The sequence below is a fragment of the Gemmatimonadota bacterium genome (assembly GCA_009835325.1).
In the GTDB taxonomy this organism is placed as follows: domain Bacteria; phylum JAAXHH01; class JAAXHH01; order JAAXHH01; family JAAXHH01; genus JAAXHH01.
Genome location: VXWP01000077.1, coordinates 1 through 44,566, shown reverse-complemented (window position 1 = coordinate 44,566; position 44,566 = coordinate 1). Strand labels below are relative to the sequence as shown.

Below are 44,566 nucleotides of genomic sequence, written 5' to 3'. Positions count from 1 at the left end.
GGCCCAACCCGCAAGCCCACCGGCCCAACCCGCAAGCCCACCGGCCGCGGAAGAGCCGCCGGCACCGGAAGAACCGCCGGCACCGAAAAAAGAGGAAAGGTAACGCTGCCGTGCCCGACAAAACACTCTACAGATCCGCATCCAACCGGATGATCAGCGGCATCTGCGGCGGCCTGGCCGAGTACTTCGACGTGGACGCTTCCGTGCTGCGTATCGCCATGGTGGCCTTCACGGTCATCACCCTGCCGGTATTCGGCCCCTTCGTCTTTCTGGCCTACCTGGTATGCGTCTTCATCATACCACGGGATCCGGGCCTTGCCCCCGCGGCGGCCTCCGATTCGCCCACCGATTCAGGGAATTCGGACCAGCCGGAACAGGGCGCGCGGCAGATTGCGGAGAACCAGCCCACCAACCGGAACAACAGCATGGTCCTAGGCGGCCTGTTCATCCTGCTGGCCGTGATCGTACTGACCTGGTCATATGCGCCGGATTTCGGGCTGTTCTCCTTCTTCCTGCCCATGGTTCCCATCGTGGCCATCGGCGCCGCGGTATTCATTTTGTTCGTCTACAGAGGGCAGATCATGGAGTTCTTCAAACATCGACGGCTGTACAGGCTGAATGAAGGCAAGAAGATCTTCGGCGTGTGCAACGGCCTTGCGGATGCCTTCAACCTGGACCCCACGCTGATGCGTATCGGGTTCTTCATCGCCTTTCTGTTTTCCATTGGAACGGTAACGCTGATCTACCTCTTCATGGCCTTCATCATGCCCGAGGGACGTCCCGAGCACCCCGCAGAAGACGGATAGCATGTGACGTGCCGCGTCAAACCGATCGACCGCCGGTAATGATCCGCATCCCGCGTCCGGTACCGGCCTCGAGTTTCCCCGACCGGTTTCGTACCGGACTCCTTGAATCGGCTTGACAAGCGGCGTTCAGCCGACTAGCGTATTTCGCGATCGGTCAGTACCCGGGACCGGTCGCTTTTTAATGTCACATCGACGAGATGTGTATGAGAAAAAAGCACAATCTACGCCTGGCACGCGCCATACAGGGCATCAGCGGCGTACTCGCCGTCCTGACGATTTATCCTTTAGTCCGCCTGATCTATCCCTGCTGGCGCCGGTTGAAGGGCAGGGGCAACCACGGGGAAACGGGCGGCGCGCACTCATCCGGCCCGTCCGAGCCGCATGGCGGACCATCCGAACCGTCCGGAAAATCCACTGCCCAGGGCAAGTAGGCCGCTGTGAAACTGATTGTCACCAACGACGACGGAATCGAGGCGCCGGGCCTGCTTACGCTCGAGGGCCTGGCGTCGCAGTGGGGTGAAGTGGTCGTGGTCGCCCCGGCGGAAGTACAGTCGGGCGCGGCGCACCAGTTGACCAACAACCAGCCCATTCGCGTGGATGAACTCGGAGGCCGCAGGTACAGGGTATGGGGAACGCCCGCCGACTGTGCGCGCCTGGCGGTCAACCAGCTTGCGACCGACGGGGACTGGTTGCTGTCCGGTATCAACAACGGGGGCAATCTCGGGGTGGACGTCTACGAATCCGGCACGGTGGCCGCCGCCAGAGAAGCCACCATCCACGGCTGCAAGGCCATGGCGCTGTCGCATTACACGGCGGACGGCCGGGAGATCGACTGGCCGCTGGCCGCGGAACGCCTGAAGCCGGTCCTGGAACGCCTGCTGAGCGAGGAACCGGGAACCGGGGTCTTCTACAACGTCAACCTCCCCCACCCGGATCACGACGAAACCCGCCTTGAAGTAAAGTCCACTCCGGTGGATACGAGTCCCTTCCGCATCGCGTTCACGCCGACCGAAAACGGTTACCTGCATACCGGGATCTATCACGAACGGCACCGGAAACCCGGCTCCGATATCGACCAGTGCTTCAGCGGGCATATTTCCCTGTCGAAGATCCGGGTCTGATCTTTCCCGCCGATTTCCTGAAGGAACCTGCTGATCCTGTTCAGACGGCCGTCACCGTCCACCGAGTACAGACCATGCCCATCATTACCATAATTGGCCGGGGACACTCCGGCACGCGGGCCATGTCCCACACGCTATACACCAGCGGTGTCTACATGGGTCGGACGATCAACGCCTCGGGCGACAAGGTACCCCCGCACGACCTGTATGACGCCTGCCGGATCTTCGCGAAGTACGTCCGGTGGACCGGTGGCACCTCCTGGGATTTCTCAGAGGTGCTGGGAATGGACATCGACCCGGAATTCGTGGAGAAGGTGGAAGCCTACCTGGCGGACGTGCTGGAAAACGGGGCTCCTTTCCGCGGTTGGAAACTGCCGGAAACCACGCTCATCTATCCGTGGATCGTCCGCATGTATCCCGATATCCGGTATATCCACTGGATCCGGGACCCGCGGGACGGCATCCTCGCCTCGCACCGGACCGACGATCTCGGCGATTTCGGCATCGAGTATCCCGACACGGCGGACATCAGGCGGCAGCGGGCGATTTCGTGGCTGTACCAGTACCGGCTCATGAAGGCGACGCCGGTACCCGGCCACCTCGTGACCGTCCGGTTCGAAGACTTCGTGCTGAAACAGGAAGAGACTCTCCGACGGCTTGAAGCCTATCTCGACATCTCCCTGAGCCGTATCGTCGTGCGGCCCGAAGCGGTGGGGCGGTGGAAGAAGGCCGAAGGCGCGCTCCCGATGGACCTGCTGGGCGAAGCGCTGGACGAGCTGGGATACGAGGTCTGAACCGGCCAGGCCGGCCGACTGATTCAAGGTGCGGCAGCCGCGCTTAACGCCCTTCCCGCCGTGCCAGTTCCTTCAGCTTGTCGACGCACCGGTCGATTTCGTCCGTCGTGTTGTAGTAGTGGGTGGAGATGCGGAGGCCCCGGTGGCCGTCCCGGTCGTGGTCGTCCACGTGGAGTTGCGCTTCTTCCTCCATGGGACCGCGCCACCGCGCCGCGTCGATCCCGTCGAACTCGAAGATGGTGGAACCCGGAGACGAGACATCGTGGGACAGGCTGGTGAGCAGCCGCAGCCCGGGGACTTCCAGGAGGGCCTTTCTCAGGTAGTCCGACAGCATGCGCAGGCGCCGCTCGATATTGCCTATTCCGATGCGGTTCAGGAAATCCAGGGCGGTGCCGAGGGCCGCGCGCACGGGCAGGTCGTAGGTTCCCTGGATTTCGTAACGGAGCGCGTCGCCGCCGGGTTCAGCCTCCGGCACGTAGAGGGTGCTGAAGGAGGTCTGCATGGCGCGGCGGACATGGAGGAATCCCGTGCCGGCGGGACCGAGGAACCACTTGTGCAGGCTGTTGGTATACAGGTCGCTGCCGACCTCGGCCAGGTCGACGTCCAGCATCCCAACCGCCTGGGCGCCGTCGACGGCCGATATCAGCCCGTTCTCCCTGGCCATTGCGCAGAGTCTTTTTACCGGGTACAGGTATCCCCCCCGGGTGACGTGACAGAAGAAGAGCACTTTCGTCCGCCCGTCGATCGCTGCGGAGATACGTTCCAGGATGTCGTCCGCTCCCTCCAGCGGGCTGGGGATATGGACTTCCCGGACCTCGATACCGTACCGTTCTGCCCTTACCTTCCAGGGCTTCACCGCGCTGGGATGCTCCTGCGTGGTCATCAGGACCCCGTCTCCCGGCGCCAGGTCCAGTCCGTTTACGATATGGTAGAGTCCCTCGGTCGCATTGCGCGCCAGGGCGATTTCACCCGTCTCCGCACCCAGGAAACCCGCCATGGCCGGCCTGAGCTCGGACTCGATGTAGCCGTGGAAATCCCGCTTGGCCTTCGACGGGTTCTCGGACATCAGGCGGAATCCCGCGGCGACGGCATCCCGAACAGGCTTGGGAGGCATGCCCAGGGCGGCGTTGTTGAGATAGGCGTGGCCCGGTTCCAGCATGAACTGGGACCGGACCTGGGACCAGTAGGCCCGGTCATCGGGATCGATGGGCTGGGTCTGCGGTTCGGAAATGGAAGTAAACATGGGCGTGTTCTGTCGTCCTGTGTCCGGTTTGAATGTGAAAAGTGTATCGGGTTCGACGCGTCGCGGGTCAGATCCTCTCGAGATTGTCCTGTGACAACCAGCCGTTCTTTCCGTCCGGCAGGCGGATTCGGAGCCAGTCGTCCCGGTGTTCGACCAGCTGGACTTTTGCGCCTTCGTGCAGCGTGAAAACCGGTTCGGATGATACGTCGGGTCCGGTTCTGACCACGGCCGTCGGCCGCAGGACGATCGCTTCCTCGTTCACCAGGCTGTCGTAGATCTTGATGCCCAGGAACCCGGCGGCCATGAGCAGCGCGATGCAGGAGACCAGGAGCGCGTAACCGGTCGCGGACCGCGTGCGCGGCCGCCTCGCGAGCAGAAAGCCCACCAGCGCCAGCGACGCGAGGAACCCGGCCGAGGTCGCGGCGACCGTGGCTTCGTTCACCGTCACGCCGTCCAGCGCCTGCCGGCCGAACCACGGCACTTCGCCCGCGATCTGGTCCGTCGTCCGTTCCTTCGCGAGGTCCAGGTTGTTGTGCAAGTCCGCGTCCCGGGGCAGGAGGCGGGTCGCCCGCTCGTAGGCCAGGATGGCCAGGCCGATCCGATCCTGCTTGTAATAGGCGTTCCCCAGGTTGTAGTACACGTGCCCATTGCGTACCCCGCGTTCAATGATGCGTTCGTACGTCCGGCTGGCCTCCGCGAATTTCCCGCCCTCATACAGCAGGTTGCCCTGGCGGTACAACTCCGTGGTCTGCCGGTCCACCGGGTCTTCGGCGCAACCAGCGGCCGCAAGGCCGATGGCCAGGACGGCCAGGCCCAGTCCCGCGACCAGGTGACGAGCCCCCGCAACCAGGTGACGAGCCCCCGCAACCAGGTGTCGAAAACCCCGGACTTCCGGTCTCCGATCCGGGTTAGAGACGGCCGCCGGCAGGCCATCCGCGCGCATATCGTGAATCGCGGTGGCTTTCAACGGTCTCGGGATAGCTGGGATTCGATGGATTCGATACCGTTCCGGGCCTTGTCGATCAGGTCGCCGGCGTGTTCCGCCGTATGCGCCGTCGGGGCGAACCGGGCCAGGTCGCAGGCATCCAGGCAGTCCCTGACCAGGGCAGCGGTGTCTTCGTCCACGCCCCGTTCCCTGAGCAGTTCGACAGCGCGAGGGGACGTCAGGCCGGCCGTCGGCAGGTTGCACCTGTCGGCGACGTAACCGTACAACGCGTTGGAAATGCCGGTGAAGGCCTGGTCGAGCGCGCCTTTTTCCAGCTGCTCCCGGGACCGGCGCAGCAGGCCGAGGGCGGTGCTTCTCGCCCGGCGCCGCCGGGCGAAACCGGTGTCGCGCCGCAGGCGATGGGCGTGGGACCGGTACAGGACCGTCGCCAGAATCGCCGCGATGGGCAGGACATGCAGCAGCAAGTACCAGGTCGACCGGAACAGGACCTCGCCCTGGTCGCCCAGGTAAGCCGTTTCGGGTTTGATGTACTGGATATCTTCGCGGATCTGCCGGACGACCGATCTGCGGGGCATGCCGACGACGGCCGCCTGCGATCCGCTGGCCGGCAGGACGGAAATCGTTATCGGTTCGGTCGTCGTAACCCGGTAGGAATCCGTATCGGGATCGAAGAAAGGAAAGGCCAGCGAAGCGATGGCATGGTCGCCGGGTACCGTGGGGATGAGCACGTGATCCCAGGTCTTGGTTCCGGAGATCCGCAGCCTGCCGGACGCGTACTCCGCCCGGTTGCCGGACTGGTATTCCTTGAAATCACCGAGCGGCGGAAGTTTGGGATCCTCCACGGTCTTCAGGTTGCCTTCCCCGGTCAGCTCGATCGTCAGCGTCACGGGCTGGTTCACTTCCGTGGTGGCCTGGTCCACCATCGCCTTGAGCGAGAAGTCGCCTACCGCGTTGCGGAAACCGTCGGGGCGGCCCTCGACCGGCAGCGGCTGCACCTGCACGGTCTGCTCGCCGGACACCACCCTGATCTGACGCGTATTCGAGAAAAACGTGTCGAAGGGATCGGAGAGAAAGCTGTCGAAGAGACTTCTGCGGGACCGTTCGGCCTGCACGTCACAGATCATCGACAGCGGCTCGAGGTTCAGTTCTCCCGTCACGGTGGGGAAAAGGGCGATGTCGCGCAGCTTCGCGACGGCGTACCTTCGGCCGCCGATGATTTCTTCCTTGAAGTCGAGGTGATGGGCGGAGAAGAGCTCCTCCATCCAGAAGCCGGTGTAGGAGGGGACCACGTCGTAACGGGCGTTCGACAGGCCCAGACGGGTGTATAGCGTATAGGTCACTGTTACCTGTTCGCCCAGGTAGGCCCGCCGCTTGTCCACGTTGGTCCGGATGTAGACCGTATCCTCCAGGTCCGGCGTGCCGGCGGCATCCTGCGACAGACCCGCGGCTGAGGACTGACCCGCGGCCGTGGACGGTGAACCGCCGGACGGCGCGGCACGGGTTGCGCCCGGTTGCGAAGAACCCTGTGCGCCCGGCGTTACCTCGATCGTGATCGGCGTCGTTTCGTGGGCGACGCCGTCAAGCGTCACTTCGGCGGCGTCAATGACGAAAGTGCCCGTCCTCCGGGGTTTCAACTGGTAGATGAACCGCACGGACCGGGAGGAGGACAGTTTGCCGTTCACCAGGTTGAAGCTGGAGGAGGAGGAAGACGTGCTGCCGATGACGATGAACGGCTGCATGTCGGGCAGAACAGGTTTCGGGACATCGCCCAGTTCGGAACCGGAGACTGAAACCGTCAGGATCAGCGTCTCGTCGACCGTCATCCGGGTACGACTGACCTCGGCCGTGACCGAGATCTCCTGACCCGAAGCGGCCCGTGCGCCGAGCAGCAGCAATACGATGAGACCGGTCTGCATGCACCGTTTCATGGGTTCAATCCAGGTATCCCTGGGTCCGCAGGAACTCCGCGTTCAGGATGGACGTACCCGCGGCCCCCCGGATGGTGTTGTGTGAAAGTACCACGAATTTCATGTCCAGCACCGGACAGGGCCGTATCCGGCCCACCGTCACGGCCATGCCGTTTTCGGCGTCGCGGTCCATCCTCGGCTGCGGCCGGTCCGGTTCATCGCGTACGATGACCGGACGCGCGGGAGCGAAGGGCAGGCCGAGTTCCTGGGGCGGTCCCCGGTGGTTGCGCAACGCCTCGGCGAGACCGTTCGTATCGGTCTTGTTCTCCAGGGCGACGGAAACGCATTCCATGTGGCCGTCCTGGACGTGTACCCGGTTGCACTGCGCGCTGACGACGATCCCGGCATGCTCGATCCGGTTGTCCCTGAACCTGCCCAGCAGCTTCAGGGTTTCCCGCTCCATCTTGTCTTCTTCTTCCCCGATGTAGGGCAGCACGTTATCGAGGATCTCGAGGGAGGGGACGCCCGGGTAACCGGCCCCGGACAGGGCCTGCAGGGTGGTGACCGCGACCTGCCGTATGCCGAAGCGTTCGACGATCGGCTTAAGCGCCATCGTAAGGCCGATGGTGGAGCAGTTCGGATTGGTCGCGATGAACCCGCGGCCATATCCCCTGCGCCTGCGCTGGTAGTCGATGATCGCGCAGTGGTCCCCGTTGACCTCGGGAACAAGCAGCGGCACGTCCTCGTCCATGCGGTGGTTCTTCGAATTGCTGACGACGGCGTAGTCGGCCGCCGCGAAGGCCGCCTCGATCGGGCCGGCCACCGCGGAATCCAGGCCCGAGAACACCAGGTCGCAGTCCAGCCCCGGTTCGCAAAGCGCGACGGGCAGCGCGCGCACGGACTCCGGGACCGGCGTGTCCAGCCGCCAGGTCACGGCTTCCGCGTAGGGTTTGCCGGCCGACCGCTCCGATGCCGCGACGGCGGTTATCCTGAACCACGGATGGTCTTCGAGCAACTGGACGAACCGCTGCCCGACCGCCCCGGTAGCGCCAAGGACCCCTACTTTGATTTCATTCGTCGCCATTTCATGCTCCCGGATCTGGAATGAAGGTCATGGATGATCGCTGCCCGGCAGCGCCCTTGCCGCCTTGATCAGGTCTCCGAACAGGCCGCCCGCCGTGACCTCCGGCCCCGCGCCCGGTCCCCGCACGATCAGCGGGTTGTCCCGGTACCGCTTGGTGGTGCACACGACCATGTTGTCCGGACCGGCCAGGCTTCCCAGGGGACTTTCCCGGTCCACGTTTTCGAGGCCTACCCGGCACGTGCCGTCCCCCACCGTGGCGACGTACCGCAGCACCTGACCGCGATCTCCACCGGATTCGACCCGCTGCGCGTAGGCCGCGTCTTCTCCGGTCAGCATGGCCATGAACGCATCCACCGACGGTGCGTCCAGCAGTGCATCGGAGACCATGCCCTCGATCTCCAGGTCGTCGAGTTCAAGGCGGTATCCGATCTCACGGGCCAGGATCAAGGCCTTCCTGGCCACGTCCATCCCGTTCAGGTCGTCCCGTGGATCGGGTTCCGTATACCCGAGTTCCTTTGCCTCCCGCACGATCTCGGAGAAGGTCCGGCCGTGGTCGAGCTGGGAACAGATGTATCCCAGCGTGCCGCTCAGGCATCCCGCGATCCGCGTTACCTCGTCCCCGGTATCCACCAGTTCCCTGACGGTGCTGACGATGGGCAGGCCGGCGCCGGCGGTCGTTTCGTACCAGTACCGCATCCGGTCGGCGCGGCCCAGCCGCCGGATCTCTTCGTAGGCGGCGCTCCGGTCGGTGATGGGCTTCTTGTTGGCCGTCACGACCGGTACGCCCCGGCGAAGGCAGGCCAGGTGCACTTCCGTCATTTCGGCGGACGTGGTGTCGACGACGCACAGGTTCCCGGGCGGATCGCCCGGACCGCCCGGACCGCCCGGACCGCCCAGCAGGCGATCGATCATGGCGGCCGCGCCCGGGTAGTCCTTGCGGCTGTCCCCGTCTTCGAGCAGCCGGTCCAGGCCGCCGGGGCCGCTTAACGCCTTGTTGAGTCCTCCCGGATTGAAAATCAGCCGGTTCCGGCCGCAGATGCCGATGTATTCGAAGGAAAGGCCGGTGGTTTCGGCCAGGGAGCCGGCGCGGTCCGCCACCTGGCGGATCAAGGTTCCGCCGATATTGCCCTTGCCGAATTGAAACAGGTTAATCGTGCTCAAAATCTCCGTCCCCTCCCAGTCCGAATGACGCGTGCACCAGTTGAACGGTCTTCCGCAGGTCGTCCCGACCGATGATGAATGAAATGTTCAGCTCCGACGAACCCTGGGCGATGGCGATGATGTTTATTCCGTGTTCGCCGAGAATGCCGAATGTGCGGGCCGCGATTCCCGGGGTGCCCTTCATGCCGCCGCCTACCACGGCCACCACGGCCAGGTCGGACTGAACCGAGATTTCCTCCAGACTGCCTTCGGCGACCTCGTGACGGAATTCCTCCTTCAGCGCCTTGACCGTTCCCGGGCTGTCTCCTTCGCCGACGACCAGGCAGATGTCGTGTTCAGAGGAAGCCTGCGTGATCATGACGACCTGGGTCTTGCGGTCCGCCGTGGTCTTGAACAGCCGCGCGTGGGTATCCGGCGTCCGGCTCAGGCTGGTGCCCTCGACCATGATCAGGCAGAGCCGGTCGATACTCGTTACGGCCTTCACGCCCAGCGGTGCGGCGCGGGTGCGCGAAGTGATGAGCGTACCGCTGTGCCCGGTCCGGAAGGTGTTCCGTATCCGGATGGGAATCTCCTGTTTCACCGCGGGCAGCATGGTCATGGGATGGAGTACCTTGGCGCCGAAATAGGACATCTCCGAAGCCTCGAGATACGATATCTCCTTGAGGACGCGGGCGTCCTCGACGATCCTCGGGTCGGCCGTCATCGCGCCGTCCACGTCCGTCCAGATCCATACTTCCTCAGCCTGCAGCGCACTGGCGACCAGGGAGGCGGTGTAGTCCGAAGCGCCTCGCCCGAGGGTCGTGGTCACGCCTTCGTCGGTGGATCCGATAAACCCCGTTACGATTGGTATGCGGGCACTCGATACCATCGGCGCCAGGCCCGCCGAAAGCCGCCGGTCCGTCTCGGCGAAATTCACCTCCGCCTCGGTGTAGCGCTCGTTCGTCTTCACATACTCCCGCGCGTCGACGGGCAGGGACGACAGGCCGGCCGACCTGAGCGCGGCCGAGACAACGACCACGGAAAGGCGCTCGCCAAAGGAGCTGACCAGGTCGACCGAACGGGGGGAAAGCTCCCTGAGCAGCGTGATGCCGTGCAGGATGCCCGACAGTTCGTCGATGAGTCCGGCACAGACCTCGAGGGCCTGTTCCCGCTCTTTTCCTTCGGCCAGGGCATGGACCGTGTCCTCGTGGCGTTTCCTCAGCGCAGAAAGGGAGGCCGTGGGCTCCGTACCCTCGCAGGCCTGCGCCGCCATGGCTCGGAGCGCGTCGGTCACCTTGCTCATGGCGGACAGGACCACCACCATATCGTGTTCGCGGTACTTCGCGACGATCTCGACGACTTGACGAATAGCGTCCACACCGCCTACGGAAGTGCCGCCGAATTTCATGACGATCATCAGGTTACCAGTCTTTCTCCGGATTGACCTGCGTGGCCTGTTGTCTACGCAGCCGGCGCTGGATGTCCTGCTCGTCCCTGTTCAGGGCGTTCAGCAGGCGTTCCGCTTCCGCCCTGCTCAGTTCCCCCTCACGGGGCGGCGGAGGCGCTTCCGGGCTTTCCTCTTCATCGGGTTCCGGTCCCCCGTCGTTCGGGTCGTCCCGGTCGTCCCGGTCGTCCGGGTCATCCCGGTTGTCCTGGGCATCCTGGTTGGCCTGGTCCTCCGGGTCCTGCTGCCGGTCCTGCGCGTTTCTGCGTTCCTGTTCCTCCTGCTGCTGAAGCTGCCGCATCACGTATTCCAGGTTGTATTTCATGTCGATATCGTCCGGCTCGATCCGCAGGCCCGCCTTGTAGGCCTCGATGGAATCCTTCAGCAGGCCCATGCGATAGAGGCTGTTTCCCATGTTGTACTGGGCCCGGCCACCGACCGGCGCCTCGCCGTCTATCGCGTTCGCGTAGGCCTGTACAGCCGAAGGATACTGGTCGGAGCGGTACAGCGCGTTTCCCCGGTTGTAATGCAGTGCCGGGTTCTCGCCGTCCTCCGCCAGCGCCTCGTCATATGCCGCCAGCGCCTCATCGTATTTTTCCTGTTGATACAGTTCGTTGCCGCGGGCGTTCTTCACAGCCGGCTGCCAGCCGAGAAACAACAGGAAGACCAGGATTGCGCTCATGGCTTCGGTTTCCGTTCCTTACGATTCGTCGAGCGGTCCGCGGTCCCGGATCACGGTATCCGCGACCAGGAGCAGCAGGCCGAAGAACAATATATACTGGAACCGTTCAACGTACTGCGTAAATTCTCTGCTCTCGAACTCCGCTTTCTCCAGTGACGCGATGGTGTCGTATACCAGGTCCATCTCCTCTCCACCGGGCGAGGCCCTGTAGTATGCCCCTCCGGTCGTTTCCGCGATATGTCGCAGCGTGGACTCGTCCAGGCGGCTCATGACCACCGCGCCGGACCGGTCCCGCATGTGGCCGGCGACCCTGCCGTCCTCGTCCGTAACCGGTATGGGTACGCCCTGCGGCGTGCCGATGCCCACCACGTACACGCGTACCCCCTGGGCCGCCAGTTCCGAAGCGATGGCGAGCGGGTCTTCCTGGTGGTCTTCTCCGTCGGTGATCAGCACGACGGCCTTGTACCCCTTGTGATCCTGCCGAAACGACCGGCCCGCGATGCGCAGCGCCTCCGCGATGGCCGTACCCTGGGTACCCACGGTCCGGGTATCGATGCCGTCCAGAAAGAGATCCACGATGCTGTAATCGGTGGTCAGCGGGCACTGGAGAAAAGCGGACCCGGCGAATACCACCAGGCCGATCCGGTCGTTACGAAGCTTCCCTACCAGGGACCGGACGGCGAATTTGGCCCGGACGAGGCGGTTCGGCCGGACATCCTCGGCCAGCATGCTGTTGGAAACGTCCAGCGCGGCCATGACCGAGAATCCGGTCTGGCGCACGGTTTCGGACCGGGTCCCGAACTGCGGCCGGGCGAGGGCCAGCATGAAACAGATCAGGGCAAAGAGCACGAGGGCGGCCTTGACCGACTGTCTTCTCGCCACGGTTGAACGGGACAGCCTGCCGATCAGTTCCGGTTCTCCCAGCTGCCTGAGGGCTTCGCGCCTGCGCCGGAACCGCGCGGCGAAGAACAGGACGAGCAGGGGCGCGGCCGCCAGGAGATAGAGGTATTCAGGTTGTGCAAACTGCATGTCGGCTCCTCGGCCGTTACACGCCGCCACCGGGCCGTACGTGCTACGGCAGTCTTCTCAGCCGGGTATGCGACAGCACGATATCCGCCAGTATGAGAAACATGGCCGGCAAAAGGAAATACCCGAACAGTTCGGTGTACCTCGAGTAGGCGATGACCTTCATCTCCGTACGTTCCAGCGCGTCTATCCGCTGGTAGATGTGGGACAGCATCTCGGCATCGGTCGCCTTGAAATAGAACCCTCCCGTGATCCGCGCGACCTCCCTGAGCGTCCCTTCATCGATTTCCGTGAGGGCGAGGCTGCCGTCACGGTTGCGCGCGTACGTGCGGCCCATCACGGGGTCGTCGACCGGGATGGGCGCGCCGCCCTCTTTCCCGATCCCGATCGAGTAGATCTTGATCCCCAGCGCGTCGGCTGCCTTGGCCGCGGTGATGGGGTCGATCGCCCCGGTGTTGTTCACGCCGTCGGTAAGCAGAATGACCACTTTGCTTTCGGCGGTGCTCTGCCGCAGCCGGTTGACGGAATTGGCAATGCCCATCCCGATGGCCGTACCGTCTTCGGTCAACCCGATCTCCACCTGGTCCAGCAGGCCGAGCAGCACGTCGTAGTCCAGCGTCAGCGGGCACTGGGTGAAGCTGCGTCCCGCGAAGACCACCATGCCGATCCGGTCGTTCGTCCGTTCCCGGATAAAGTCGGAAATCACGGACTTGGCCACGAAAAGCCGGTTGCGTGGCTTGTAGTCTTCCGCCCCCATGCTCCCGGATATATCGAGCGCCAGAACGATGTCGATCCCCTCCGTCATCACTTCCGCGCCTTCGGTGCCGGTCTGCGGGCGGGCCAGGGCGAGGATGGCCAGGCCGATGGCCATGGTGCGCAGCGCGGTGGGAACGTGGCGGTACTTCAGGGCGGACGCGGGTCCCAACCGGTTGACGAAGGAGATGTCCGAGAAGCTCAGTCCGCCCCGGCGTGACTTCAATCGCCTGCGGTACGTCCATAGAAGCACCGGCAGGATCAAGAGCAACACCAGGATCATGGGCGTAGAAAAGAACATGGGAGCATCAGTCCTTTGCCGGCTCAGTGACTTCCGATACTACGGGCGGACGTGTCAGCTCGACGATCTCCCGTCCTACCCGCAGCGAAAGCGACTGCCGATGCGTTTCCGGCGTGAACCTGGCGAATTTGACCATGTCGCATTCTTCGAAAAGTTCCCGGACGACCCGGGATTCTTCGTGGCCGACCTGGCGCGCGTTCAATGCCGTCAGCAGCTCGGAGGTCGTGAATTCCATCGCGGCTATCCCGTAGCGCCCGGACAGGTACCGGCGCAGGATTTCCGAAAGCGCGGAATAGTGGGCTTTCACGCGTCCCTTTGCCAGCCACTCCTTCAGGGCCAGCCGTTCCAGTTCTTCCATGGCGATCTCTTCGGGCGGGCGTTCGATCTCCGGGACCGTACCCTGCGGGTCCTCCCGTTTCCTCCGGCGCCTGATGTACAGGAAGACGGCCGCCGCGACGGCGAGCAACACCAGTCCGGCGACCAGCCAGTAGTACCAGGGCGCCCCGCCGGGGATGTCCACCGGGGATTTCAGATCGCGTATATCCGCGGCATCATCGTCTATTACGCTGACGACGGAAAACGGAATGGCCTCTGATTCGGCGGATAACTCGGTGCCATCCGACAAGACGCACTTGAGCGCAAAGGGCGGGATGGAATGCTCGCCGGTCCGGTACAGGGTGAGTTCGTACCGGAGCAGATCGATGTTCGCGTCGCCGGGTCCGGACAGGGGTCCTGCATGCTCGAAGGACAGGAGATCGAAACCTTCAGGAGGCGTCCCGGATTCCGGCCATTCGATCGCGGAGTTGCCGGGACTCTTCACGGTGACCCGGTACAGGAAGGGATCGCCCACGGTAATCCGGTCGCGGTCCACCGAGGCCTCGATCGAAAACCCGGAATCTCCTTCCTGCGGTCCGGGGAAGGCTCCGGTGTCGACCGGGTCCGTCGCGACGGCCACCAGGACGGTGGCGAGAAAAAAGGAACGCCTCACCGCATGCCGCCTCACGTCACGATTTCGATGTCTGGGCGACCATTTCGTTGATCCGGGCTATGAACCCGGCCCTGGCCAGGGACACGACGGGGCTGTTCCTTTGCTTGACGTAAACCAGGCTTTCGTCCCCGGGAAGGGAGCTGCCTACCAGGAGCGAAATGCGTTCTTCCGGCACGTTGTCCCGGCCCCCGACCTGCAACGTAAGTTCCATGACCGGCCGGTCCAGTCCGAAGGTGGCCAGGTCCGCTTCGGGGTCCGCCGTAACGAAGGCCTCCGAATACAATGAATCCAGTTCGCTGAAAGCCCGGCCGACCGAAATCGCGTCCGCGTCGCCCGTTGAAGGCTCTTCCAGTTTCCACACGACTCGCTGCTTCTGGTCGCGGCGCACCCGCAGCCGGTCGTCGGGCGTGACCACTTCGAACATGTGTACCTCGTAGCCCTTGAACCGCAGGATCTTGTTGTCGCGCAACTCGATCGCGGAGCCCGGCATGCGCCGCAGGCTTGTAGCGTCCACCGCGTAGATCCATTCTTCCGCCGGATCCATGACGTAGGTGTACAGCCCGTCTCCGGAGTCCGTCCCGACCAGGATTTCCTGGAGGTTCACCCGGTCATCGATCGTAAGCGAAAGGCGGGCGACCGGTTGCTCGAAACCGTACGCCGCGCTGTTCGCGGCCGTCGCCGGGATGTGGTCCCGCACGCGCATGATCTCCAGGCTGTCCAGCATGGCCGTGATGAACTGGTCGTTCGCTCTCAGCGCGTAGGGCGACGTCATCCGCCAGTCCTCGAAGGCATGCTTGACCAGCGTCACGTTCTCGTCTCCGATGTTCATCGAAAAAGTGGGGACCCTGTAGGACTGGAAATCGAAGGCCGTGAGGCGCCGATAAAAGTCGGGCTCCCGGTCCAGTTGCCGCGTGATCGACGTCGAGACCGAGTACACGTTGCGTCTCTCGCTGGTCATGGCGTAGACCTGGCCCATCTCCTCATTGCCCAGTGAAAGCGTATGGAGTACGCTGCCGTCGCCGGATTTCACGGTCGCCGTCATCACCGGATCCGCCAGGCCGTATCCTGCAAGCGAAGACGGCGCGTCGTCGATGAAGGCAATGGCCGTGGCGTTGATGATTGTACCCAACGCGTTGATCACTTCATCGCGCTCCGCCGGCAGCCGGTAGGGCGCTTCCACGCGCCAGGTCCCGAAGGGGTCCAGCCTGAGGACGACGCGGCGGCCGCCTTTTTCGAGGACAATCTCCTCCACCTCGTCCTGTTCGACCCGCATCAGCCTGCGGTCCCGCAGCGCATCGGTCGTCTTGCGCAGGTTCCCATTGATCTGCGTGGAGATGAGAAACACCTGCCGCGTGCCCTGTTCCACGGCGTAGTGGGCCGCGCCCGTCGGGTTCACGTCTCCCAGCAGCAATACCATGGGCGTGTCGAGACCCCGGATGACCTCGACGGACGCCGACGGTCGCTCGAGACCGTACTCCGATAGGACCTCCGCTGAATCGGCGATGGTCCGGGCCGGGGACAGGGCGGAGAATTCACGCAGCAGCGTAACCACGATGTCCGGGTCCGCCGCGTAACGGACCGGATCGGTAATCACCCAGCCTTCCAGCGGGACCTTCTCGAGCGTAGTGACCGCGCCGTCCACGGCCACCCTGATCTCGACGACCTCTTCCGCGTTGAGCTCGAACACCCGCTCGGCTACCGCGACTTCTTCTTCCTCGAGCACGAAGAGGAAGAAAACGGCCGCCAGCAATCCCAGGATCACGGCCAGCACGATCGTGTACCGTCCACCGCTCACGGCGCTTCGCCTCCTATTTCCTTCTCCACCACACCACGACGCCCGCGATCAGGATGCCGATGGGCGACAGGATGCCGGTGACGATGAAGATATCCCGCATTTGGCTCAGCGAGATCTGAACCAGCCTGGTGTCGCTGGACTTGGGCCGGATCGCGAGCAGGTCTTCCTCCTGGGCGAGCCAGTTGAGGATGTTCAGCGCCAGGTCGCCGTTGCCCGGCAGCCTGATATAGGTATTGTTGGCAAAAGCCGAGTTGCCGACGACCACGATGCGGGTCTTCAGTTCGTGCTCCTCCGGCCGCATCGCCATCTCCTGGGGCGTCAGCGTCCGCATGTCCCTGCGGGGCAGCGCCCGGGGGACGGCCGTGATGGCCACGGCGATGGACACGGGACCGGGCTCGTCCACTTGCGGGTCCAGCGCGGGCGTGTACTCCACGGCTTCCTCCGGCGATCCCGGCAGCGTGGTCTCCGCCCAACTGCGGGCACTGGTCATGGCGATGGTCTGAACCTCCACGGTGTCGTCGGAGGCCGCCGCTGGTTCAATGGACCGCACCAGCGGAAAGAAACTCACGGTGCTTCCGAGCGGGCGCGTGATGGGATGGGCCGGGTACTGCATGACGGCCGGCATGTACTCGTTCATGCCGGGCAAGCGCCCCACGGCACTTTCGTCGATCACCACGTTGTCGCCGATCCGCACCTTCCAGTGGGCGAGGAGCGCGGACAGGTCGGCGCTTTCCTCCGGGTAGTCGGGGTTGATCAGGAACAGGGCGCGGCCGCCTCGGTCCAGGTAGTCGCGAATGGCTTCCTGCTCGTTGCCCACCAGGTTGGTTCGGGGTCCCGCCACCACGAGGACGCTGCAGTCCGCCGGGACTTCCACCTCGCTGAGCAGCGAGAAACTCCGGACGACGTAGCTCTGGTTCTCGAGCAGCTGGAGCAGCCTGTTGTAGCCGGCCTGGTCGGTCAGGTTGACGTTATGTTCGCCGTGGCCTTCCAGGAAGTAGATGGTCTTCTGGCCTTCCCGCGTGACCTTGACCAGCGCGTTGGTCACGTTCGCTTCGAGGTAGCGGTTGATGTGCTCGGTCTTGCCCTCGCTTTCGAACACGATCGTTCCGTAGGCGGAGATGTTGTACTGGCGGGCGATGCTGGGTTCGAGATCGGGGTCTATGAATTCGTAGGTGATGTGGTCCGAATGATACTGGAACTGGTTCAGCATGTCGTCGATCTGGTGCTGCTGCATGGCTTCGGGCCCGCCGGATCTGAAGAATCCCACAATGTGGACGTCCTGGTCCAACTCTTCCAGCACGCTGATGGACAGGTCCGCGAGGCTGAACCGCTTGTTGGCGGTCGTGTCGTACCGCTGGGAGTACCGCGCGCCGATCAGGTTCACGAAGGCCAGGATGCCGATCACCAGCAGGACCAGGACCGCGGTGTTGGCGCCGTACCGCGTGGTGCGCCGCCCCAGCAGGTTCCACACCGTCTCCCACTCCAGGACCAGCCAGGCCGATCCGAGCGCCAGGCCGGCCAGCAGGACGATCAGGACCGTGCGCGGTGTCGTCGCGTCCGATGCGTAGAGGTACCCGCTGACCAGGATCAGGATGAGCCCCAGGTATCCGGCGGTTGAAACGAGACTCCTCATGTACGGTTGTCTCCCTTATTCAGACTGCTGGAAGCTTGAGTGCGCAGGACCGGTCGTCCACTCGGGACCGGCGTCAACCCCGCCAGCGCGTCGATTCAACCGACCGGACCGTGATGAACAGGCCCAGGAAGATGAAACTCAGGAAAAAGAGGCAGTCCGTCGAGTCGATGATCCCCTTCTCGAAGGTATTGTAGTGCCTCAGCACGGACAGGTATCCGACCACCTCGCCCAGCATGCCGGTCATCGATTCCGCCGCTACATCCATCATCCAGAGTATGAGCGCGGCGCCGAAGCAGATCACGGCGGCCACGATCTGGTTCTCCGTCAGCGAGGAGGCAAAGAGCCCGATGGTGATCACGCCGCCCCCGAGGAGCACGAGACCGAGGTAGCCGGCCCAAATGGGGCCCCAGTCCGGATCGCCGTACACCTGGAGCACCATCGGGTAGATGAGCGTCAGCCCGATCATGGCCGTGTACAGGGTGAAGGCCGCCAGGAACTTGCCCAGGATCACGTGCCAGTCGCGGACCGGAGAGGTCAGCAGCAGCTCGATCGTACCGGTCTTCTTCTCCTCGGAAAATACCCGCATGGTGAGCATGGGCATGAGTGTCAGCACGGCCACGAAACTCATGGTATTGAACAGCGGGCGCATGATCATCTCGTTGATGTTGATGCGCTCCATCATCGTCGGGTACTGCGCGACCTGCATGAAATACTGGGTGTAACTCTGTAAGCTATAGAAAAACATGAAGCTTACGATAAAAATAAACACGGTCGAAAGGGCGTAGAATATGGGTGAAATGAAATAGGCCTTCAATTCACGGCCCCAGATGGCCAGCAATCCCTGCATCGTCAGCCGCCCTCCTCTTCCTGGGTCGTCAGCTCGAGGAAGATCTCCTCCAGGCTCATGCCGGCCGTGGTGAGTTCCACGAGGTCCCAGTTTTTTCCGACCACCGACGATGCCACCTCGGAACGGAGATCCCGTCCCGGCACGACGTCGATGTCGTACTGCCAAAGGCCGTCGCCGATGGAAGACCTGGTCTTCACGTCCACGACGCCGTCCTTTTCCTTCAACAGGTCCATCACCTCGCTGACCGGTCCCCGGATCTGTGCCGAGATGGACTGCGATCCCCGCAGCCGCGCATCCAGGTTGGCCGGCGTGTCCCCGGCCACGATCCGGCCCTGGTCGATGATGACCACGCGCTCGCAGGTCTTGCTCACCTCGGGCAGAATATGGCTGCTCAGAATGATGGTATGGTCCCCGGCCAGGCCCTTGATCACCTCCCGGACCTCGTTGATCTGCTTGGGGTCGAGGCCGTTGGTCGGCTCGTCCAGGATCAGGACGTCCGGATCGTGGATCAGCGCCTGGGCCAGGCCCACCCGCTGGCGAAACCCCTTGGAACAGTGGCCGACGATCCGGTGCTCGACTTCTTCAAGGGCGGCCAGCTCTATCACGCGGTTGACGGCCCTTCGGCGATCACGGGACGGGATGTCCTTGATCTTGGCGATGAACTCCAGGTAAGGGCGGACCCGCATGTCCAGGTAGAGGGGCACGTTCTCCGGCAGGTATCCCACCCTGCGGCGCACGTCGAGGGATTGACGGAACGTGTCGAACCCCGCCACCCGGGCGGTGCCGGCCGTCGCGGGCATGAAGCACGTCAGCACCCGCATGGTCGTGGTCTTGCCCGCGGCGTTCGGTCCGAGGAACCCGAGGATTTCGCCCTTTTCGACCTCGAAACTCACGTCCCGGACCGCGGTGAAATTGCCGTACTTCTTGGTCAGGTCCTTAACTTCTATCACGTCAGGCTCCCAGCGCCGCTGCCACAACCTTCGCGCAAAACGCGCAGCGATTTTCAAAGTATCCTAATTTATGACACAAAGTGATGTAAAGCAAGCCTTTGTTGCCATCCGATCACCGCGCGAATTTGCGTTCGCGCAGCTTGAAGAACTGCAGCAGCGGATCGATGTAGGGCTCGTCCGTGCGGATGTGGATGGCGTCTACGCCGTTCACCCTGAACTGCTGGTCGCGCGCTTCGCGGAGGGCTTCGTTGTATTCGGCATACTGCCTGCGCCAACCGGCGTCGCCGGTGTCGACGAGCACCTCTTCTCCCGTCTCCGCGTCCTGCAGCTCGATCAGGCCAACGCCGGGCAGGCTGAGTTCCCTCGGGTCCGTGATCGTGACGGCGACCACGTCGTGCCGCTTGCTGGCCACGCGCAGGGGCTTCATGTAGTTTTCGGTCAGGAAATCGGACAGGATGAAGACGATGCTCCGGCGCGTCAGCAGCCGGTTCAGGTATTCCAGCGCCTGCGTGAGGTCGGTGCCGGTATGACCCGGCTGTGTGTAAAGCACTTCCCGGATCACCCGCAGGATGTGGGTCCGTCCCTTCTTCGGCGGGATGAACTTCTCGATCTGGTCGGTGAACATGAGCAGGCCGACGCGGTCGTTGTTCTGGATCGCCGCGAAGGCCAGCAGCGCGCAGATCTCCGCGGTGATCTCGCTCTTCATCTGGTTCACCGTGCCGAAGTGGCCCGATGCGCTGACGTCGGCCATGAGTATGACCGTCAGCTCCCGTTCCTCGATGAAGCGCTTGATATAGGGACGTCCCAGGCGGGCCGTTACGTTCCAGTCGATCGACCGGATCTCGTCGCCCGGCTCGTATTCGCGCACCTCGGCGAACTCCATGCCGCGTCCCTTGAAGACGCTGTGGTACTCGCCGCTGAACACGTCGTTCACGAGATGCTTGGTCCGGATCTCGATCTGCCGGATCTTCTGGAGGATCTGCCTGGGTATCAAGGGATCTCTACGCAGTCGAAGACGCGCTGAAGAATCTGTTCAGAGGTCATGTCCTCGGCCTCGGCTTCGTAGGTGACGATGACGCGGTGGCGCATGACATCCATCCCGATCGACTTCACATCCTCGGGCGTCACGTAGCCCCTGCGGCGCAGGAAGGCGTGCGCGCGCGCGGCCGTCGCCAGGTAAATCGTCGCCCGGGGCGAAGCGCCGTACTCCACTAGGTCGCGGATTTCGGCGAGCTCACCGTATTCTTCAGGGTTGCGGGTCGCGAAGACGAGGTCTACGATGTACTGCTTGATCTTGTCGTCCATATAGACCCGGTTGATGATCGATCTCGCCTGGACGATATCCTCCAGCGAGACGACCTGTTCCACTTCCGCCGGTTCGCCGGACGTCATGCGGTTCAGGATCTCCAGTTCCTCTTCCTTGCGGGGATAGGTCGTCGTCAGCTTGAGCATGAAACGGTCGACCTGGGCCTCCGGAAGGGGATAGGTCCCTTCCTGTTCGATGGGGTTCTGCGTGGCGAGTACCAGGAAAGGGTCCTCCAGCGGGAAAGTCTCGTCTCCGATGGTGACCTGGTGCTCCTGCATGGCTTCCAGCAGGGCGCTCTGCACTTTCGCGGGCGCCCGGTTGATCTCGTCCGCCAGGATGAGATGGGCGAAAATCGGGCCTTTCTTGGCGATGAACTCCCCACTGCCCGCCTGATAGATCATGGTGCCCGTGAGATCGGCGGGGAGCAGGTCCGGCGTGAACTGGATGCGTTGGAACCGGGCCGAGACCATCGACGCCAGGGTGCGCACGGCCAGGGTCTTGGCCAGGCCCGGCATGCCTTCGAGCAATATGTGCCCGTTGGTCAGCAGGCCGATCAGGAGGCGTTCGATCATGTACTGCTGGCCGACGATCACCTTGCCGATTTCCGAGATCAGCCGGTCGACGAAGACGCTCTGCTCGTAGATCCGGTCATGGATGACCTTGATGTCGTCCGGTGTATTCGTGTGGTCTGTGGTCATGTTCATCCTTCAGTTGGAGCCGGACGTGCCAGGCTGGCCGGAAGACGAATCGGTCTTCGAGGAGGCTTCGGATTTCGATGTGTCCCCGGAACCTGACGCGTCGGAGGACCCGCCGTCGGACTTGGACCCGTCGGACGTGGCGCCGTCGGATTCAGACCTGCCGGACCCGGACGACGAGGATTCCCGGTCGGCCTTCTCGGCCTGCTTGTAGTTCTCGCTCCGGTAGTCCGTGGTATAGAACCCGTCGCCCTTGAACAGGAAGCCCGCCCCGCCGCTGATGAGGCGCTTCACGGCGCCGCCGCATTCCGGACAGGTAGAAAGTGGATCCGCCGTGATCGACTGGAATTCGGAAAACTCGTGTCTGCATTCGTTGCATCGGTACTGATAGGTAGGCATGCGTTCCTTCCTAACAAAACCGGCGCCGGCTAAGACAGCCGACGCCGGTCTTCACGTACATGAACTGCCCGGCAGGAGGGCCTGGAGGCCTACATCATGCCGCCCATGCCGCCCATGCCGCCCATGCCGCCTCCGCCGTAACCGCCCGGCGCGGGAGGTGGCTCCTTCTCGGGAATGTCCGTCACCAGGGTCTCGGTGGTCAGCAGGAGGGACGCGATGCTGGAAGCGTTCTGCAACGCGATGCGCGTCACCTTCGCCGGGTCGATCACGCCGGCCGACATGAGATCCTCGTAACCGCCGGTGTTGGCGTTGTATCCCACGGCGCCTTCCTTCTGCTTCACGTGCTCGATGATGACCGAACCCTCCGCGCCGGCATTGGCCGCGATGTGGCGCATCGGCTCCTCGAGGGCGCGCCGCACGATGCCGACGCCCGTGGCCTCGTCACCGTTGACCTGCAACCCGTCCAGCGCACCGGAACCCCGCAGGTACACTACGCCGCCACCGGGCACGATACCCTCTTCCACGGCCGCGCGCGTCGCATGCAGCGCGTCTTCCACGCGGGCTTTCTTCTCCTTCATTTCCGTCTCGGTCGCCGCACCGACGTTGATCACGGCCACGCCGCCGGCCAGCTTGGCCAGGCGTTCCTGCAGCTTCTCGCGGTCGTAGTCCGACGTCGTCTCATCGATCTGGCGGCGGATCTGGCCGATGCGGCCTTCGATCTCGGACTGGGAACCGGCGCCTTCGATGATCGTCGACTCGTCCTTGTCGATCACCACGCGCTTGGCCTGGCCCAGGTCTTCGAAGGTCACATTCTCCAGCTTGATGCCGATGTCCTCGGTGATCACCCGGCCGCCGGTCAGGATCGCGATGTCCTCCAGCATGGCCTTGCGGCGGTCGCCGAACCCCGGCGCCTTGACGGCCGAGATGCGCATGGTGCCGCGCAGCTTGTTGACCACCAGCGTGGCCAGGGCCTCGCCTTCCACGTCCTCGGCGATGATCAGCATGGACTTGCCCTGCTGCACGACCTTCTCGAGGATGGGCAGGAGGTCCTTCATCGCGCTGATCTTCTTCTCATGGATCAGGATATAGGGATCTTCGAGGCTGCACTCCATCCGCTCGGAGTCCGTCACGAAATAAGGGGAAATGTACCCCTTGTCGAACTGCATGCCTTCGACCACGTCGAGCATGGTGTCCATGCTCTTGGCCTCTTCCACCGTGATGACCCCGTCCTTGCCCACCTTCTCCATGGCATTGGCGATCAGGTCACCGATCTCGGGGTCGTTGTTGGCGGAAATCGTCGCGACCTGGGCGATCTCGGTCTTGCCGGCCGTCGGCTGGCTGATGCCCTCGATCTCGTCCACGACCGCGGAAACGGCCTTCTCGATACCCCGCTTCAGGGCCATGGGATTGTGACCGGCGGTCACGTTCTTCAGCCCCTCGCGGTAGATGGCCTCGGCCAGCACCGTGGCTGTCGTGGTCCCGTCGCCGGCGATATCGCTGGTCTTCGAAGCCACTTCCTTGACCATCTGGGCCCCCATGTTCTCGTAGGGGTCCTGCAATTCGATTTCCTTGGCCACCGACACGCCGTCCTTCGTGACGGTCGGCGAACCGAACTTCTTGTCGAGCACCACGTTCCGGCCCTTGGGACCCAGCGTGACCTTCACCGCCTTGGCCAGGGTCTCCACACCGCTCAGCACGGAGCGCCGGGCTTCATCCCTGAATTTCAACTGCTTCGCCACTGGTTCAACCCTCCTTGCATATGCACAGATTCAGCCGCAACCGGACCTTTAAGGTTACGGTTCGGACACTCGATGATCTACGACACGATACCCAGGATGTCCTCTTCCCGCATCATGAGGTATTCGGAATCATCCAGATTGACTTCCGTGCCGGAGTACTTGCCAAAGAGGATCTTGTCGCCGACCTTGACTTCCAGCGACACGCGGTCGCCGTTGTCGCCGACGCGCCCCGGACCGGCCGCCACGACCTCGCCCTGCTGCGGCTTTTCCTTGGCCGTATCGGGAATGATGATGCCGCCGCGCTGTACCTCTTCTTCCTCGAGGCGCTTGACCAGGACCCGGTCGCCCAAAGGTTGTACGTTCATTGCTTCCTGCTCCTTTCACTGGTGATAAGAACGCTGATTTCGAAATCAGCACGATAATGAACGATTATCTCGTCCGCCTACTTCAGTGCAATTTCCGTGCCACTGTGTAATTTGCCGCCCGCCATTCTCGAAACTATAGCTTAATTAGTTGTTAATTAGAATGTTATACTCACTATTGCGAAACGCCGGGTGGTGCTGCCACGCACTTCTGTTTACTGCCAATCTGTCACATGCACCCCATCGAGCCATAATGGCATTGCCTAAATAACATAACAGGCCAATTTAGCCATACCTTACTGGCGTGTCAAGGGCATTCGCAAATCTGATTGTCAAGGACTGGCGTTGTGATATTTTACCTTCTGGCCCGGCTGATCCGGTCCGATGTCCCATGCCCCGCGCACGCAACCATAAAGAAATCACAGGAACGGAAATCACAGGAGTCGATCCATGCCCGTAGTACCCTTCGACAAGCTAAACTGCCTGAGCCGCGAGATCTTCGAGGCGACCGGCATCCCGGCGGAAGACGCTCACATCCTCGCCGATCACCTGACGACCAGCAACCTGCTCGGGCACGATTCCCACGGCGTGTGGTTCATGCCCCGCTACGTCCCGTCCCTGCAGGAGGATTACAGGCCCTGGGAAGACCATATCGTGGTGGCGGACCGGCCTGGATTCGCGCAGATCGACGGGAACGGCGCCAACGGCATCGTGGCGGTGACGAAGGCCCTGTCCCTGGCGGTGGAGAAGGCGCGCAGTGCCACGATCGGCATGATCGCCCTGCGGAACGTCTCCCACATCGGCCGGCTGGGCGACTTCCCTCCGCGGATCGCCGAACAGGGCATGATCGGCATGGTGGGCCTCAACGGCGGCGGTGAATTCGTGGCGCCCTACGGCAGCGCGGACCGGCGCCTGCGTCCCGAGCCCATCTCCTTCGCCGTGCCCCGGGAGAAGGGTCCGCCGCTCATGCTGGACATGACGCTCAGCGTGGTTGCGGGCGGCAAGGTGGAGCAGAAGATCGAGCGCGGCGAGCCCATGCCGGACGGCTGGCTCATCGACCAGCAGGGCCGTTACGTGAACGACGGCAGCCGGTACCACGCCGAGCCGGACCAGGTGGCCGTGCTGCCCCTGGGCGGCCTGCAGTTCGGCCACAAGGGACACGGGCTGGCCATGATGATCGAGATGATCATCGGCCCCCTGTCGAACGCGGGGTGTACGGGCGGGAAGGGCGGCGGCGGGATCCTGATCGCCGCGTTGGATATCGAGGCCTTCATGGACCCGGCCGACTACAGGGCGGAAATCGAAGCCCACGTCGCCTACGTGGGTTCGGCGAAGCCCCTGCCGGGATTCGAAAGGGTCTACGCTCCGGGAGAAATCGAGGAGGACGTCCGGCAGCAGCGTCTAGCCGAGGGCATCTACATCCCGGACAAGACCTGGAACACGATCACGGAAACCGCGGCTGGCCTTGGCGTGGAAATGCCGGTTGTGTAGCACACAGTAGAACACAGGAGAGTCCCATGCCCGACAGACCCGTTCGGGTGGCCGTCTACGGAACCGGCCGGTTCGCACAGGCCACGCACCTGCCCAACCTGAGCCGGATCGACGGCGTCGAGATCGCGGCGCTTTGCGATATCAATGAAGAGGCGTTGCACGAAGCGGCTGCGCAGTTCGGGGTCGACCGCACCTACACGGACGCCCACGCGATGCTGGAGGCCGAAGACCTCGACGCCCTCTGGTCCATCGTGCCGGCCTTCGCGCGCACCGACGTGGAGATCGCCGCGGCCGAGAGAGGTATCCAACTCTTCAGCGAGAAACCCCAGGCCTTGGACATGGCCCTGGCGAAGCAGATCGACGCGGCCGTTCAGAAGGGCGGCGTCATCAGCACGGTAGGCTTCCGGGAACGGTACCGGCCCATCTTCCAGGAAGCCCGGCGGCTGCTCCGGGATAAGCGCGTCGTGCACGTCCGTTTCCAGCAGATCTCGCATAACCCGAAACCGGCCGCCTCTGCCCGCACCGCCTGGTCGCACCAGGTGGAGAAAGGCGGCGTCCGCTTCTTTGACTGGGGCGTGCACGCCACGGACTACACCCGGTTCATGACCGGGCAGGACGTAATCAAGTCCCAGGCCTTCCTGTACCATCCGGAGGAATACCATACGCCGCTCTCTTCGTCCTTTCATTACCGATTGTCGGACGGCGCAACGGCGACGCTGACGTTCATCGAATGCGACCCGGCTGGACCCGGCGAAGAGCCCTACTTCAAGATCTACTTCGACGGCGGAAGGCTGGCGGTTTTCGGATACGAACGGATCGAAGTGAATGACGAGGTCGTCTACGAGGCCGATCCCTTCGACCCATGGCTGGCCCAGGACCAGGCCTTCATCGAGGCGGTCCGGTCCAACAACCCGAATCCGCTTCAAAGCGATTACCACGACGGGCTCAGATCGCTCGCGCCGATCCTGGCCGGATGGGATTCGGCACGCCGGGAAGGGGCCCTCGTGGACGTGGAACGTTTTATCGAGGACGCGTGATCCAGGCGCATTACATCCGGGAGACGACCATGTACCGCATAAGCATGCATTGCTTCGTTCTGGCTGCCCTGCTGATCGCCATGGGCTGCGGCGGACCAAAGGAAGATCTCACCCACCTGCTTGTTGCCGGCGAGCGGATCGGCGTCGTGATGGAGGACGAACGGATCGTTTCACTCAATTCGAAGGAGAACGAACCGGTCGTATGGACGTTGAACCGGTTCGGCGGGGTGATCGAGTCGTGGGACGCGGATGGTTTGACCGTCGTCGTGGATGACGTCGACGTGCCGGAAGGCCTGCTCGATACGTTTTCGTCCGATCGCAACAGGCTCGTGGTCGACGTCGCGCAGGCCGGGGGCAGGGACGGAAACCTCGGCGTATCCTTCGAGCCGATCGGCGATTCAGGTTCCGGCGTAGTCGTACGGATTACCGACGATCTGGTAGCAGAGGGCTTGAGGCGGACCGAGGATGGACTGGAATTGAGGATTTAGAGGGGACAGGTGGGCGATTGCTGGGCGTATTGTTTGGCCACCGTCCTGTTTGTGATCCAACTGAAAGAGAGACCGGTGAAAGAGGGACCGGCTCGATCCTCGTGAATCCGACGTTGACGCGAGTTGCTTATTCCGTACGTTGAAACTTGTGTAAATCTTCGCAGTTTTAGGTAATCGACAAAGGACAACCAAAATGGCGACTTCGATACAACTGACACCCGAAGATGAAATGCGGCTTGAGTTATTAGTATCCAGAACGTCCGGCACCAAGGATTTCTACTTGCGTGAGATCATCGAGTGTGGGCTCGAAGATCTGGAAGACTACTACCTTGCCTCGGACGTACTGGTTCGTCTTGGGCGAAAGGTAGAAGGTATCTATACTGATTCCGAAGCGAGAAAAGCCCTTGACCTTGGCGATTGAATACGCAGAAACCAACCTGATGCAACTCCGTAAGCTCACTAGCCAAGTTTAACCTTAGATACGTGAAATCAGTATTCTAGTCAGTTTTCAACATCTTTAATTGCACCAGTAAGCCCTCAGTGTGCCCAGAAGAGCATGAATACATCGAACAAGAAACTTGCTTCAGCAGTCGAAAATTACTTTACCGAACTGCACCGGATACGGGCTTCCGGCGCCGCAACCGACGAGCGTTCGAACTACGGACCCATTGAAAATCTACTGAATGCTGTTGGTGCCACACTGAGGCCCAGAGTGTTCTGTGTTGGTGAACTTGCTGACCTGGGCGCGGGGCATCCTGATATGGGAATCTTCAATGCCAATCAGGTGCAAAAAGGCAGACCACAAAAGGGGCAGACTCCGGAACGTTGCGCAGTGGAAGTGAAACCTCTTGGAGATGCGAGGGCAACCGCTGTAGGCGAACAGGTCGCTCGCTACTGGTCCCGTTATCGACTGGTGCTGGTTACTGATACTAACGAGTTCATCTTAGTTGGGGAGAATGATGACGGTAAACTGACATTACTAGAGTGCTTTCAGTTAGCCGAGTCTGTCGAGGAGTTCTGGCGTCGCCTAGAGACACCGCGTTCGTTTGCCCGGGAGGTAAGTACGCGATTGGCAGAATACCTCGCTCGTGCATTGTCACATAGGACTGTGCTTACTGAACCTGGCGATCTCGCATGGTTGCTGGCTTCCTATGCCCGTGATGGTCTCTCTCGTGTGGAGGCTGTCGACGATTCGGCATCCCTGGAATCTGTACGTTCGGCTTTGGAAGTCGCACTTGGCGTTCGATTCGAGGGAGAGAAAGGCACACGGTTTTTCCGATCCACGCTACTTCAGACGTTATTCTACGGCGTCTTTTCAGCCTGGGTCTTGTGGGCAAGGCAAACTCCAACACCCGCCGAGCGATTCAACTGGCGGGAAGCAGTATGGCATCTACGCGCCCCCATCATGCAGGCATTGTTCCAGCAACTTTCACAACCTGGCCGCCTACAACCGCTCGGTTTAGTAGAAGTGCTGGACTGGACCGCCGCCGCCCTCGACCGAGTGGACCGAGATATCTTCTTCGCCCACTTCAATGAAGGCGAGGCCGTAACCTATTTCTATGAGCCTTTCTTACAAGCCTTCGACCCGGAACTACGCAAGCAGTTGGGCGTCTGGTACACTCCAACCGAACTCGTACGCTACATGGTCGCACGTGTGGAAATGGTACTCAAAAACGATCTGGGTATTGCGGAAGGGCTGGCAGCGGAGAACGTTTATGTACTTGATCCGTGTTGCGGTACAGGCGCTTTTCTTGTAGAAGTTCTGCGCCGCATTGCAGCCAATCTGGAAACTCGCGGTCTGGGAGCTCTCATTGGTTCGCAAGTGAAGCGAGCTGCACTGGAACGGGTGTTCGGATTTGAGATCCTGCCCGCACCTTTTGTCGTCGCGCATCTTCAGATTGGGCTGGCAATGCAGGCACTGGATGCGAAGCTTGACGATAACGGAACAGAACGCGCCCAAGTCTTCCTTACCAATGCGTTGACCGGCTGGGATCAGAGGAGTGGTAATCCAATCGCTTTCCCTGAACTGGAGGCAGAACGCAGACAAGCAGGAAAGGTTAAGCAAGATACGCCCATCCTGGTCATTTTAGGTAATCCGCCCTACAACGGTTTTGCCGGGATGGCTGTGGATGAGGAGCGAGAACTCTCCAACGCGTATCGCGCTACAAAACAAGTTCGTCGACCCGAGGGCCATGGGCTTAATGACCTTTACGTGCGTTTCTTTCGAATGGCAGAACGGCGTATCTCCAATACAGGCCAGGGGGTGGTCTGCTTTGTGTCTAATTATTCATGGCTCGATGGTCTTTCTTTCACTGGGATGAGAGAGCATTACCTAGAAACGTTCGATGTCATTCGAATAGACAATTTGCATGGCGATCGAATCATATCAGAATACGCGCCCGATGGGCATACAAGCGAAACGGTTTTTGCTATTAAAGGGAAATCGCCAGGTATAAAGGTTGGTACGAGCATCGCATTACTTTCAAAATCAGAACACGTTAGAGATACGTCAATCACAAGACCAGTCCTCTATCGTAGTTTCGATCAAGCGAGAGCTGATGAAAGACGCCGAGCTATTCTAGACAGTCTCGAAAGGATCGATGTCAACTCTAGTTACGAAGAACTTCACCCTGAAATTCGATTGGGACTACCTTTCAAGCCAATGGCTGTAAGTGATGAGTGGTTCACTTGGCCAGCGTTACCAGAGTTATTTCCAGTATCTTATCCAGGTGTCAAGACCAGCCGTGACAGGTTTCTTATAGATACCAATCTTGAACGGCTGAAATCACGTATTGGGGATTACTTTGATGAGAGACTTACGCACGAGGAGATTGCCCGACTCTATCCTTGTGTAATGAAATCTACTGCGAGATACGACGCTCGGAAGGTTAGAGAGTTTCTTGTTTCACGCGGTGGGCCTAAAAAAGATGGATTTGTACAACATTCATACAGGCCCTTCGATAACCGCTGGCTTTATTGGGAAGAAGATACAAAGCTGCTGGATGAAAAACGTGCTGAATATAAACCACAAGTTTTCGAGGGTAACATGTGGCTATCATCTGCGCAGCATTTACGTAAGGGTGCGGACGAACCCCAAGCTTGTCTTACAAGGTATATTAGTTCACTTCATCTAATTGAGCGTACAGCATTGATGATTCCTACGTATCTACGTGAGGATGGTTTTGTTTTTGACGACAACGGGGTACGAAGACGTCCTAATCTGTCTGTTAAAGCAATACGTTATCTTCAAAATCTGAACCTAGGAGTTGAGGATTTGTTCTACCATGTTCTAGCGATCCTTCACGATCCGGTATACCGTGAAACCAATTCAGGTGCACTCAAGATGGAGTGGCCTCGCATCCCGCTTCCTGATTGGCCCGAAGGGAACACAAATGGCTTAGCTGAATCACTTGTTAAGTCGATTGACCGTGGGCGTACGTTATCAGGTCTACTTGATGTACAATCACAAGTACCCGGAGTTACTTCGGGAGAACTACCGCCCGAAATTGCCTCAATAGCAATCCCGTCGACCATCGATAGTCGTCATATGACTAACGGTGATTTTAACTTAACAGCGGGATGGGGTCATTGGGGGTCAGGCAGTACTGTAATGCCCGGACTAGGTAGTATCGCACAACGAGAATATACACCGGAAGAGCGTGCTGCTTTGGGGAACTCGGTCTCCGCTCTGGGTGAAAGAACTATAGACGTGTACTTAAACTGCCGTGCCTATTGGCGAAACATACCTGAATTGATTTGGGAGTACAAGATTGGTGGCTATCAAGTTCTAAAGAAATGGCTTTCATACCGCTCGCATGAGGTGCTCGAAAGGCCACTCAAACCAGAGGAGGTTCAGTATTTTACGGAAATCGTAAGGAGGATCGCTCGTGTCTTGGTAATCTCCAAGCAACATTTATAGTTATCATAGAAAGGTGGTTTCTGGATCGATACAAGTAAAGTAATGCCTTATCCAACAAGCACATTGTCTATGAAGTAACCAGTATCACGCATGTTCAGGATGAGCAGTTGTCCACGCCTTGTCGAGTTCGTATGATTCTACAACTAACTTCACTACTACGGTTTTGTATCGATTCTTACGAAGTTCCATTTGTAATGCTTCAATAAAGAAATGAGTGTTTTTTCATATCGAAGTATAATGGCATTAGAACCGGGCCTTCCCGACCGACGAAACGACCGGAAAACCGTTCTACCTAGCCATACTCAGTCTGTCTTGAAGATAGATGCGACCATTTGCAAATCGGACAGCCGTCATTACCAGTTCATCACCATGCAAGAGGAAAGTGTGCTCATAACATTAAAACCATTTATACGGACTTCCTGACCCGCCCTTGTCCCAAGTTTCTAATCAAATACATGACGATTCGACAGCGTAACTGCATAGGCTCAAAATGTTTGCCAGTTCAAAAGAAATTACTCGGTTTTGGGTTCCTTCTGAAGAATCACCGATCCCCATCCCTGTCATAACACGACCGCAGTTCCTCCCACTGAACGAATTGACTTGGGATTGTTTCCAAAGGCTTTGCGCCCGCCTGGCACAACGGTTCGGTGACGTAGAACATGTTCAAGAGTACGGGATACCGGGCCAACGCCAAGAGGGTATAGACATTTACGTCCGTAGGAAAGAAACTTCCAAGTATTCAGTTTGGCAGTGCAAACGATACCAGGAGTTAAAACCCTCTCAAATTACCGACGCGGTTACGAGTTTCCTAGATGGCACATGGGCAGAGGATACTGATGAGTTAATACTAGCAGTTTCGATCAAAACAGAACAAACGAATCTCGCAAAAGCGATTGAAAAACAAGCTGCCCGCCTTCGCGAACTGAGTATAGTATTCCGGCCTTTTGGAATTACGCAGCTTTCAGAGCACCTGAAAGATCACCCAGATTTGGTAGACGATTTTTTTGGGCGAGAATGGGTACGGAGTTACTGTGGAGAAAAAGCCGCAGTCGAACTGTCAGGCCGCAGACTAAACCCCGCAGATGTCATCCGGCTTCGTCAGCTACTTCGACGATGCTATGCGGAGCATTTTGAGATTACCGATCCTGGAATTCCATCTGTTGCGGGTACATTCGACCCCAACCTCAAGCCTTTGCAGTTACCTAATCGATTTGTACCTCCAGATGTTGAGGTAGAAAGGCAAGTTACTCATACCCACGAACTCTTGGAGGAAGAAAATGTCAGTCAACCGTACCAAGATAAAAGTCGTAGCAACTATGAAGAGTTCGAAGACTCTACCAAGCCACGCAGAACCCATGCTACAACTCGAAATTCGATAGTGCGCTTTCCTGCTATTAATTGGCTTTCGGAATCTGATCTGACAGTTGTACTGGGAAACCCAGGTATAGGCAAAAGTACCTTGCTTCGGTGTGTGATACTTGATCTTCTAAGTACTGAACCGAGCTATAAACTGTGCGTACAACGATGGGGACAGTATTTACCTGTGTGGGTTCCATTTGCCATGTGGACTAGGTTAGTAGGCGAGTCTGAAGCCGAGTGTTCACTTTCAGACGTACTAACACTGTGGCTTCGTAAAGTCTCCGCTTCAGACGAGTTGGTTTCGTTGGTACAAGAAGCTTTAGAGGACTCTCGTTTACTGCTTTTTATAGACGGACTGGATGAATGGAGTAACGCGACGGCGGCTCAAACTACACTCACTCTACTTGACCATTTCGTAGGAGAGCGGAATGTACCTGCAATTGCCAGTAGTCGTCCATTAGGTTACGCTCGTATCGGTGGACTGAGTAGCAGGTGGCGTAAAGGTTTTCTCGCAGGTCTTACGAGGGAACAACAATGTACTTTGGCTGAACGATGGTTCCTACATCGTTCAAATACTCTTACGATGTCTGACGACGAAAATAGCTCGTTTGAATTGAAGCAATCACGGGTTAAGGTCGAAGCCGTTTCATTTATACGTGACTTGCATCATGACGTCCGGTTAGCACGTCTAGCGGAAGTACCTTTGCTCCTTAATGGCCTAGTAGCTCTAGCCGTACAAACTGTGAGCCTTCCTCGTAGCAGGTTTAAAGCGTACGAAGTACTGACTCGATTACTAATGGAAGAGCAACCTAAGCGTCGTGAAAAGGCAGCACATGCGCCTAGAGCTACTACTAAACTAAACATGGAAACGAGGGAGCGTGCGTTAGCTCGTCTAGCTTGGGAAACCCACAATTCTCCAGGTAGCGATGCTTTAAACAAAAGCGACGCTCGCGAAACGCTGATGGATTTTTGTGCCAGTTACCTATGCAAACCTCAAAACGATGCGTTTGAAATAGCCGAAGAACTCTTGTCCATTGGATCTGAGACAATTGGTATTCTTGTCGATAAATCACCGGAAGATATCGGGTTTCTCCACCGATCGTTCCAAGAATACCTTACTGCAAAGTACTTATCAAATCTCCCGATTGAAGAACAGAAACGTATTTTAAAAGTACGATTTGAAAACCTACAGTGGCACGGTGTATTTCTTTGCCTTTGTTATTTGAATACCCGCGATGGCGAGGTGGATTCTTTTGTTGCTGTAATAGAGAGTTTGGAACTCCCTTTCGAAATGGAACTAGAGAGAAAGGGGTTTTTGGCAGAAATCGCCTTTGGAGATCTACATTGTTCACCGGGTTGTGCAAGAAAGTTGGCGAGTGAGACGTTTGAGATTATCGAGACCGGAGTTCACAACCGGACTCGTGAGAGGCTCTTAGAACTCGCGCTTGACGGGCTCGAGTCTGATGTTCTGCGTCCTCTAGTCGAATCTCGTATAAGGCTATGGTTTCCGCGACGACATACCTTCCGTAGCGGTTTGTATGAGTCCATGGCATCATGGTCCAATGATGACAATACATTGGATGCGCTTTGGCGTGGGTTGCTAGATGAGGAAGAAACAAGCCAAAGGAGTGCTGCGCAAGCGATTGCAAAAGTCTACGGAGAAGATCAAGATGTTGCATCAAGGCTAATGGGGTTGATTACTAAACCTACCGAGCCATTGTTGATGGCTCACGCTTTACATTCGTTATGTCTCGGTTGGGAATCGGAAGGCCGCCTTCCAAGAATCTTGGATTTGGCACGTTCGTCTGCCGATACTGCTTTTAAAAGCGTCGCACTAATACACCGTGTGAGACGTAAAGAACATGATGCAAAAGACCGTGAAACATTGATAAGTTTAGCGCAAGGGTACGACTTTGCTTCCTGGATCTGGCAAGAAGACCGAATTCGAGCTTTGATTAATGGTTGGCCGAATGACGTTAGGATTAAAAACGACGCAATCAGTAGTATCAAACACGACAGGAATGGACGGGTTTTCGATTCTGAAGCTATCGGCATTATACTGTTGGAGGGATTCCCGCAGGACAAGGATGTCGCAGAGGCGATCGCGAAACTGTTTCAATCAGAGGACTATCCTAGCCATTTTCTAGGTTTACATTTCAGTTATGGTTGGATCAATAAAGCTTTTGGTGGCAATCGGTATTTAGGGCCAGTTATCGAGGACTGGTTAGAACAGAAATTCGATCGATTACATTGGGAATTCGAACTTGCCTTGTTTACGCGTTCAGACCGAGCGAAGAGACTTCTACTACGGCCTAATCTCGAAACAGGTGTAATCTCGGAAAACCAAGCCAAGTGGTTGTTACAGGGATGGGGTATGAAGGACAAAGACGCGGCTGCGGCCTTACGAAATTTCGCAGATAGTGATTCGGCCAAAAAAGCCGCACACCTATTGCCTGATATTCTTCAAGATAACAAACTGTGTAGGCAGCGCTTATTTGAGTTCTTACAAAACGAACCTGAATACGTAGCCCGATATGCAATAAACGGCATGGCTAAACTTGGACCGGAGAACCTTGAAAATGGAATTTTAGAGTTGGCAGCAACCAAATTTGCTAATGAGGTACCTTCTGGTGGATCGTATCGGGGAGTTAGTGACTTGATCAGGCACTTTCCAAATCATCCTGAAGTGCGAAAATTAGCTCTACATCAATTGGAGAATCGAGGAGGTGACGTAAGCACCGTTGCAATGACATATAGTAGTAGTGATATGTTCCGTTGCAAACTGTACAAACTGTGCATCACTCTCCCTGCCTATCTGAGGCTGTTAGTAGTTGACCGATTGACCCGCTTAAGTCCGGATGATGACTTTTCTCACAATCTATTGTCTGAATACGACGAAGACATTGATGAGAACGTGAAAACAGCAGCTGCCATTGGTTACGCAACATCTGTAAAACGACGAGAAAAAGTATCAAAATCTTTACTTGACGAACTCACCGATCATTTAACCGTAACTGGTCCTGATCTTGGTGAACGTCGGCTTGCTGCGTTTGCTGGGTTACTGGAACTGGACAGACTTGACATCGTTCAAGAAGCCTGGCCTCAAAACGAAAAAACACATATCGCAGTAGGTGGAGGACTAAGAACGAACGTTCGTTTGTGTGAACATCTTGTCCGTCACTGGAATCGCGTTTCTATGGAATTTGGCAAAGGGTTTTGGGAGAGAATTGGCTGGGTGCCAGACGAGTTTCTGGAGGAAATGATCACTCGTACGACCAATCCTAGTTTAGTGAAAGAAATAACCGAGATGATTAGCTCTAAAGGGACGTCTGTACGCTTACTCCGCCTTTACTCTGAACAGTTGAAAGGTACAGTTCGACTACGTGATTTGTGCCTCGAAACCCTCGGCGCGAACATATATGGACAGAGCTGGATAGAACACTCACCCTCGATCTACGCTGCTGAGATTCTCGCAGACCAATTTAATAATGATGTTAAAACATATAATGAACTTGATAAACTTGTACAACAAGGAGCCGTTTCTAGTGCTTTGGTCATCGCCCTTAGCGCAGGCTGGCCAAACACGGATGCTTGGGCAAAAACAATTAAACAGGTGGTGTTTTCTAAACTACTACCACCAGCAAAGTTACACCTGTTGGCTGCGAGTACTCCACCTAATGAGTTTTTGGAGAAATCCTGTAGTATTATTGAGACTTTGAGTGGGGATATATGGGATTTTGTGCCAGTTTGTTCACGTGCGGTAGCTTCACGCTTTGAACACGACAATCTGGTCCGTGAACTTGCTATCGACCGTCTTTGTTCGCATCCCTCTAGCTTCGAAAAAGTGAATCTACCGTCATTTCTTCTCGTTACCGAAGAGAACCAAGAGCGACTTCGAGCATGGATGTGCTCTGAGATAAACCAGCAGTCTGAATGCAATCAAGTGGCCGAAGTTGCGTTGGATCTAGCGACTGAATCAGTCCGTCCTGTTTGCTACGTTTTAATGGAGAACTTGATTACTTAAAATGTATTAAATTGGTCGATCGGACGGTTTAAGGCTAACATCCTGTATATATGGAATTTAGTGTCGACTTATGTGCTATACTGCGATGTTACGTCCTTAGTAACATTAAAAACTGCTTCCGTGAATCTGGGTCCACCTTAGTGGCGTTCAAACTTTCTGTCGTTGATAGTATTCCAGACTGAGTATTCACACAAGATCCTCCCACAGACCCTCCAGTACCGTCCATCTGGCCACCATATCTTCCCTGTCGAGAATCCCATCTACGAGCCGAAAAAGACTCGTGCCCAGGTCCGCTGGCAGGGTATCAAACACTCCGATATCTTTGTGAACCCATCGCGGCGTACTCAGAAACCGCCCATTCCTTATATACAGCACGATCAGTAAATCGTTCACGGCCTGGTTGGCCAGGCAGTAGAGGTGGATCCGGTCGTCGACGTCCTGCGCCTTTCGCCACTGGTCCCGAAACAGGGGCAACCGATGCTGTGCTTTCGCAGTAATTGAATTCACCAGTTCATCGGGCAGGCGCCCGAGTACCGCCTTCCATTCGCCGAGCCGTCCGTCCGGATCAATCAGGACATGACAGTGTTGCAGCTCCTCGGCAAGGATCCGCTGCTCGGGCGGCCTGGGAAACGCCGCCAACATATCTTCCACGGTCTGCCGCGACCAGTAGCGGATGTGCACCATCGCCCCGTCGAGCACCACGCTGTCGCAAGCCGGCTCGATCAAGGGCCCGTGGCGTATGTCCGGCCAGGTCGAGATAAACCGGCGGCGTACGTCCTCCCGGGGAATGCCCGGCCCGAAAACGAGCAGGTCGATGTCCGACTGGCGGTCGGCGAATCCTCTTCCCAGAGATCCGCCCAGCGCCACGGCGCTCGCTCCCTCGAGCAGCCGCATCCTTTCCGCGATCTCGGCGGCCAGGGCGTACAGCTCACCAGGATCCCGGGATTGATCCGGCTTGAAAGACCCTTCCTCGATATTCTGGTCCAACGCGCCATGATCGCCACCGAATTCGTTCAGTAACTCCAGGGTATCCCGCATCAGCCGGGACGCGGTCGCCCAGGCTTTCTCAGGTACACGTTCGGTCGCCAGCGTCCAGAGGGCATCGCCGGCGTTTTCCGGCGCCCTGGACAACCCGTTCAACCGGTTACGTGCGCCTTCGAGTCGCGACGGATAAAACATGGTCTCCGGCAAGCCGTTCATCCCGTAGAGCACGGTGGCGGTCTGGTGGATGATCAGGTAGAGGGCGTACCTGAATCGGACGTGATCGCCGCGATCTATCAGGTTGGTCGGGGGAAGCCGCAGCCACCATCCAAGCTGGTTCGCCGCTTCCGTCACGTGGTTTGATAGAGGAGATCGTCCAGGCACGCTATTTCAGCCAATCAAAGGCGAGCCGCCGGAGAGCGAGAGATAGGTTACCGAGGAGCGGGAGAAGGCATGATCAGCGTGGGGTCCTGCTGCATGTCCGGCAGGGCGGGTTCCGGTTTCCGCTGGTCTTCGGGGATCAGCGTACGGGCCACGGCGATCTCGTCGCAGTGGGTGAAACGGGCGCAGGTGGTACAGTCCTTCCATACCTTGTGCGGCAGGGTCTCGCGTTCGACCACCTCGAACCCGTGGCGGCCGAAGAAGCTGGTCTCGTAGGTCAGGGCGAAGACCCGGGCGACGCCCAGTTCCTCGGCCTCCGCGATCAGCTCATCGACGATGCGTCCTCCGATGCCGCCGCCCTGACATCCACGCCGGACTGCCAGGGACCGCACCTCGGCCAGGTCGTGCCACACGATCACGAGGGAACCGCAGCCTATCACCTGGCCGTCCCGCTCGCCCACGACAAAGTACCGGATGTGCTCGAACAGGCGGTAGACTGACACCGGAAGGAGGATGTCCTCTTCGATGTAGGGCTGGAGGATCTCCATGATCTCGGGGACGTCCCCGATCACGGCCGGACGGATGACGATGTCGCTTCCGTTCGAGGCCGGCGACCTGGTTGTGTCTGATTGGTTCATGGCCGTCAAGCTCCCTTACAACCTACTCCCTTGCATCCTCCACGACGGACTCGCGGGCCTGTTCCAGCCGCTTATCCGCGCGCCAGGATCTCGCGGGCCTGTTCCAGCTGCTGCTCGACCGGTTTGCGGCCGGTCCCACCGGGCAGATCGCGCTTGTCGGCACTGTCGTCGAACCTGAGCCCGGCGATCACCGCTTCATCGAAGTGTTCCGAATACCGTCGGTACAGGTCGAGCGGCAGGTCGCGCAGGCTGCAGCCTCGGTTCATGGCCTCGTCCACGAGGGAGGCCACGATGCCGTGTCCTTCCCGGAACGGCACCCCGCACCGGGTCAGGTAGTCCGCCAGGTCCGTGGCCAGCATGGCGTCGTCCATGTTTTCTTCAACCCGGTCGCCTCTTACCTCCAGCGTCTCCCAGATCGCCGTGAAGACCGTCAGTGCGACGGTCACCGTATCGATGGCGTCGAAGAGCGGTTCCTTTTCATCCTGCATGTCCTTGTTGTACGTGTGGGGCAGGCCCTTGAGTATGGTGACGAGGGAGAGCAGACTGCCCACGACGCGGCCGGTCTTGCCCCGTAGCAGTTCGGCGGCGTCCGGGTTCTTCTTCTGAGGCATAATGCTGCTGCCCGTGGCCAGCCGGGGATGCTGCGTGACGTACCCGAATTCCGTGGACGACCAGATGACCAGGTCCTCGCAGGCCCGGCTGATCCGGATCATCAGCGTCGTGCAGGCGGCGAGGAACTCGACGTTGAAATCGCGGTCGCTCACCGCGTCGATGCTGTTGGGCGAGACGCCGTCGAAACCCAGTTCGCCGGCCAGGAACGCGCGGTCGATCGGGAAGGCGCTGCCCGCCATCGCCCCGGCGCCGAGGGGCATGACGTTGATCCGCTTCCGGCAGTCCGCCAGGCGCTCCCGATCCCGCTGAAGCCCGAACAGGAGCGAAAGCGCGTAGTGGGCGAACCGGATCGGCTGCGCCTGCTGCAGGTGGGTATACCCGGGGAAGACGATGTCCACCGTGCGTTCGGCCAGCCCCAGCAGTGCTGCCTGGCAATCCCGGATCCGCCTGGAGACGTCGTCCACCACCTCGCGGAGATACAGTCGCTCGTCCGTGGCGTTCTGGTCGTTCCGGCTCCGGCCCGTGTGCAGCTTTCCGCCCACGGGACCCACTTTCTCGATCAGCCGTTTCTCCACGGCCATGTGGATGTCTTCCAGGTCCCGGGTCAGCACATAGGCGCCGCTTTCGATCTCGCCTTCGATCTCGCCCAGTGCCTCTTCGATAACCCGGCCCTCATCGGCGGTGAGCACGCCGATGCGCACGAGCCCACGGGCATAGGCGATGCTGCCCCGGATGTCCACGCGGAACAGGCGGCGGTCCGCGTCGATGGACGCGTGGAAATCATCCATGAGTTGTTTGAGTGCTTCGTCCCGGCGGTCGGTCATGATGCTCCTGTTCAAGTCTAATCGGTCACTTTGTGGAGGGAGGGTGGCGCGGGCAGTTCCTCACCGCGCGTCCAGCACACCGCCGAGGATCCCGAGCGCCTCGTCCAAGTGCCGCTGCTCGATCACCAGGGGCGGCGCGCAGCGGAGCACGTTGTCCCCGGCCGTTCCCACGATCAGGCCTGCGTCCCGGCACGCGTTCACGATGTCACCTACCTTGTCTTCGAATTCCACGCCGATCAACAGGCCCGCGCCCCGGACCTCCTTGATGTCCTGATGCGTTTTAGCGAGGGCATTCAGTCCGGCGGTCAGTTTGCCGCCCATTTCCAGGGCCCGGTCCGCCAGCCCCTCATCGATCATCTTGCTGACGACGGCGTGGGCCACGTGACAGGCCACCGGGTTCGCCCCGAAAGTGGAGCCGTGCATGCCCGGCTTGAGGACTTCGGCGATATGGGATTTCATCATGACGGCGCCGATGGGCAGGCCGCCGGCCAGCGGTTTGGCCAGGGTCATGACGTCCGGCTCGATGCCGTGGTGCTGGTAGGCGAAGAGCTTGCCCGTGCGGCACAGGCCGCACTGGATTTCGTCGAAGATCAGGGCGACTTTGCGTTCGTCGCACAACCTGCGCAGATGCCGCAGGAATTCCACGTGCGCCGGGTTCACGCCGCCCTCTCCCTGGACGGGCTCCACCATCACGGCCGCGGTCCGTTCCGCCGATATCGCCTCTTCGAGGGGCTCGATCTCGTTGAGGGGCAGGTAGACCATCCCCGGCAGCATGGGCTTGAACCCCTCGTGGTACTTGGGCTGGGCCGTGGCGCTGACGGCGCCGTAGGTCCGGCCGTGAAACGCGTTCTCGAAGGTCACGATCTCGTGCTTGGCTTCGCCGCCCGCTTCGGACGCCCACCGGCGGGTGAACTTGAGGGCCGCCTCGATGGACTCCGATCCGCTGTTGCAGAAGAAGATCCTGGCCGGAAAGGCGTTTTCCACCAGCAGCTTCGCGAGCTTCACGTGGGGTTCCGTGTGGTACAGGTTGGAGATGTGCATCAGCTTCGCGGACTGCTGCGCCACGGCGCCGATGATCTCCGGTACCCCGTGGCCCAGGGAATTCACCGCGATGCCGCCGAGGAAATCGAGATACCGCCTGCCCTCGAGGTCGTAGACGTAAGCGCCGCTGCCCCGGTCGAACACGACGGGCGGACGCACGTAGGTCGGCGCGATGTACTGTTCCTCCAGGGCGATGATCTCTTCGGTAGTCATGCTTGATCCTTTCATCCAGTGGTTGCTATCCGGTCGTCACTACCGTTCCGAAAACACTTTCATCCGATGCCAATTCCTTCCGCAGCGTTCCGGCCCCCTGCCACGCGATGATGCGGGCGCGTCGGACGCCATAGGACAGGCACTCGAGGGCGGAGCGGACCTTGGGAATCATCCCGCCCGTGATCTCGCCCGCTTCGATCAGCGCGTCGGCCAGTTCGGGGGTCAACTTGCGAACGGGCCGGCCGTCGGACCGGTGGATGCCGGCCACGTCCGAAATGAACACGATGTCGTCGCAGGCCACGGCCCGGGCGATGTCCAGCGCGGCGTGGTCCGCGTTGACGTTGTAGGTCTCCCCGTTGACGCCCCCCGAAATGGGGGAGACCACAGGCGTGACGTGGTTCGACGCGCAGAGATCGAAGAGGGTGGTATTCACCTCGACGATCTCTCCCACGAAGCCGATGTCCACGCCGTCCTCCCGGTACTTCTCCGCCCGCAGCAGGCCCATGTCCTTCCCGCTTACGCCGAGGGCGTTCACTCCGCTGTGCTGAAAGCGCGAGACCAGTTCCTTGTTGACCTTGCCCGACAGGACCATCTCCACGATCTCGACCATGTCGCCGTCCGTGACGCGAAGACCGTTCACGAAGGTGAACTCCTTGCCGAGAAGCTCAAGGTACCGGCCGATCTCCGCACCGCCGCCGTGGACGATGATCGGGAAAACGTCCGGCAGGTCCCGAAGGTCGGCGGCCAGCTCCTCGATCACGCCGTCCTGCTCGATCGTCGCGCCGCCCAGTTTTACCACGATGTTTTGTGCCATGCTAGATCAGCCCCGTCGTTTCGTCCAGGCCGCTCATGACGTTCACGTTCTGCAGTGCCTGGCCGGCGGCGCCCTTGACCAGGTTGTCGATGGCGGACGTGACAATGGCCAGGTCCGAACCGTCCACCCGGTCGACGCGCAGGTCGCAGTAGTTCGTCCAGGTCACGAAGCGCGTCTCGGGATAGCCGGACTGCGACAGCCGGATGAAAGGCTCCCCTTCGTAGCGCTGCTCGTACAGGGCCGCCAGGCCTTCATGGGTCGCGCCGTTCTTCACGTTTACGTAGGTCGTCGCCAGGATGCCCCGGCTCATGGGCGTCAGGTGGGGCGAAAAGACGACATAGGGCCGCGCGTTGGAGAACCTGGACAGTTCCTGTTCGATTTCCCCCACGTGGCGGTGCGAATGGCCGATGTTGTACGGCGTGATGCTGTCGTTCACCTCCACGTAGAGATTCCGCAGCTTCAGGCCCCGTCCGGCGCCGCTGACGCCCGACTTGGCGTCCACGATGATCTGCCTGGCGTCTATCACGCCCTCTTCGAGCAGCGGGGCCAGGCCGAGGATCACGCCGGTGGGATAGCAGCCGGGGTTGCCCACGAGATCGGCCGTCCGTATGCGGTCCCGGTTCAGTTCGGGAATCCCGTAGACCGCGGAATCGAGGAGCGACGGGGCGGTGTGCGGACGATTGTACCAGGACGTATACACCTCCGGGTCGTCAAAGCGGAAATCGGAACTGACGTCCACGACGCGCACGCCCCGGTCGAGAAAAGCGCCGACCCGGTCCATGGCCACCCCGTCCGGCGTGCAGAAACAGACCACGCCAGCGGGTTCGTCCGCAATGTCGTCCAGGGATCTCAGCGTGATGTCCCGGTCCGGATCCACCCGGGGAAAGACCTCGCCGAGTTTCTGGCCGGTGTACTGTTCCGAAGTGGCGAACGCGATCTCGATGTCCGGATGACGCGACGCCAGCCGGTACAGTTCCATGCCCGTGTATCCCGTCGCGCCGATGATGCCCAGTCTGATCATGTACCAGCCCTCTTCTGCTTCATGATATCTTTGATGCGCCGCAGTGTTTTCCCTGCATGGGCGGTCGACTTGGTGATTAGCAGAATCGTGTTCTCGCCCGCGACGCTGCCCACGATCTCTGGCCATTCCGCCTGGTCGATGGCCTCGCACACCCCGGACGCGTGACCGGCGGAGGTCTGCAGGACGACCTGGTTCATCGCGTCGTCCGCGCTGACGACGAAATCCCGGATCTCCCGCTCGACCAGTTCGTCCTGGGTCTCCACCGAGTAGTAACGCGGCAGCACGTACTTGTACTGCCCGTCCGCGAGACGCGTCTTGATGACGTGCAGTTCCTTGAAATCCTTGGACAGCGTGCCCTGGTTGACGTCGATCCCTTCCGTATGCAGGGCCGCGATTACTTCCTTGTGCGTATGGAAGTGCCCCCGCTCGATGAGTGATCGTATGGTGCCCTGGCGCTGGTGTTTGGCGTTCATGTTTGATCAAATAAATATGTGTTTACGAGCATAATTATTCCAATAAACGCACTACAATATATGGTCAGATCGCTAGCCGTCAAGAAAAAAGACCGGCGAGTCAGGTTGCAGTCAAGAAAACTCAGATGAGTACGTCGAGGAGATTCGGGGAAGGTGATCGTGGATATAGTGCCTCAAGGACGATGTCGTTCACCGGACATCCTTTAACGTGTTGCGACATAGGGTACTCGGTGCTGATTGAAGCCCAGGTCCTATATGTCCGATGGCCCGGTCAAAACACCTTCGGACTACTCACTGCCGGTGCATGGTGGCTGAATGATCTTGAAAGTTGAACAGGAACGGTACACGGCGAGCACGGAGTCGGCTTCAGCCTGATCCATTGACAAGCCGTATTTCCGCTTGACTTCCAGGTATTTCCCCACGTACCAGCATCGGTTGTTTTCCGGCATCCAGTTCGCGGGATCCTTGTCCCTTTTCTCGTAACGATTCAATCGAGGCGCCGCCAGCGTCAGGTTGTCCAGGTCCGAAGCGAACCGCTGTCGTTCCGCTCGCGTCCTCGACCCCATACCACTGTCGTGGGCTTCCGAATTGGCCACGATGTGCTCGATATCTGTTGCTCCCACATCGCTGAAACAACGCATCGAATAAGGTGAGTATATACCGCCTTGCCGGATTACGATCTGATGTTCGATGGAAGCCGGATAGGCATAGTCGCTTCTATCGTAGACCGTATGCCTCACTTCCGGCGCGACGGAAACGCCCAGTTCAGGATGCATCTTCCCTGGTACTGTTGGTGCTGTACGGCGAGGGGCAGAAGCTCCTTCCGTCAGACCTGCGAGCGCCTTGAGCGCTTCTGCCTTGGAGTCGAAGGTCCTCCCGGCCAGCGGCCCCTCATGAAAATGGTAGTTGCCCTGGCTGCGGTTGTTATGGCCGCCATGCTTGTCTTTCCGACCGCCGTGGGCTAGAGCGTCGGCGGCAAACGATACATGGCACAGCACCAGCAGAATGCAGGTAACCCCCGTCATCCGGATCCTGCCAGCTACTCGCGATGCACTTACACAGGCGGAAATACGGCCGATATTTCGTAGAATCGAATACATATGTATACACAATATATATACATACGTAAACACGGCAACCGGATCGGTACTGGCTACCGGGCCGTATTCCTACGAAATCGGATGAGATAGCAATGGGATGAAAATGGGATGAAGTAACAGAACTTGCAGGAATTACCGACGCGATGCATTTAGCCCAGCTGGATGAGGAGGCCTTAAGGCAGTACGTTC

Annotated in this window: 37 protein-coding genes and 1 pseudogene; 11 read left to right on the top strand and 27 right to left on the bottom strand. The window is 59.6% G+C overall.

Annotated features, from left to right (window positions below; translation table 11 throughout):
* The first annotated feature begins 149 nt into the window (after positions 1-149).
* The 5 genes and pseudogenes from F4Z81_09890 to F4Z81_09870 all read left to right on the top strand — a co-directional run bounded on the left by F4Z81_09890 (position 150) and on the right by F4Z81_09870 (position 2,721).
* Positions 150-317 (top strand): annotated as a pseudogene (locus tag F4Z81_09890) (PspC domain-containing protein).
* A 264-nt stretch (positions 318-581) separates the two neighbouring features.
* Complete coding sequence (locus F4Z81_09885; protein ID MXW05363.1) at positions 582-806, top strand: PspC domain-containing protein; 225 nt, start codon at positions 582-584, stop codon at positions 804-806.
* 203 nt (positions 807-1,009) lie between these two features.
* Positions 1,010-1,237: a hypothetical protein gene (locus tag F4Z81_09880; GenBank protein ID MXW05362.1), complete on the top strand. Its 228-nt coding sequence runs from the start codon at positions 1,010-1,012 to the stop codon at positions 1,235-1,237.
* Between the two features lie 6 nt (positions 1,238-1,243).
* Positions 1,244-1,927 carry a 5'/3'-nucleotidase SurE gene (surE, locus tag F4Z81_09875; protein ID MXW05361.1) on the top strand — a complete coding sequence of 228 codons (684 nt, stop codon included), beginning with the start codon at positions 1,244-1,246 and terminating at the stop codon, positions 1,925-1,927.
* A 74-nt stretch (positions 1,928-2,001) separates the two neighbouring features.
* Positions 2,002-2,721: a sulfotransferase gene (locus tag F4Z81_09870; protein ID MXW05360.1), complete on the top strand. Its 720-nt coding sequence runs from the start codon at positions 2,002-2,004 to the stop codon at positions 2,719-2,721.
* A gap of 43 nt (positions 2,722-2,764) precedes the next feature.
* On the opposite strand, the gene F4Z81_09865 is transcribed toward F4Z81_09870, so the two are convergent.
* From F4Z81_09865 to F4Z81_09775, 19 genes are all read right to left on the bottom strand, one after another.
* On the bottom strand, positions 2,765-3,964 hold the full coding sequence (locus F4Z81_09865) for an aminotransferase class V-fold PLP-dependent enzyme (GenBank protein ID MXW05359.1): 1,200 nt from the start codon (positions 3,962-3,964) through the stop codon (positions 2,765-2,767).
* A gap of 67 nt (positions 3,965-4,031) precedes the next feature.
* Positions 4,032-4,907 carry an SH3 domain-containing protein gene (locus F4Z81_09860; protein ID MXW05358.1) on the bottom strand — a complete coding sequence of 292 codons (876 nt, stop codon included), beginning with the start codon at positions 4,905-4,907 and terminating at the stop codon, positions 4,032-4,034.
* 20 nt (positions 4,908-4,927) lie between these two features.
* On the bottom strand, positions 4,928-6,838 hold the full coding sequence (locus F4Z81_09855; GenBank protein ID MXW05357.1) for a protein BatD: 1,911 nt from the start codon (positions 6,836-6,838) through the stop codon (positions 4,928-4,930).
* A 4-nt stretch (positions 6,839-6,842) separates the two neighbouring features.
* The gene (gene asd, locus F4Z81_09850) at positions 6,843-7,901 is read right to left on the bottom strand and encodes an aspartate-semialdehyde dehydrogenase (GenBank protein ID MXW05356.1); all 1,059 of its coding nucleotides are present in this window, start codon (positions 7,899-7,901) and stop codon (positions 6,843-6,845) included.
* A 27-nt stretch (positions 7,902-7,928) separates the two neighbouring features.
* Positions 7,929-9,065 (bottom strand): hypothetical protein, encoded by a 1,137-nt coding sequence (locus F4Z81_09845; GenBank protein ID MXW05355.1) that lies wholly within the window; start codon positions 9,063-9,065, stop codon positions 7,929-7,931.
* Entirely contained in the window at positions 9,049-10,458 is a 1,410-nt protein-coding gene (locus F4Z81_09840) for an aspartate kinase (GenBank protein ID MXW05354.1), read from the bottom strand. Before F4Z81_09840 ends, F4Z81_09845 begins: the two co-directional genes overlap by 17 nt.
* Before the next feature lie 4 nt (positions 10,459-10,462).
* Positions 10,463-11,167: a tetratricopeptide repeat protein gene (locus F4Z81_09835; GenBank protein ID MXW05353.1), complete on the bottom strand. Its 705-nt coding sequence runs from the start codon at positions 11,165-11,167 to the stop codon at positions 10,463-10,465.
* A gap of 18 nt (positions 11,168-11,185) precedes the next feature.
* Positions 11,186-12,196, bottom strand: coding sequence for a VWA domain-containing protein (locus F4Z81_09830; GenBank protein MXW05352.1), 1,011 nt, complete (start codon positions 12,194-12,196; stop codon positions 11,186-11,188).
* 43 nt (positions 12,197-12,239) lie between these two features.
* Positions 12,240-13,247: a VWA domain-containing protein gene (locus tag F4Z81_09825; protein MXW05351.1), complete on the bottom strand. Its 1,008-nt coding sequence runs from the start codon at positions 13,245-13,247 to the stop codon at positions 12,240-12,242.
* A 7-nt stretch (positions 13,248-13,254) separates the two neighbouring features.
* Positions 13,255-14,250: a DUF4381 family protein gene (locus F4Z81_09820; GenBank protein MXW05350.1), complete on the bottom strand. Its 996-nt coding sequence runs from the start codon at positions 14,248-14,250 to the stop codon at positions 13,255-13,257.
* 1 nt (position 14,251) lies between these two features.
* Complete coding sequence (locus F4Z81_09815; GenBank protein ID MXW05349.1) at positions 14,252-16,030, bottom strand: DUF4340 domain-containing protein; 1,779 nt, start codon at positions 16,028-16,030, stop codon at positions 14,252-14,254.
* A 13-nt stretch (positions 16,031-16,043) separates the two neighbouring features.
* The gene (locus F4Z81_09810; protein MXW05348.1) at positions 16,044-17,663 is read right to left on the bottom strand and encodes a hypothetical protein; all 1,620 of its coding nucleotides are present in this window, start codon (positions 17,661-17,663) and stop codon (positions 16,044-16,046) included.
* 73 nt (positions 17,664-17,736) lie between these two features.
* Positions 17,737-18,510, bottom strand: coding sequence for an ABC transporter permease subunit (locus F4Z81_09805; GenBank protein ID MXW05347.1), 774 nt, complete (start codon positions 18,508-18,510; stop codon positions 17,737-17,739).
* 2 nt (positions 18,511-18,512) lie between these two features.
* The gene (locus F4Z81_09800) at positions 18,513-19,460 is read right to left on the bottom strand and encodes an ATP-binding cassette domain-containing protein (protein MXW05346.1); all 948 of its coding nucleotides are present in this window, start codon (positions 19,458-19,460) and stop codon (positions 18,513-18,515) included.
* A 112-nt stretch (positions 19,461-19,572) separates the two neighbouring features.
* A complete protein-coding gene (locus tag F4Z81_09795; GenBank protein ID MXW05345.1) occupies positions 19,573-20,454 on the bottom strand; it encodes a DUF58 domain-containing protein in 882 nt (293 codons plus the stop codon).
* The gene (locus F4Z81_09790; GenBank protein ID MXW05344.1) at positions 20,451-21,464 is read right to left on the bottom strand and encodes a MoxR family ATPase; all 1,014 of its coding nucleotides are present in this window, start codon (positions 21,462-21,464) and stop codon (positions 20,451-20,453) included. The genes F4Z81_09795 and F4Z81_09790 overlap by 4 nt, the downstream gene beginning before the upstream one ends.
* Before the next feature lie 9 nt (positions 21,465-21,473).
* Positions 21,474-21,860 carry a zinc ribbon domain-containing protein gene (locus F4Z81_09785; GenBank protein MXW05343.1) on the bottom strand — a complete coding sequence of 129 codons (387 nt, stop codon included), beginning with the start codon at positions 21,858-21,860 and terminating at the stop codon, positions 21,474-21,476.
* A gap of 89 nt (positions 21,861-21,949) precedes the next feature.
* Positions 21,950-23,599 carry a chaperonin GroEL gene (gene groL, locus F4Z81_09780; protein MXW05342.1) on the bottom strand — a complete coding sequence of 550 codons (1,650 nt, stop codon included), beginning with the start codon at positions 23,597-23,599 and terminating at the stop codon, positions 21,950-21,952.
* 77 nt (positions 23,600-23,676) lie between these two features.
* Positions 23,677-23,964, bottom strand: a complete 288-nt coding sequence (locus F4Z81_09775; GenBank protein ID MXW05341.1) for a co-chaperone GroES — start codon at positions 23,962-23,964, stop codon at positions 23,677-23,679.
* Positions 23,965-24,411: 447 nt separating this feature from the next.
* On the opposite strand from F4Z81_09775, the gene F4Z81_09770 reads away from it, so the two are divergent.
* The 6 genes from F4Z81_09770 (at position 24,412) to F4Z81_09745 (ending at position 36,279) form a co-directional block, all read left to right on the top strand.
* Positions 24,412-25,452 carry an Ldh family oxidoreductase gene (locus F4Z81_09770; protein MXW05340.1) on the top strand — a complete coding sequence of 347 codons (1,041 nt, stop codon included), beginning with the start codon at positions 24,412-24,414 and terminating at the stop codon, positions 25,450-25,452.
* Positions 25,453-25,478: 26 nt separating this feature from the next.
* On the top strand, positions 25,479-26,489 hold the full coding sequence (locus tag F4Z81_09765; protein MXW05339.1) for a Gfo/Idh/MocA family oxidoreductase: 1,011 nt from the start codon (positions 25,479-25,481) through the stop codon (positions 26,487-26,489).
* Complete coding sequence (locus F4Z81_09760) at positions 26,486-26,977, top strand: hypothetical protein (protein MXW05338.1); 492 nt, start codon at positions 26,486-26,488, stop codon at positions 26,975-26,977. The genes F4Z81_09765 and F4Z81_09760 overlap by 4 nt, the downstream gene beginning before the upstream one ends.
* Before the next feature lie 193 nt (positions 26,978-27,170).
* A complete protein-coding gene (locus tag F4Z81_09755; protein MXW05337.1) occupies positions 27,171-27,398 on the top strand; it encodes a CopG family transcriptional regulator in 228 nt (75 codons plus the stop codon).
* A 135-nt stretch (positions 27,399-27,533) separates the two neighbouring features.
* Complete coding sequence (locus F4Z81_09750; GenBank protein ID MXW05336.1) at positions 27,534-30,896, top strand: N-6 DNA methylase; 3,363 nt, start codon at positions 27,534-27,536, stop codon at positions 30,894-30,896.
* A 490-nt stretch (positions 30,897-31,386) separates the two neighbouring features.
* On the top strand, positions 31,387-36,279 hold the full coding sequence (locus F4Z81_09745; GenBank protein ID MXW05335.1) for an NACHT domain-containing protein: 4,893 nt from the start codon (positions 31,387-31,389) through the stop codon (positions 36,277-36,279).
* Between the two features lie 186 nt (positions 36,280-36,465).
* Here the strand turns inward: F4Z81_09745 and F4Z81_09740 are convergent, their stop codons facing one another.
* The 8 genes from F4Z81_09740 to F4Z81_09705 all read right to left on the bottom strand — a co-directional run bounded on the left by F4Z81_09740 (position 36,466) and on the right by F4Z81_09705 (position 44,377).
* The gene (locus F4Z81_09740; GenBank protein MXW05334.1) at positions 36,466-37,644 is read right to left on the bottom strand and encodes a hypothetical protein; all 1,179 of its coding nucleotides are present in this window, start codon (positions 37,642-37,644) and stop codon (positions 36,466-36,468) included.
* A 47-nt stretch (positions 37,645-37,691) separates the two neighbouring features.
* On the bottom strand, positions 37,692-38,279 hold the full coding sequence (locus F4Z81_09735; GenBank protein ID MXW05333.1) for an N-acetyltransferase: 588 nt from the start codon (positions 38,277-38,279) through the stop codon (positions 37,692-37,694).
* Between the two features lie 71 nt (positions 38,280-38,350).
* Complete coding sequence (argH, locus tag F4Z81_09730) at positions 38,351-39,715, bottom strand: argininosuccinate lyase (protein MXW05332.1); 1,365 nt, start codon at positions 39,713-39,715, stop codon at positions 38,351-38,353.
* Positions 39,716-39,775: 60 nt separating this feature from the next.
* Complete coding sequence (locus F4Z81_09725; GenBank protein MXW05331.1) at positions 39,776-40,969, bottom strand: aspartate aminotransferase family protein; 1,194 nt, start codon at positions 40,967-40,969, stop codon at positions 39,776-39,778.
* Positions 40,970-40,994: 25 nt separating this feature from the next.
* Complete coding sequence (gene argB, locus F4Z81_09720) at positions 40,995-41,783, bottom strand: acetylglutamate kinase (GenBank protein ID MXW05330.1); 789 nt, start codon at positions 41,781-41,783, stop codon at positions 40,995-40,997.
* A 1-nt stretch (position 41,784) separates the two neighbouring features.
* Complete coding sequence (locus F4Z81_09715; protein MXW05329.1) at positions 41,785-42,804, bottom strand: N-acetyl-gamma-glutamyl-phosphate reductase; 1,020 nt, start codon at positions 42,802-42,804, stop codon at positions 41,785-41,787.
* Positions 42,801-43,277, bottom strand: coding sequence for an arginine repressor (locus F4Z81_09710; GenBank protein ID MXW05328.1), 477 nt, complete (start codon positions 43,275-43,277; stop codon positions 42,801-42,803). The genes F4Z81_09715 and F4Z81_09710 overlap by 4 nt, the downstream gene beginning before the upstream one ends.
* A 287-nt stretch (positions 43,278-43,564) precedes the next feature.
* Positions 43,565-44,377, bottom strand: a complete 813-nt coding sequence (locus F4Z81_09705; protein ID MXW05327.1) for an HNH endonuclease — start codon at positions 44,375-44,377, stop codon at positions 43,565-43,567.
* Positions 44,378-44,566: the final 189 nt, after the last annotated feature.

Excerpts from the sequence above, each read along its gene's own strand:
- F4Z81_09835 (MXW05353.1), bottom strand. The coding sequence starts at position 11,167 with ATGAGCGCAATCCTGGTCTTCCTGTTGTTTCTCGGCTGGCAGCCGGCT.
- argB (MXW05330.1), bottom strand. The coding sequence starts at position 41,783 with ATGGCACAAAACATCGTGGTAAAACTGGGCGGCGCGACGATCGAGCAG.
- F4Z81_09790 (MXW05344.1), bottom strand. The coding sequence starts at position 21,464 with ATGACCACAGACCACACGAATACACCGGACGACATCAAGGTCATCCAT.
- F4Z81_09785 (MXW05343.1), bottom strand. The coding sequence starts at position 21,860 with ATGCCTACCTATCAGTACCGATGCAACGAATGCAGACACGAGTTTTCC.
- F4Z81_09715 (MXW05329.1), bottom strand. The coding sequence starts at position 42,804 with ATGATCAGACTGGGCATCATCGGCGCGACGGGATACACGGGCATGGAA.
- F4Z81_09885 (MXW05363.1), top strand. The coding sequence starts at position 582 with ATGGAGTTCTTCAAACATCGACGGCTGTACAGGCTGAATGAAGGCAAG.
- F4Z81_09805 (MXW05347.1), bottom strand. The coding sequence starts at position 18,510 with ATGCAGGGATTGCTGGCCATCTGGGGCCGTGAATTGAAGGCCTATTTC.
- F4Z81_09755 (MXW05337.1), top strand. The coding sequence starts at position 27,171 with ATGGCGACTTCGATACAACTGACACCCGAAGATGAAATGCGGCTTGAG.
- F4Z81_09870 (MXW05360.1), top strand. The coding sequence starts at position 2,002 with ATGCCCATCATTACCATAATTGGCCGGGGACACTCCGGCACGCGGGCC.
- F4Z81_09770 (MXW05340.1), top strand. The coding sequence starts at position 24,412 with ATGCCCGTAGTACCCTTCGACAAGCTAAACTGCCTGAGCCGCGAGATC.
- F4Z81_09865 (MXW05359.1), bottom strand. The coding sequence starts at position 3,964 with ATGTTTACTTCCATTTCCGAACCGCAGACCCAGCCCATCGATCCCGAT.
- asd (MXW05356.1), bottom strand. The coding sequence starts at position 7,901 with ATGGCGACGAATGAAATCAAAGTAGGGGTCCTTGGCGCTACCGGGGCG.
- F4Z81_09750 (MXW05336.1), top strand. The coding sequence starts at position 27,534 with ATGAATACATCGAACAAGAAACTTGCTTCAGCAGTCGAAAATTACTTT.
- F4Z81_09855 (MXW05357.1), bottom strand. The coding sequence starts at position 6,838 with ATGAAACGGTGCATGCAGACCGGTCTCATCGTATTGCTGCTGCTCGGC.
- F4Z81_09840 (MXW05354.1), bottom strand. The coding sequence starts at position 10,458 with ATGATCGTCATGAAATTCGGCGGCACTTCCGTAGGCGGTGTGGACGCT.
- F4Z81_09765 (MXW05339.1), top strand. The coding sequence starts at position 25,479 with ATGCCCGACAGACCCGTTCGGGTGGCCGTCTACGGAACCGGCCGGTTC.
- F4Z81_09775 (MXW05341.1), bottom strand. The coding sequence starts at position 23,964 with ATGAACGTACAACCTTTGGGCGACCGGGTCCTGGTCAAGCGCCTCGAG.
- F4Z81_09710 (MXW05328.1), bottom strand. The coding sequence starts at position 43,277 with ATGAACGCCAAACACCAGCGCCAGGGCACCATACGATCACTCATCGAG.
- F4Z81_09810 (MXW05348.1), bottom strand. The coding sequence starts at position 17,663 with ATGAGGAGTCTCGTTTCAACCGCCGGATACCTGGGGCTCATCCTGATC.
- F4Z81_09745 (MXW05335.1), top strand. The coding sequence starts at position 31,387 with ATGTTTGCCAGTTCAAAAGAAATTACTCGGTTTTGGGTTCCTTCTGAA.
- F4Z81_09830 (MXW05352.1), bottom strand. The coding sequence starts at position 12,196 with ATGCAGTTTGCACAACCTGAATACCTCTATCTCCTGGCGGCCGCGCCC.
- F4Z81_09880 (MXW05362.1), top strand. The coding sequence starts at position 1,010 with ATGAGAAAAAAGCACAATCTACGCCTGGCACGCGCCATACAGGGCATC.
- argH (MXW05332.1), bottom strand. The coding sequence starts at position 39,715 with ATGACCGACCGCCGGGACGAAGCACTCAAACAACTCATGGATGATTTC.
- F4Z81_09860 (MXW05358.1), bottom strand. The coding sequence starts at position 4,907 with ATGCGCGCGGATGGCCTGCCGGCGGCCGTCTCTAACCCGGATCGGAGA.
- F4Z81_09825 (MXW05351.1), bottom strand. The coding sequence starts at position 13,247 with ATGTTCTTTTCTACGCCCATGATCCTGGTGTTGCTCTTGATCCTGCCG.
- F4Z81_09725 (MXW05331.1), bottom strand. The coding sequence starts at position 40,969 with ATGACTACCGAAGAGATCATCGCCCTGGAGGAACAGTACATCGCGCCG.
- F4Z81_09705 (MXW05327.1), bottom strand. The coding sequence starts at position 44,377 with ATGTATTCGATTCTACGAAATATCGGCCGTATTTCCGCCTGTGTAAGT.
- F4Z81_09735 (MXW05333.1), bottom strand. The coding sequence starts at position 38,279 with ATGAACCAATCAGACACAACCAGGTCGCCGGCCTCGAACGGAAGCGAC.